General features: G+C 46.2%; 54 protein-coding genes (2 of these 54 cut by a window edge). 17 read left to right on the top strand and 37 right to left on the bottom strand.

Annotation, left to right across the window (positions count from 1 at the left end):
• Positions 1–281 carry the 5' portion of a phasin family protein gene (locus BLV33_RS17045; protein ID WP_090794265.1) on the bottom strand. The gene continues 13 nt to the left of window position 1, outside the view, so the window shows 281 of its 294 coding nt (coding positions 1–281); it begins with the start codon at positions 279–281; its stop codon lies beyond the left edge, outside the window.
• A gap of 151 nt (positions 282–432) precedes the next feature.
• A complete protein-coding gene (locus BLV33_RS17050) occupies positions 433–1353 on the bottom strand; it encodes a polysaccharide deacetylase family protein (protein WP_253187092.1) in 921 nt (306 codons plus the stop codon).
• A 302-nt stretch (positions 1354–1655) separates the two neighbouring features.
• Between BLV33_RS17050 and coaW the strand changes: the two genes are divergently transcribed.
• Both coaW and BLV33_RS29375 read left to right on the top strand, forming a co-directional pair.
• Positions 1656–2492 (top strand): type II pantothenate kinase, encoded by an 837-nt coding sequence (gene coaW, locus BLV33_RS17055; RefSeq protein WP_139305763.1) that lies wholly within the window; start codon positions 1656–1658, stop codon positions 2490–2492.
• Positions 2489–2629 (top strand): hypothetical protein, encoded by a 141-nt coding sequence (locus tag BLV33_RS29375; RefSeq protein WP_171909183.1) that lies wholly within the window; start codon positions 2489–2491, stop codon positions 2627–2629. Before coaW ends, BLV33_RS29375 begins: the two co-directional genes overlap by 4 nt.
• A 229-nt stretch (positions 2630–2858) precedes the next feature.
• On the opposite strand, the gene BLV33_RS17060 is transcribed toward BLV33_RS29375, so the two are convergent.
• From BLV33_RS17060 to BLV33_RS17085, 6 genes are all read right to left on the bottom strand, one after another.
• Entirely contained in the window at positions 2859–4127 is a 1269-nt protein-coding gene (locus tag BLV33_RS17060) for an MFS transporter (RefSeq protein WP_171909184.1), read from the bottom strand.
• Between the two features lie 20 nt (positions 4128–4147).
• Complete coding sequence (locus tag BLV33_RS17065; protein ID WP_171909185.1) at positions 4148–5272, bottom strand: ROK family transcriptional regulator; 1125 nt, start codon at positions 5270–5272, stop codon at positions 4148–4150.
• A 56-nt stretch (positions 5273–5328) separates the two neighbouring features.
• Entirely contained in the window at positions 5329–6261 is a 933-nt protein-coding gene (locus tag BLV33_RS17070) for an amidohydrolase family protein (protein WP_253187093.1), read from the bottom strand.
• Between the two features lie 27 nt (positions 6262–6288).
• The gene (locus BLV33_RS17075) at positions 6289–7113 is read right to left on the bottom strand and encodes a carbohydrate ABC transporter permease (protein WP_090794275.1); all 825 of its coding nucleotides are present in this window, start codon (positions 7111–7113) and stop codon (positions 6289–6291) included.
• A gap of 13 nt (positions 7114–7126) precedes the next feature.
• On the bottom strand, positions 7127–8068 hold the full coding sequence (locus BLV33_RS17080) for a carbohydrate ABC transporter permease (RefSeq protein WP_090794277.1): 942 nt from the start codon (positions 8066–8068) through the stop codon (positions 7127–7129).
• 111 nt (positions 8069–8179) lie between these two features.
• Positions 8180–9502 carry an extracellular solute-binding protein gene (locus BLV33_RS17085; protein WP_171909186.1) on the bottom strand — a complete coding sequence of 441 codons (1323 nt, stop codon included), beginning with the start codon at positions 9500–9502 and terminating at the stop codon, positions 8180–8182.
• Between the two features lie 385 nt (positions 9503–9887).
• Here BLV33_RS17085 and argH point away from each other — a divergent pair, with 385 nt between their 5' ends.
• The 4 genes from argH to bshB2 are packed head-to-tail and all read left to right on the top strand — an operon-like array spanning position 9888 to position 13500.
• Positions 9888–11396 carry an argininosuccinate lyase gene (gene argH / locus BLV33_RS17090; protein WP_090794283.1) on the top strand — a complete coding sequence of 503 codons (1509 nt, stop codon included), beginning with the start codon at positions 9888–9890 and terminating at the stop codon, positions 11394–11396.
• Positions 11396–12430, top strand: coding sequence for an N-acetylglucosamine kinase (locus BLV33_RS17095; RefSeq protein ID WP_171909187.1), 1035 nt, complete (start codon positions 11396–11398; stop codon positions 12428–12430). Before argH ends, BLV33_RS17095 begins: the two co-directional genes overlap by 1 nt.
• A gap of 16 nt (positions 12431–12446) precedes the next feature.
• Positions 12447–12797, top strand: a complete 351-nt coding sequence (locus BLV33_RS17100) for a YojF family protein (RefSeq protein WP_090794287.1) — start codon at positions 12447–12449, stop codon at positions 12795–12797.
• A gap of 22 nt (positions 12798–12819) precedes the next feature.
• Positions 12820–13500: a bacillithiol biosynthesis deacetylase BshB2 gene (gene bshB2 / locus BLV33_RS17105; RefSeq protein ID WP_090794290.1), complete on the top strand. Its 681-nt coding sequence runs from the start codon at positions 12820–12822 to the stop codon at positions 13498–13500.
• Positions 13501–13569: 69 nt separating this feature from the next.
• Here the strand turns inward: bshB2 and BLV33_RS29380 are convergent, their stop codons facing one another.
• From BLV33_RS29380 to BLV33_RS17120, 4 genes are all read right to left on the bottom strand, one after another.
• Entirely contained in the window at positions 13570–13725 is a 156-nt protein-coding gene (locus tag BLV33_RS29380; protein WP_171909188.1) for a hypothetical protein, read from the bottom strand.
• Between the two features lie 102 nt (positions 13726–13827).
• Positions 13828–14760, bottom strand: coding sequence for a phosphotransferase (locus BLV33_RS17110; protein WP_090794293.1), 933 nt, complete (start codon positions 14758–14760; stop codon positions 13828–13830).
• Positions 14730–15740, bottom strand: a complete 1011-nt coding sequence (locus BLV33_RS17115) for a phosphotransferase (RefSeq protein WP_090794297.1) — start codon at positions 15738–15740, stop codon at positions 14730–14732. The genes BLV33_RS17110 and BLV33_RS17115 overlap by 31 nt, the downstream gene beginning before the upstream one ends.
• A 159-nt stretch (positions 15741–15899) precedes the next feature.
• Positions 15900–16586 carry a spore coat protein gene (locus BLV33_RS17120; RefSeq protein ID WP_090794299.1) on the bottom strand — a complete coding sequence of 229 codons (687 nt, stop codon included), beginning with the start codon at positions 16584–16586 and terminating at the stop codon, positions 15900–15902.
• Positions 16587–16780: 194 nt separating this feature from the next.
• Between BLV33_RS17120 and BLV33_RS30475 the strand changes: the two genes are divergently transcribed.
• Entirely contained in the window at positions 16781–17419 is a 639-nt protein-coding gene (locus BLV33_RS30475) for a C40 family peptidase (protein ID WP_090794302.1), read from the top strand.
• A 54-nt stretch (positions 17420–17473) separates the two neighbouring features.
• Here BLV33_RS30475 and BLV33_RS17130 read toward each other — a convergent pair whose 3' ends face one another.
• The 11 genes from BLV33_RS17130 to BLV33_RS17180 form a co-directional block, all read right to left on the bottom strand.
• Entirely contained in the window at positions 17474–18115 is a 642-nt protein-coding gene (locus tag BLV33_RS17130) for a response regulator transcription factor (RefSeq protein ID WP_090799007.1), read from the bottom strand.
• Positions 18116–18528: 413 nt separating this feature from the next.
• Entirely contained in the window at positions 18529–19341 is an 813-nt protein-coding gene (locus BLV33_RS17135; RefSeq protein ID WP_171909189.1) for an ABC transporter permease, read from the bottom strand.
• Complete coding sequence (locus tag BLV33_RS17140) at positions 19316–20338, bottom strand: ABC transporter ATP-binding protein (RefSeq protein ID WP_090794307.1); 1023 nt, start codon at positions 20336–20338, stop codon at positions 19316–19318. Before BLV33_RS17140 ends, BLV33_RS17135 begins: the two co-directional genes overlap by 26 nt.
• Before the next feature lie 12 nt (positions 20339–20350).
• Complete coding sequence (locus BLV33_RS17145) at positions 20351–21160, bottom strand: ABC transporter permease (RefSeq protein WP_090794310.1); 810 nt, start codon at positions 21158–21160, stop codon at positions 20351–20353.
• Between the two features lie 13 nt (positions 21161–21173).
• On the bottom strand, positions 21174–22205 hold the full coding sequence (locus BLV33_RS17150; RefSeq protein ID WP_090794313.1) for an ArsR/SmtB family transcription factor: 1032 nt from the start codon (positions 22203–22205) through the stop codon (positions 21174–21176).
• A gap of 195 nt (positions 22206–22400) precedes the next feature.
• The gene (locus tag BLV33_RS17155) at positions 22401–23108 is read right to left on the bottom strand and encodes a DUF421 domain-containing protein (RefSeq protein WP_090794315.1); all 708 of its coding nucleotides are present in this window, start codon (positions 23106–23108) and stop codon (positions 22401–22403) included.
• A 336-nt stretch (positions 23109–23444) separates the two neighbouring features.
• Complete coding sequence (locus BLV33_RS17160) at positions 23445–24167, bottom strand: SDR family oxidoreductase (RefSeq protein WP_090794317.1); 723 nt, start codon at positions 24165–24167, stop codon at positions 23445–23447.
• Between the two features lie 256 nt (positions 24168–24423).
• Entirely contained in the window at positions 24424–26775 is a 2352-nt protein-coding gene (locus BLV33_RS17165; RefSeq protein ID WP_090794320.1) for an FdhF/YdeP family oxidoreductase, read from the bottom strand.
• A 184-nt stretch (positions 26776–26959) separates the two neighbouring features.
• Complete coding sequence (locus BLV33_RS17170) at positions 26960–27328, bottom strand: Na-translocating system protein MpsC family protein (protein ID WP_090794326.1); 369 nt, start codon at positions 27326–27328, stop codon at positions 26960–26962.
• Between the two features lies 1 nt (position 27329).
• Positions 27330–28598 (bottom strand): L-lactate MFS transporter, encoded by a 1269-nt coding sequence (locus tag BLV33_RS17175; protein WP_090799008.1) that lies wholly within the window; start codon positions 28596–28598, stop codon positions 27330–27332.
• A gap of 319 nt (positions 28599–28917) precedes the next feature.
• Positions 28918–29394: a hypothetical protein gene (locus tag BLV33_RS17180; protein WP_139305764.1), complete on the bottom strand. Its 477-nt coding sequence runs from the start codon at positions 29392–29394 to the stop codon at positions 28918–28920.
• 212 nt (positions 29395–29606) lie between these two features.
• Between BLV33_RS17180 and BLV33_RS17185 the strand changes: the two genes are divergently transcribed.
• Positions 29607–30260 (top strand): PadR family transcriptional regulator, encoded by a 654-nt coding sequence (locus BLV33_RS17185; RefSeq protein ID WP_090794332.1) that lies wholly within the window; start codon positions 29607–29609, stop codon positions 30258–30260.
• Positions 30261–30348: 88 nt separating this feature from the next.
• On the opposite strand, the gene BLV33_RS17190 is transcribed toward BLV33_RS17185, so the two are convergent.
• Positions 30349–32004 (bottom strand): FAD-binding dehydrogenase, encoded by a 1656-nt coding sequence (locus tag BLV33_RS17190; RefSeq protein ID WP_090794335.1) that lies wholly within the window; start codon positions 32002–32004, stop codon positions 30349–30351.
• A gap of 448 nt (positions 32005–32452) precedes the next feature.
• Here BLV33_RS17190 and BLV33_RS17195 point away from each other — a divergent pair, with 448 nt between their 5' ends.
• The 7 genes from BLV33_RS17195 to BLV33_RS17225 all read left to right on the top strand — a co-directional run bounded on the left by BLV33_RS17195 (position 32453) and on the right by BLV33_RS17225 (position 39853).
• Entirely contained in the window at positions 32453–33865 is a 1413-nt protein-coding gene (locus BLV33_RS17195; protein ID WP_090794338.1) for an efflux RND transporter periplasmic adaptor subunit, read from the top strand.
• 2 nt (positions 33866–33867) lie between these two features.
• Positions 33868–34602 carry an ABC transporter ATP-binding protein gene (locus BLV33_RS17200; RefSeq protein WP_090794341.1) on the top strand — a complete coding sequence of 245 codons (735 nt, stop codon included), beginning with the start codon at positions 33868–33870 and terminating at the stop codon, positions 34600–34602.
• Positions 34589–35806: an ABC transporter permease gene (locus BLV33_RS17205; protein ID WP_090794343.1), complete on the top strand. Its 1218-nt coding sequence runs from the start codon at positions 34589–34591 to the stop codon at positions 35804–35806. Before BLV33_RS17200 ends, BLV33_RS17205 begins: the two co-directional genes overlap by 14 nt.
• 16 nt (positions 35807–35822) lie before the next feature.
• The gene (locus tag BLV33_RS17210; protein WP_090794346.1) at positions 35823–36320 is read left to right on the top strand and encodes a hypothetical protein; all 498 of its coding nucleotides are present in this window, start codon (positions 35823–35825) and stop codon (positions 36318–36320) included.
• 407 nt (positions 36321–36727) lie between these two features.
• Positions 36728–38044 carry an ABC transporter substrate-binding protein gene (locus tag BLV33_RS17215; protein ID WP_090794349.1) on the top strand — a complete coding sequence of 439 codons (1317 nt, stop codon included), beginning with the start codon at positions 36728–36730 and terminating at the stop codon, positions 38042–38044.
• A 94-nt stretch (positions 38045–38138) separates the two neighbouring features.
• A complete protein-coding gene (locus BLV33_RS17220; protein WP_090799010.1) occupies positions 38139–39020 on the top strand; it encodes a carbohydrate ABC transporter permease in 882 nt (293 codons plus the stop codon).
• Positions 39017–39853, top strand: a complete 837-nt coding sequence (locus BLV33_RS17225; RefSeq protein ID WP_253187094.1) for a carbohydrate ABC transporter permease — start codon at positions 39017–39019, stop codon at positions 39851–39853. Before BLV33_RS17220 ends, BLV33_RS17225 begins: the two co-directional genes overlap by 4 nt.
• Positions 39854–39955: 102 nt before the next feature.
• On the opposite strand, the gene BLV33_RS17230 is transcribed toward BLV33_RS17225, so the two are convergent.
• The 7 genes from BLV33_RS17230 to BLV33_RS17255 all read right to left on the bottom strand — a co-directional run bounded on the left by BLV33_RS17230 (position 39956) and on the right by BLV33_RS17255 (position 46701).
• A complete protein-coding gene (locus tag BLV33_RS17230) occupies positions 39956–41017 on the bottom strand; it encodes an LLM class flavin-dependent oxidoreductase (protein WP_090794351.1) in 1062 nt (353 codons plus the stop codon).
• A gap of 93 nt (positions 41018–41110) precedes the next feature.
• Positions 41111–41557: a GtrA family protein gene (locus tag BLV33_RS17235; protein ID WP_090794353.1), complete on the bottom strand. Its 447-nt coding sequence runs from the start codon at positions 41555–41557 to the stop codon at positions 41111–41113.
• Complete coding sequence (locus BLV33_RS17240; protein ID WP_090794356.1) at positions 41554–42678, bottom strand: glycosyltransferase family 4 protein; 1125 nt, start codon at positions 42676–42678, stop codon at positions 41554–41556. Before BLV33_RS17240 ends, BLV33_RS17235 begins: the two co-directional genes overlap by 4 nt.
• 18 nt (positions 42679–42696) lie before the next feature.
• A complete protein-coding gene (locus BLV33_RS17245; protein WP_090794358.1) occupies positions 42697–43845 on the bottom strand; it encodes an NAD-dependent epimerase/dehydratase family protein in 1149 nt (382 codons plus the stop codon).
• Positions 43846–44126: 281 nt separating this feature from the next.
• On the bottom strand, positions 44127–45155 hold the full coding sequence (locus BLV33_RS17250) for a DUF2920 family protein (RefSeq protein ID WP_090794362.1): 1029 nt from the start codon (positions 45153–45155) through the stop codon (positions 44127–44129).
• 189 nt (positions 45156–45344) lie between these two features.
• Positions 45345–45536 (bottom strand): hypothetical protein, encoded by a 192-nt coding sequence (locus tag BLV33_RS29385; RefSeq protein WP_216234791.1) that lies wholly within the window; start codon positions 45534–45536, stop codon positions 45345–45347.
• Positions 45537–45594: 58 nt separating this feature from the next.
• Positions 45595–46701: a PAS domain S-box protein gene (locus BLV33_RS17255; protein ID WP_253187095.1), complete on the bottom strand. Its 1107-nt coding sequence runs from the start codon at positions 46699–46701 to the stop codon at positions 45595–45597.
• 177 nt (positions 46702–46878) lie between these two features.
• Here BLV33_RS17255 and BLV33_RS17260 point away from each other — a divergent pair, with 177 nt between their 5' ends.
• Both BLV33_RS17260 and BLV33_RS17265 read left to right on the top strand, forming a co-directional pair.
• Positions 46879–47328, top strand: a complete 450-nt coding sequence (locus BLV33_RS17260; RefSeq protein WP_090794365.1) for a carboxymuconolactone decarboxylase family protein — start codon at positions 46879–46881, stop codon at positions 47326–47328.
• An 86-nt stretch (positions 47329–47414) separates the two neighbouring features.
• Positions 47415–48323 (top strand): sigma-70 family RNA polymerase sigma factor, encoded by a 909-nt coding sequence (locus BLV33_RS17265; RefSeq protein WP_171909190.1) that lies wholly within the window; start codon positions 47415–47417, stop codon positions 48321–48323.
• Positions 48324–48412: 89 nt separating this feature from the next.
• Here BLV33_RS17265 and BLV33_RS17270 read toward each other — a convergent pair whose 3' ends face one another.
• The 6 genes from BLV33_RS17270 to BLV33_RS17300 form a co-directional block, all read right to left on the bottom strand.
• Positions 48413–48832 (bottom strand): hypothetical protein, encoded by a 420-nt coding sequence (locus BLV33_RS17270; protein WP_090794371.1) that lies wholly within the window; start codon positions 48830–48832, stop codon positions 48413–48415.
• Positions 48829–50022, bottom strand: coding sequence for a ParM/StbA family protein (locus BLV33_RS17275; protein ID WP_090794375.1), 1194 nt, complete (start codon positions 50020–50022; stop codon positions 48829–48831). Before BLV33_RS17275 ends, BLV33_RS17270 begins: the two co-directional genes overlap by 4 nt.
• A 406-nt stretch (positions 50023–50428) precedes the next feature.
• Positions 50429–52855, bottom strand: a complete 2427-nt coding sequence (helD, locus tag BLV33_RS17280; protein ID WP_090794378.1) for an RNA polymerase recycling motor HelD — start codon at positions 52853–52855, stop codon at positions 50429–50431.
• Positions 52856–53342: 487 nt separating this feature from the next.
• Complete coding sequence (locus BLV33_RS17285) at positions 53343–55376, bottom strand: M1 family aminopeptidase (RefSeq protein WP_090794383.1); 2034 nt, start codon at positions 55374–55376, stop codon at positions 53343–53345.
• A 718-nt stretch (positions 55377–56094) separates the two neighbouring features.
• Complete coding sequence (locus tag BLV33_RS17295) at positions 56095–57447, bottom strand: ABC transporter substrate-binding protein (protein WP_090794389.1); 1353 nt, start codon at positions 57445–57447, stop codon at positions 56095–56097.
• Positions 57448–57475: 28 nt separating this feature from the next.
• Positions 57476–57671 carry the 3' end of a carbohydrate ABC transporter permease gene (locus BLV33_RS17300; protein WP_366414822.1) on the bottom strand. Its footprint extends 503 nt past the window's final position, so the window shows 196 of its 699 coding nt (coding positions 504–699); its start codon lies beyond the right edge, outside the window; its stop codon occupies positions 57476–57478.

Raw genomic sequence — 57671 nt, forward strand, 5'->3', positions numbered from 1 at the left:
GGACCAGGGGGATTGATCTTCTGCTCCAATTCACGCAAATCCTGTTTGGTGGCCACATCCAGCTCGGCCAATACCTTCTTCACTTGTTCATGTACCAACCGCTTAAGTTCAAGCCTTTGTTCTTCCCCTTTGGAGATCAAATCATTGACTACATCCCTGGATTCGTTCTTGCCGAGCTCGCCCTTGAGAACCATTTCATCCACAAATTGCTGAACCTTTTCCTTGCTTGCAGCTGTAATGCCCAGCCCCAATGCGAATGCTTTTCTCAACAAATCACTCATTTTCGCACAATCCTCCTTCATTCTTCTTCTAATTTATTAACCATAATATGAACATTTCTATCTGTATGCATGTATGAAACCAAAAACCACACAAAGCTTTACAAGTGATAGTCCCCGAATATAGAATAAATCCAATTATAGATTCGTGGGATTATTCCAAAGGGTAAGAAGAAAGCTTAACGAAGGTAAACCCAGCTTTTTTCAACATCGGAACTGCCTTGATGACTCCATCGGCCGTATCTTTTTCAGGGTGATTCATATGGGCGATGACGATGGAGCCGCTCTTTGCTTTCATCAAAGCATCATAAACCTGCTGCGTATTAAAGGTGGCACCAGCATCGCCAAGAATACTGTAATTCACCACAGTAAGTCCGAGATCCTGAGCGATATGAACAGCTACATCGTCGTAATAAGCAGTACCCGAGCGAAAAAATTGCGGACGACGACCTGTCAGCTTCTCGATTTTATCCTCATTCATTTGCACTTCATCCACGACTTCGCTGACATTCCTTGTACCTCGAATTTTATAGGCGGATTGTCCAATCACAGACAAGGGACGATGCTCAAAACCATGATTCTCGATATCAAAGAGCGGATTGCGAGCCAATGTCAAAAACTGCTCTGGATTCGCATCTATCCAGCGGGCATTGATAAATAGAGTAGCCGGGATCTTCTCGTGAATGAGAAAATCTATCAGCTTTTGGTCGTACCCGCTCCCTTCCGGTCCTCCACAAGCATCGAAGGTAATTGCTATCACTTTGTCTTTGGTTTGGAGTCGGGATCGTACACCAGGGACATTCTCTCCCCAATGCAAGGGTTTGATTTTATCGTAGCGTTGAAGAATGCTTTTCTTGAGAGAATTGGAGTCAATTGTGGGAGATGCCGTTTCCATCGCTGTTGATGTTGCTGTTGATGTTGCTGTTGATGTTGCTGTTGATGTTGCTGTTTCTGTTGCTACTGTCGTGGGTGGGGATGGGGATGGCTTAGATATAGAAGTAGATTTATTGTTGTCACAAGCGGAAAGCAGACCCAAAATAAGGAAGAAGGCCAAACCGTTTAGTCGACGTGCCAAGGTATCCGCCTCCTCAGAAAAACTGCTCATACTCATCATAAACATGCATTAGCCTTAGAATCAAGTTTACATTCATATCGTCCGACTAAGCAGGATAGTCGATCCTGAAAGAATGGTTACCTTCCGTACGGACAACCCAGCTACTCATTGAAGAGCAAAGGTCCTTTTACTTTGGAAGCTATTGAAGTATTCTTGAAGGGCGATGTATTATTCGGGCTTGCCAAGGCTGCCGGTTTCATAATAGTGGCGGACTACATGATCGCACAAGGTGTTATTTAATTTACTTGAAAGCGGGAATTCGAATGACTTCAGTTATCCCTCTCGGTATAGATGCTGGCGGCACGCTGATTAAATTTGCTTTTTGGAATCAAAATCAACTGCATACGATCAAGCTGCCGACGGCGCACATGCAAGCCGCTGCGATTTGGATCAAGGAGCGATTTTCTAATGCATCCCTTTGCGTAACAGGTGGGAAAAGCCTTTTATTTCAATCAATGCTGGGATATGAAACGCGTTCCATGATTGAATTTGACGCAACTTGCCATGGCGTTCAGTATCTAATTCGTGAGCAGGGAATCGCCCTGCCATCTTTTATTTTGGCGAATGCGGGAACGGGAACTTCGATTCACTGGATCCATCCAGACGGCCATTCCCGCGTTGGAGGAACAGGCGTTGGAGGCGGCACCATACTGGGGCTGTCCTCTTTGCTCACCGGAATTGATGATTACGAGGAGATTATCCAGCTCGCGAAGCAGGGGAAAACGGATCGTGTTGATCTGAAGGTCAGCCATATCTATGAGGGAGCGGTCCCGCCCATCCCTGGCGACCTTACAGCGAGCAACTTCGGTTACGTGCTGAAGCACCCGGAGAAACAGTCACCAGAGGATCTCCTTGCCTCGATCATGAGTCTCGTCGGCGAAACGGTAGCCACGGTCAGCATCCTCGCCGCACAGCAGCATGGAGTATCCAACATCGTCTTCATTGGCTCATCATTTGCAGGTAATGATGTTCTTGGTGATGTAGTCGTGCGAAACACAGAAATCAAGGGTGCGATACCGATGGTTCTGCAGAACGGAGAATACAGCGGGGCGATCGGAGCTTTGCTCAGCATGACTCCAAAGGGTACGGCAGTTTCATGAACACGGACAGAGGCTGGGCGCTTGCCGCAGGAAGAATGAAAAACATTCTTCCTGCGGCAGTCCCGACTTTTGTACGCTCTGGAACGATGAAAAACACGCTTCCAAGGTACGATTGGCCGAGATTTGGGCCTATTTGACCTCTGGAAGCATGAAAAACATCGTTGCAGAACAGATTCTTGCTGCCGCTGCTTCTGAAAGAATGTTTTTCATCTTTTCAGGGATCCGAAGACTTGCCAACCGAGTATGTATCTTTAACGCATTAGGCATCGTGGGAAGTTGCAACTTGTTCTAACTCTCAAATCCGCCAATTGACATATGGAGGTGTATCATTCAAATGAATATGAACGAATCTATAGTTACAATGTTTCATTCAAACTTACGAATAGCGGGAAACGAGAGAGCAAAAGCAACTATGATTAAGACTAATGCGGAGCTTATCCCAATGGTCCATAAGCCGCCAATGTTTTCAGCGAGCCAGCCTGTCAGGATGTAACCTAATGGAAGCAGCGCGATTGAACCGAATATATCTAAACTCACCACACGTCCATAAGCCTCATGCGGCACCAATTCTTGCAAACTGACTTCCCAAATAAGTCCAAAGAGCATATACCCGGCTCCATGAATCGCCATAATGACAACAATCATGGGAATCCATGAAGCAAAAGTAAGGCAGACAAGTGCCGCGGCTGATATCGCTACTCCCAAATATGCCAAAATGCCGCGATGTTTCCATGTGCGTCTGCTGCCGAATAAGAAAGACATAACCAACGCACCAACGGCAGCCGCTGAAGATACGATCCCGAAAATATAAGACGGGAAATTCAAATGGATATTGATTAACCACGGCAGCACAACCACGATCATCCCTCGGCCCAATATATTGATGAACGAGAACGCCAAAATGGTGACCCACAGCCAATCATGTTTACGAAGTTCAAAATACCCGCTGAGCAGCTCATTTCGTAGTTTTTGGAAAATTTTGGTTTTCGGTTGAGGCGTATCTGATTGCTCCATTACAGGAACAGGAACTTTTACATACATCAGACTTAAGGTAGAAACCAAAAATCCCAGCGCATTGACTCCCAGACCAAAAGCGCCGGAAGAGAATCCGACAATGAGCCCGCCCAGAGAAGGACCCAGCGTCATGGCAAGCTGCTGTGAAGCCTGCGTTAAGGCATTAGCCGCATTGCGAATATCTTTGGTGAAGATCTGAGCTCTAGTCGCCGCATAAGCAGGTTGAAACAGAGCTTGCATCGCACCAAAAAGGATGGCAAACAGATAAAGATCCATGAGAGTCATCCTATTCATTGCTGCTAAAAAGGTAACAATTCCCAATAAAATGAAGCGAACCGAATCCGTAATGATCATCATGGGTACGCGAGGCAAGCGATCGGCCAAGATACCTGAAAATGGAAGTAAAATGACCTGGGGAATCATTAACAGTGTCATCATCCAACCAATGGTTAAAGTTGACCCGCCCAAGGAAAGCGCAATGATGGGCAAAACTACGTTCAAGACGGCGCTGCCTAAATTTGCAAGAGACTGGCCAATCCACAGTGCGGTAAAGTTACGTGACACCTGGATCGGCCTGAATAATTCCAGATTCCTATTATTGACAGCAATTTCTGGTTCCACGCCCATACCTCCGAGCTAGTCTATACCGTTGTCCACGTGACCTGTACCTTGTTTTCAATAACTGCACGGGTAGCGCCAAATAAGCAGGCATCGTCACCCAGCGGAGTGATGTACATCTTGGGAGTTAGAGTCAACAACCCTGACAAAGCATTTAATAATTTGCCTAAGAAATTATCGATACGAGACGTCATTATTCCCCCAAACACGATGGTATCTGGATCTAACAAAGCAGCCACATTCACAATGGCGTATGCAAAATGCTTAATAATGGAATCCTCATGGCGGTTGTTTTCTTCATTGGAATTTTCGCTGCTTAAGCTGAGGGCCGTACTGCCATAATGGGCTTCGAAAAAACCAAGCCGATCCGACTTTTCAAATAGATTCGCCGGAATTTGGCACGGATCCACAATCAGGTTGCCGATTTCACCGGCTGCGAAGTTCGAGCCCCTGTACAGCTTGCCGTCAATTAAAATACCGGCGCCAATTCCACGGTCGAGGTGTATATAAACCGAGACACCCGACAAAGATTTTCGCTTCCAAGCATCACCCATCGCCGCTAATTTGACATCATTCTCTACGACTACGGGAAATTGAAGATGCTTCAAAAAATACTGTTTAATCGGCTCCCGACTCCAACCGAACTCAGGAGCGTTGGAGACGATTCCCTGGGCATTCACCACACCAGGCACTGCGATGCCAACGCCTAACATGAGCTCCGGATCGATCTGTTGCGCCGATATCAATTTCATCAAACGATCAGCCGTTTCGATACTCATGGATTGGCCATCGTCTTTGTGGGACTTGTACTGCTCTTCAGCGTAAACCTTGCCGACCAAATTGGTAATCCGGATACGAATTTTGTCTTGATTCATTTGAATGGCACCGATGTATCTGGCATCCGGATTCAATTTAATTAATTGCGGCGGTTTACCGCCCTGCGAAACTCCATCGCCGGCTTTATGCAGCCATCCCTCGGTGAACAATTCCTTCACGATTGCAGAAACCGTGGGTGGACTAATTCCGGATATTGAACTCAATTCTGCGCGACTGGTGACGTCGATTTGTTCAAGCAGCGAAAGAATCGAGTTTCGGTTGACTAACCGCAATAAATTGGGTGTTCCAAGCACATTGTTTTTATTATTCAATTCCATTCACCTCATTCGCAAAACGCTTGGCGTCGGTCCGTTGACTCCCGACACCTTTACTCAATAATAACCGGTTTCGCGTTTTTCAACTGCAGGATTCGGGCTACATTCCCTCCAAACATTAACTGCATATCTGCTTTGGGTATCCCGATGTTGTGACAAGCGGATTCCTGTAAATCCAGGTATCTCTTAGCAAAACCACGAGGAAAATCACTGGAATCCGAGCCAAATACGATTCTGCTCGGACCTATCGTTTCGTATGCTTTCTGAAACAAATTTTGCAGCGTCAGCGTATACGGCATCCATCGAATCCAGTCATTCGATCCCGAACCATCCACATGCACGTTCGGACTGGACCAAGCCAAATGCAGCAGCTCCTGCCAATAGCCCGCTCCAAAGTGCGGGAAAATAAACGGAATGTCGACGTAAGTTTGAACGACATTGGCCATGGTCAGAGGATTGATATAAGGATGATGAACGACCCCGCCGGGTCCTCCCAGAACGCCAAAGTGAATTAAACAAGGCAGTTTTCGATCAGCCAAGTAAGTCCAGAAAGATTTTAACTCAGGTGCATCAAAGGATTTCTTCATTAGTGGTCCAAACCATTTGTAGCCGTGCAATCCCAATTGTTCTACGGCAACCTGCAGTTTTTCCGTTGCTCCATCCTCTGACAAGTCGTGGTGAGCGAAGCCTGTGAATTTATCCGGATGCCTTTTTACGAGGGCTGCCAGTTTTTCATTCCCGCCACCTGTCAGAAAGTTGACGTGCTGCAGCTGGTGATCTTCCATTTGCTTCAGCCATCTTTGTTCCTGGACTACATCGCCGGGATGCTCCTTTTCGGGCTCCTCGAATTTAAACTGTTCACGCCATTTCACCCGAAGCGCCTTTTGGTATTCCAGAATAGCCGGGGGCACTTGACGGTGCCGAGGTGCTTGCTTTGCAGGAAAATGCACATGCATATCAATGACATTCTTAATCAAGACATTCACCTCATGCTTCCTATTTAAATAAACATATTACTTGAGTCCTGTCAAAGAGATCCCTTCAACAATTCGTTTTTGGAAAATAAAGTATACAATGAGGATCGGTATCACAGCCATTGTACTCATCGCCATAATCATGTTCCACTGAAGACCGCCGGCGTCCCCAGTCGAATATAACGACATCCCTACAGGCAGCGTGCGCATTCTTTCCTTCGAAACAGCGATGACCGGCCAAAGGTAGGCGTTCCAATTTCCGAGGAAAGATAGGATAGCAAGCGCCCCCAAGCCTTGTGTGACTTGCGGAAGAACGACTTTAATAAAGATGCCGAACTCCGACATCCCATCTATCCTTGCAGCGCCTAACAGGTCGTCCGGAATACCGAGCATAAATTGTCTCATCAAAAATACGGCAAAAGCCTCAATCAATCCTGGAAACATGATGCTCCAATAGGTATCTGTCCACCCAAAATTACTGCTCATGACGTACCAAGGGATAACAAGCAATTCGGTAGGAACCATCAATGTGCTCAAGATGATAACAAAAATCAATTTATTCCCTTTAAATTGCTGCTTCGCGAGCGTATATCCAATGAGTGAAGCAAAAAACAAATTACTTATAGTGGAGACAATCGCTATTAAAAAGCTGTTTCCGTACCAGCGAACGTACTTGGTCTCTGCAAATATGGTATGGTACGCATCCAATGACCACTTCTTGGGCCAAAAACTGAATGTATAAAACTCGGGCAAGGTTTTAAACGATGATAGAACCATCCACAGGAACGGCATCGCAACCACAAAAATTCCAATCCATAGAACGAAATGGATGATGATTGCAGCTACATCAACCTTTTTTCGCATACTCTCATCCCCTTTAATATTCATAAGTCCTGTTAATCAGCTTCATCTGAACCAAAGTCACAAGTAGAATCAATGCAAACAAAACAACGCTTACGGTGGACGCAAACGGCAGATTGAAGTTGTTGAATCCTTCATTGTACACATAAACGACGATACTCACGGTGCTATTGAGCGGTCCGCCTGCTTGACCCCCGCTGCCTCCGGTAAGGTTGGCAATTTGCGTGAAGGTTTGCAGGGCGCCAATGACGCCGGTCACCGACAAAAACACAAAGGTTGGGTTGAGCAACGGCCAGGTGATTTTCCAGAATAGCTGCCAACCGGACGCTCCATCAATTCTTGCTGCTTCATAATAGGACTTCGGAATGGATTCCAATCCCGCCATGGAGATGAGCGTTGCATAACCGGATGATTGCCATATAATCACAATACTTACGGCCATGAGTGCCTCACTGGGACTTCTCAACCATTGGTGAGTGGGCAGATGAAGCGAATGGAGAATGACATTGATAAAGCCCATGTTAGGGTTATACATAAGACGCCAAACCCAACTGATCGCTACGGCTGATGTGATATACGGGAGAAAATAAATGGTCCTGTAGAACCCTTTGAATCGTTTAATCCTGCCAATCATTAGTGCCAGGATGATTCCAATGGCCAATTGGCAAGGCACAGTAATAATCACATATAAAATGGTATTCGTAAAGGCTCGCAAAAAATCCTTCGATTTAAACAACATCTGGTAGTTATCCAAGGTAAATCCCGCGCCTGATTGCTTGAAAAAAGACATCGCAAACGCATAAAGTGTCGGAGCGATACGAATCCCAAGGAAGAAAATGAGTGGAATCGCCAAAAATGTGTAGGCAGTCAGCGCCCTTTTATTTTGTAGGGATAAACGATTTGTAAAAGCAAAATGTGACGATTTCTCTTCAGGGGATTCAGCGAATACACGTTTCACTGCTACTCCACCACCTTCTATTATGATCTAGTTGGAAAAACCGGAACGAAGGGTATCAGTCCTTTACTGCGGCTTGATTCCCTTCGTTCCCGGCTAAACTATTGAGTAGAATTACTTGACCTGACTGAAATATTGATCGCGAATTTCTTGCTGCTTCTTGATCAGTTCATTAAATGTTTGTTCGACAGGAGCATTGTTGAGCAAAATTTTATTGGTTCCGTCAATGATCGCTTGTCTCTCATCTTTTTCATTTACGAAATAAGTCGCATGAGCGGCTTTCAGACCTTTTACAAACGGTCCGTAGATCGGATCTGCCGTAATCGACGCATCATCGGAAAGTGAAGCTGCAGCAGGCAGCTCGCCGACTTCTTTTAACCAAGTCTTCTGGGTTTCTGCAGAAATGAGGAATTTAATAAATTTCTGCGAAGCATCCAGTTTCGCGCCGGAAACACCTTTGGCTATGCCATGAACCCAATAGGAACCGAAGTTCGACTCCATCCCGCCTTTATCTTTGGTAGGCAGCGTGGTTACTCCCCACTCGGCAGCTGTATCCTTCTTGAGGTTCTGAATCGCGAATGAGCCGTCAATGATCATGCCTGCTTTGCCGGATTTAAATGCAGTCTCATAATCAGTATTAAAGTTTTGCTCTCCGATCTTCGCTTTGGTGAACATATCCATGAAATATTGGAAGGCTGCCAATCCTTGCGGTGACGAATTCCACTGCACCTTCTTATTGTCGCTGCTAAACGGTGTAACTCCCCATTGACGAAGCATAACCTCTTCAAAAACATGGTATCCCTGACCGCCTACATCTGGAGCAAAGCCTTCTTGCTCTAGCTTTCCATCCTTGTATATAGTCATTTTTTGCGCTTGACTGATCAGATCATCCCATGTTTTTGGCGGGCTGTTAGGATCCAATCCGGCCTTTTTGAAAAGATCTTTATTATAGAATAAAGCAAGAGAACGCACCGCTGTTGGTAAAGCGTAATACTTTCCATCTATTTTTGAGTCTTTGACCATCGGTATGTAATATTTATCAATATCTGCTGTGCTCATGAAACCTTCAGGAATCGGTTGCAGATACCCTTGCTGCACATATTGTGGTAACCATCCATAGAACAGGTTCATAACTTCAGGACCATTTTTGGCGTTCATTGCAGCAGTAACCTTTTGGTTGTATTGATCGTAAGGAAAGTCCTGCGTTTCAACCGTGATATTAGGGTACAGTTTCTGAAATTCCGGGATCAATTTTTTGATTAAAGATACTTTCTGCGGGTAACTGTACTGCCAATACGTAATGGTTACTTTTTCAGTGCTGGCTTTATCCGTGGTACCCTTGTCTGTGCTGGCAGCCTTATCAGTACTAGGAGTGGAACACCCCGCTAACAACGATAACGCCAGAGCAGATACTGCGACTAATTTAACTTTGCCCAATGCAAAAACCTCCCCAATAAAATTGAAATGCATTCCACCACATGTTGCCCCTGTAAATCGATCACCCGAACAATTTACATAGTTTCTAAACTTTCCGAATAAAGCGTATTCATGATAAATTATAATCTATTCAAAATAGTCCGTCAATTAATAATTTTTTTACAATCATACAAAGATTCTGAATATTGACAAATCATGCTTTCAGGCATAACATGGTCTGTGTAATTAGCAATCCGCTATAAAATATTCATAAAAATAACGGTGTGGTGATGGACAGCTTATTAAATTAATAAACTTAATTAAGTTAGTATTTTGCAACTGTTCATTTGTTCTACATCATTTATTTTATATGGATCGTAAAATCGAATTGTGAGGAGGCAAAGCAATGAATGTAAGACAAACCATTCTAGACCGTGAAGGACACTCCTTCCCAGGTGCTACCTATACTGAAGTTGTATTAGCTCCTGCCTACGACAATCAGAAGTATGTCTTATTAGACCCAATGATTGCTATTCACAAAGCTCACCTGATCATGTTGGTTGAACAATCATTGCTCACCCGCGAGCAGGCTGCTCACATTATGCGCGCAATCCAAGCGCTCGACTTAACACAAATTCAAGAGACCCCTTACGATGGTAACTTCGAAGATTTGTTCTTTCTTGTGGAAAGCCAAATTATGCAGCAAACCGGAGAAATTGGCGGAAGTTTGCATCTGGCTCGAAGCCGCAATGACATGGGAGTGGCGATGTATCGTCTAACCCTGAGGGAAAAGCTGTTGACTACACTCCGATCCATTTGTACTTTCTTACAGACACTATTGGATACAGCTGATAACCATGTGGATACGGTTATGCTCGGCTATACACATACCCAACAAGCTCAACCTATGACCTTTGCCCATTATTTAACTGCAGTATTCGATTCCGTGAGCCGCGACTTTAAACGTTTTCAAGCTGCTTATGTGACTTGCAATTGCAGTCCTCTCGGTGCTGCTGCCTTAACCACCTCCGGATTCCCTATAAGTCGTTCTCGTGTAGCCGAATTGCTCGGCTTTAACGGTCTGGTCGAGAACTCCTATGATGCCATTGGTGGCGCCGACTACCTTGGTGAAGCTGCCACTACTTTACAATTGTCGTTCCTTGGTTTAGGCCGATTTGTTCAAGATTTACTGCTTTGGTCGACGCAGGAGTTTTCTGCGATCCGTGTGGCCGATCCCTATGTACAAATCAGTTCCATCATGCCGCAAAAGCGGAATCCTGTCTCTCTTGAACATATCCGATCACTGAGCTCCAGCGGAGTTGGTACTTCGACTACCGTCTTACATATGCTGCACAACACACCATTTGGAGACATTGTTGATACCGAAGATGATTTACAACCCCATTTATGGCACAGTCTCAAATTGTCGGAGCAGATTCATCGCCTTTTAGGCGTAGTTGTTGGAACGCTTGAAGTGAATAAAGAAGTATTGCTTGAACGTGCAAGACGCAGTTTTGCAACCATCACCGAGTTAGCTGACACGCTTGTGCGGGAAAAGAACATTCCTTTCCGAAGTGCGCACTCCATTGCCAGCGCAGTGGTCAAGAAGGCCCTTTCTCGTCAATTGGACGCTTCCCAAGTTACCAGTGATCTCGTAGATGAGGTTGCCCAAACCGTCGTTGGACATTCCCTGAACATTTCTTCAGAATTGGTCGCACGTGCTATGGATCCGGTTCATTTTGTTGAAATCCGTACATTACCGGGGGGACCTGCACCCTCCGAGATGCAGAGAGCTCTCGCTGAAAGAAGAAAATCCCTGCAAAACGCTCTCACCTGGCTCGACACCCAGACGGAACATTTGAGAACGTCCAGCAAAAACCTGAACGAAATTACACGGGAATGGAGCCAGTATTGATGAAAAGAGTTCCGGTACTCGCCATTGACGCCGGAGGAACGAGCTGCCGAGCTGCCATCAGCAACATGGATGGACATATCGTCCATTATGCGGAAGGCGGTCCTTGTAACTATCAGAGTGTCGGTGTCAAACAAGCACGTGAAAATCTGACTGGTGTCCTGGATCAGCTTACAAGCGTATCAGGGCAGGGACTTTGGGTCGAACAAGCTGTCATCGGGATTGCTGGACTTGATACGGAGCACGACCAGCTCATCATTGAGAGCTTTGTGAAAGAAGCCTTTCGCCAATCGAATGTTCAAGCGGATACTTTGGTTTTAAACAACGATGGTATGATTACATTGCTTGGCAGTATTGGTGAAGCTCCCGGAATTATCGTTGTCTCCGGTACCGGCTCGATCGTCCTCGGAAAAACAAGCGACGGACGCCAAACGCGTGTCGGGGGTTGGGGACACCGCATCGGTGACGATGGAAGCGGACACGCCATAGGGCAGTCAGCATTAAGGCACATGATCAAAGCCTTCGATGGGTGTGAACCGGTATCCGGGTTACGCGACGCGATCCTGCATGAGCTGCAGCTGCATACGATCCCGGAATTGATGGCGTGGGTTTATTCGGATTCGTACACAGTCGAACGGGTAGCTTCCTTGGCCCCGGTTGTATTCCGGCTCGCACACTCTGGAGATTCCGCTGCATCCGCAATTCTTGAGCGTGCGGGAACCGACTTGGCCAGTGCATGCGCCACGGTCATTGAACGATTGGAGCTTGAGAAAGCGCCGTTTGACATGGTTATTGCAGGCGGCATCCTACAGAAAGATACGCTGGTCATCTATAAAATGATGGATGACCTCACTAAAAAATTTACGAATTTTCATGTCACTCAGTCTTATAATGAACCGATTTACAGTGCCCTGCTTTACGGGTTACGCAGCCTGAATTGTGCCTCAGAGGAAGTAATGGCGAATTGTGCGCAAGAGCTGCTTCAATGGCAGACGCAGATGAAACCCGTGCTCTCGACGGATGCCAATCAATCATAGGAGGTTGGAAAGCAATATGCAGCCCATCGATAAAGTGCATGTAAAGGAAAAATTAAATCAATTCCTGGGCCAGGAGGTTTACCTTCATCTAGAGACAACCACAGGCTCGTATGCCTCCTTGCTGGGAGAGAAGGCCATGTCCGTGTGTGCTTACATACGCAACGGCAAAATCAAATACCATCGTGGTGAAATCACGGGGAATGGTCCGTTTCGCGTCGGACTGAAGATGCAGGATGGATGGGTGTATGCCGAAGGATTAACCGATTACGAGGTCATGGAGGGTGAACAATTGCTGCTTGCCGGACACGATCAAGAGGGTCAACTGGGGATTGCTCTCCAGCTCAGTAACCGCCCTTTTCAAAATTAATGAACCGAGGGGAGTAAATCTCATGACTCAACCTGTATTGGCTGTATTTCCGCATCCGGACGATGAAACGTTCGGTAAAGCCGGTGCTCTTTCGCTGCATGCCCAGGCGGGTGTGCCGATTACGCTAATTTGTGCGACTTCAGGACAAATGGGCCGCCGGATGGGTAACCCGTTTTTTGCGAATCGGGAAACGCTGTCCTTAATCCGCGAGAAGGAACTGCAAGACGCTTGTGACATGATTGGCATCCAGGATATTCGCTTATGGCGAATGCTCGATAAGACTCTGCAGTTCGAAGACCCTGAAGAGCTCGCTGACCGAATCTTTGAAGTGATTCAGGAAATCCGCCCTTTCCGTGTTTATACCTATTATCCCGAACACGGCGTTCATCCTGATCATGATGCACTCGCTGCGGCGACGATCATCGCCATTCAGCGGCTGCCGAAGGAGCAAAGGCCGGAGATCTACGCTTCTGCGTTCTCCAAGAATTGTTTGGAGGTTCTGGGGCCCCCGAACATCATTATGGACGTCTCCAGTGTGCTTGACCGCAAGTTGGCAGCCCTTCGTGCCCATCGTTCGCAGTCGGAAGTGTTTACGAAAAAACTGGATCAAGAGTTTGCCGAGCATCCCGAACGGAAAAATGAAATTTTTGCTTCACAAATGATAGAGAAATATTGGACTTATCAATGGCCGGAGGTGCTTTAATCTACAAAAGCTGCCTTCATCTCAAATGTGATGAAGGCAGCCCATTATCCATACCTCAGACAAGCATCATCAATGACTTACTTTTTTAATAATGGCATCCAATTTACGGTTAATTAGTTTAAGACCTCTTACTACTTTGATTAAGCCTTTCCCTAATTTCTTGTCCTTTACTAATTTGAAATCCATTCTGGCCTGTTTAGCGCGTTTTTTAAATTTATTTTCCATCTGCATGTACTCCTTTCAATCATTTAATGGATACATTTTAATAAATGCACCGAAGCATAAAATGGCTTGGATGAGTACCCTGATTTTTGATAAAAATTCCTTTCACAACAGACTCTTTAATTCTTTTCTGTAAGTTCTGACCTGTTTTTTTGAAGGAAGAGCCATTCTGGCAAGCGTATTCCGGTTATGGCTTTTCAAGGAGCGGATAATGGGATAAGGCACAAGCAGCAGTGTGTACAGGATGTGCAAATCTTCATTGCTTAACGGACGCTTGCGGTCGTAATACTCGATCCAGTGACATATTTCTTTACCTTGCCAGGGGTAATTACGATGCAGCATATGAGAAAAATCCTCCATGCGCACATGCAAGGACGTGTTTTCAAAATCAATCATATGCAGGGTGCCCGACGTATCCAGGACAAGATTAGGATAATTGTAATCCCCATGGACGAATGCCCTGTCGTCTTGCTCCTTGGTGAGCGCCTTTACCATGATCGGATTGTCCAGATGCTTCATTGCCTTATTGCACAGGGAAACAAATCGCTCCATCCCCTGTTGTTCAGCCAACATGTCTCGAGAGGCCGTTATGCGCTTTTGGAGTTTATGAAATTTGATTCTTTCTTCCGCAGTATGCTCTGCTGGGAAGCTTTGGGCAATGGAATGAAATCGGGCAAGTAGACGTATCGCTTTTTTAAAAAGCTTTCTCTCCCCAAAATCGGGATTCTCTCCGATCACCCAGTTGGTCAGCATGTAATGGACTTCGTCTCTTGTTATCCAGGGACATCCGCTAAGTGTAAAATGAATCCTTGGCCCCTGTAAAAAGCCATTTTCTGCTAAATGCAGCATGACTTGGACAATCATGTCTATTTCCGGCTCGGAAATAGCGTAGCTTTTCAAACAAAGAACTCCATGCTCCAGGGTATGAATCTGGAACACGTCACGAACTCTTACCTGCTTCAAAATATGGATGCCAAATTCTTGTTCGAGATCGGCGTCTGTGATCATCATGGCGACGGAGAGCTGCTGTAAGCCCATTGATCCAGCTTCTTGATACAATCCAAGCGGTCATTCCACGACCCTTTTAATATATCAAACCCCCTCGTCTTCCTCCCATATGCCAAATTTCTGGCTTCATTCCAGGCTTCACGCGGAAAACGAAATAAGGCACTGATCAGCAAACGTTCACCCGGGCTTAAGCGCTTTATTTTTTCATAACCCTGCAATAGCGCTTCTAAAAGCTCCGGCTTATAGCCGGCTGTATTGGAAAGAGTTTTGGCTATTTCATAATAGGCGGAGCCTTTCCTTAAACTATCCCAGTCTATCAGAAACAGTTTACTTGAGTGAACCACAATATTGGGGATTGTCACATCTCCATGTATGAGTGCCGGGTGCTTCTTTTCCTCGGACAACACGTGTTGTACCTCCGGCTTTTTGATGATTTCCCAGGCTTCATTGGCCAATCCGATACATTGCTTGCCATGTTCTTTGAACCACCTGGAGGAAGTCGCTTTCATCTTCTTGATAAGCTTAAGCCTGAGCTGAAAGAGTCGGCTTTCAATTTCAAAGCATTTAATTTGTCTTTTGGTAAAAGAAGATACGGAATCATGGCTATCCTTGTATGAGGTGTGAAGATTGGCCAGAGCCTTGCCCAACTTTTCATAATGATTGGGATCTTTTTGCATAGGGTGCCCCTTAACCCATTCCATCATATAATAGGACTTTTTATTGGTATTCACGTAATACCTACCCGACTTGGTAGTCAGAAACCGACCAATATAGGGGTAATGCGATTTCTTCAATTTTTTGATATTCGAAACGAGCTTTGCCTTGCTGAATCTTCTGCCATCCGAGATCCTGTTGGAAAAAGCTTTGATTAAAAATTTCCCTTTATTTGTCGACGCACGATAAACCACGTTTTTCTTGTACATAGAATCAAAGGATTTTATTCGGCGAAGACGCAGTCCATATTGGGTCGTTATGTGCTTAAAAATAGCATAATGGTGACGGTTTTTCACTCTATGCTCCTCCAATCCCATTGCCATGCACAGCCATTGATAAATAGTTTATTCTGTAGTTTTTACAGGGTGTCTGGTGGAATAAAAAAACCACGGGTCCGCGAATAATCCGCAAGATGGCGGAAGATCCGAGCCAGTGGTTTTTCTTTGCAAACCCGTTTATTGATGCATCGAGCCTTGGTAATTCATATTGTTGTTCATGTTGTTGTTCATGTTGTTGTTCATCGATCCGCCGTAACCGGATTGTCCGTAGTATCCATTGTTAAGTCCATTTTGTATGGCGTATTGGGACTCCAGGGAACCGCTCGCCGGCTGGTAGCTTTGAAGGAAATTTTCAGCCGTTCGGCTGTTCAGCGTAGGAACCTGGTACAACCCCTGTTCGTTCATGAAGAGGAATACCTCATAAGCCTGATGGGTGCAAGTAGCTGCACTGTTTAACAGCGTACGACGAAGATTCGGATCGGCACATTCCAGGGTCGCCCATGTGCTATTTCTAGCTCCGTTTTTGTGGCATAACAGCATCGCAATGGCAATTTCGTTATCGCTCAGGTCAGAGTCGGATTGCGGCGCAAACTGCGGAGGATTGAGCAAGCCATACTGAATCCGCTGCTGGCTGATCCCACTGATCATCGTATTGGGAGGAATCGGGTTAAACTGGCCGTTACCGCGTGAAAGAGACACGATTTCATTGTACGACATGATCTCTTCCTGCTGATGGCGCATAATCATGTCCTGCAGCTGAGGGTTTTTGGCTTGTTTGGCATACAGGTTAAAGTGGGTGATTGCATTGATTTTTTCCATTAACACTTCGTGCATTTCCATTGTTTCGTGAGCACCGAAAGACATTGGACTCCTCCTTTGTTTTTTTATTTCCAAAGTTTACTATTCCCATTCTTTTTCCAAATATGCACAAATTCCTCTCAGCTGGCTTGCCTCCATTTTATGTACAAAAGGAATTTTCCAACATTTACTGGTAATCAGGTTATATCATTTTCTGCTAGAATAAATATGAAACAAAACTAACATCTGGGAGGTATTCAATGAAGAAAGTCATTCTATCAACCCTATTGTCCCTAAGCATCCTATCCAGCGGAGCCGTTACAGCATCAGCTTCAACCACATCATCCAGTACATACAAGGCCACAGACACAGATACATTCTGGACCATTTCTCAAAAATTTAATGTGAATCTGGCAGCTTTGCAAGCAGCCAATCCGAATGTGGATCCACGTAATATCTACAACGGCGTTGTTGTCCAGATTCCTAATGGTTCTTCACAAAAACAGAGCTGGGAAACCAAAGCAGATGCCATCATAGCAACCGGGATGAAGCAGCTTGGAGTGCCTTATGTTTTTGGCGGAAGCACGCCAGGGGTTGCTTTTGATTGCTCGGGGTTTGTTCAATATGCGTTCAATCAATACGGCTTTAATCTTCTGCATTCCTCTGCGTTGCTCAGTCAAATGGGAACACCGGTCAGTAAGAGTGAGCTTCGTAAGGGTGATCTTGTCTTTTTGCAAGGAACCTATACGAGCGGTGTTTCTCATGTAGCCATCTATCTGGGAAATAACAAGGTTCTTCAAGCAGGTACCATGGGAACCAGGGAAGTTAAAATCAGTACCTTTTTCGGTACTCCTTACTATGATACGCATTATTGGGGTGCTCGCCGTCTCATTAATTAAGATAAAAAAAGAGGAGAATGCTGGTCATGACCAGCATTCTCTTCTTTTATGTAATCAAATCTCCCGAGACTCCTTCAAAAGCTTCCTGGCCTCGTTGCGATCCACGACCTGCAGCTTGTTCAAAATCGTAGACACGTTGTTGGCTACGGTTTTCGAGCTGATATGCAAGCGTAAGGCGATTTGCGCGTTCGTTTCCCCTTCGGCGATACGCTCCAGAATCTCCAGCTCCCGCTTGGACAGCTCGGCCAAAGCAGGGTGCTCGGCGGTATCCGCCAGCTTCGGCGCCGAAAAGTAATGCATCATCCGTGCCGCGATATCCGAGCTGAATACAGCTCCGCCGCTGCCCACCATGCGGATGGACTCCAGCAGCTCAACTTCGTCGGCATCCTTCAGCACGTAGCCCTTGGCCCCGACGCGCATGGCGGTAAAGACCGACTGATCGTCGCGGAACATGGTAAGAATTAACACCTCGATATGCGGATGCTTCTCTTTAATCAACCTCGTGGCCTCGATCCCGTTCAGTCCGGGCATGCGAATATCCATCAAGATCAAATCAGGCTGGCATTGTTCCGCCAGCTCCAATGCTTCGTCCCCGGAGGAAGCTTCCCCCACAACCTCCAAATCCTCGGTCGTTCTGAGCAAATTTCGGACTCCTCCGCGAAACAGTGGATGGTCATCCGCGATGATGATTTTCATAGTCAAAATAATCGATCCCCTTCACGGCTATTCTCACCTCATCTATCCTTGCAAGGGCAATACGGCCAAAACCCTTGTGCCCCCGCCTTCAAGTCCCTCTATGGTGCAGTGACCACCCAATTCGGCGGCCCTTTCCCGGATGGAGATAAGGCCAATGCCGCCTTTGCTACCGGAGATCTACAGCATCTGGGCCAATAAATTAAAAACATCTGCAGTGAAATCAGCGGATCGAGCTGCTGATGAAGCCGTGAATGCGTAAAGGATCAATAGAATGTACAAAGAACATGAAGAGTCCAAGCTTCATGTTCTTTTTTTCAGTTGAAGCTTTTTTTCTTGCTGTCCTAAACCAATTGGTGGCCCCAATGGCGTGCGCTGAGAGCGCCTCTATGAATTTTATGGCGGTATATCAACTTTTAAAACAACGTCCAACTTCCGTTCCGACGCGCGTAGCTTTCAGCCTTCACCAAGATGCGGATCGTTACTATGATTATTCCGGCGTTTAGAACCATCAGCGCTAATGCCATATCCCACCAGGCCCCGCTGATACTACCGCCGATCGCTTCCCGCAACAGAAACAAGCTATAAGTCACCGGGAAAAAGAATGAACATACTTTAGCCCAAATTGGGAAGACCGTTATTGGAATACGTACACCCCCGAACAGGCTCATAGGATCTTGGAAGATGTAGTAGATGAAACTGGAATCACGCGAAAATAGACAGATGGAGCACAAGAATACACCCCAAACGAGCGCGGAAATTAACGCCAAAACAAGGGAGAAGGCAAAATATCCCCACAATACTTTGTCAAAATCAGCAACGAACACAAATATAAGAACGGAGAATATAACAAACATCCACATGCCACTTAACAGCGCATATATCGATCTTCCGAATAAAAATGCCATTTTCGAGGCAGGAGTTAACCATACAAGCTCCAGCGTTCCCATTTGCCTCTCTCTTTCGAACGTCCATGCTGATTGCACCACCGTCCAAAACAGTTGGAAAATAAGGAACCCGCTGAGTAAAAACAAGCTGACGTTGCCACCCGGTATAAACTGGCTAATCGCAGAACCTGCGCCATTCCTGTAAGGCTTCATAGCGAAGTAGGCGGAAACAAACATTAATGCGGGCCAAAGCAGCAACGAGAAAAAAACCATACGTCCTTTAAATGAGTCGCTTCGCTGTTTGATTAATTCAGCCCTAAGCGTTTGCCAGAATACGTTCATCCTGTTCCACTCCCTCCGAAAGCCGAATAATCGCATCTTCCAGCGTAGGCTTCTCCGTACTGAGCCCAGTAATGTTCATCCCTCGTTCAACCAACCATGTCAACAGACGTGGAACTAAGAGATCAGCAGAATTCGTTTTGATGATTAAGCGCGTACCCGAACCGTCGTCAGATTGTGGATCAACTGAAATCGCCTCCATGGGTAATCGCATTTCTAACGACATTGCGCTCTGGATCTCTTCTCGCCAGCGTTCTACTTGAATCTGAACGATCTGATCCCCCGACGTTTGACGCACTATATCTTGCGTTGTGCCTGCAAGCATGAGCTGCCCGCGATTAATCACATAGACCCGGTCGCAGAGCTCTTCGACTTCTTGCAAATAGTGGCTCGTCAGCAATATCCCTTTCCCCTTCTTCACAGCTAACTCTTTCACCATTTTCCGCAGGTGCCGGGCAATTGGGGCATCAAGCCCAAGTGTCGGTTCATCCAAAAACAAATATTTGGGATCGTTCATCAACCCGCGAGCGATTTGCAGACGCTGCTTCATTCCCTTTGAATATTTTTCCACCGGTATATCAACTGCATCCGATAAGCCAACTTCCTCAAGCAATGCCTCGCTTCGGCTCATAGTTACGGCTTCCGACAGCCCATACATACGCCCAAAATAGTGCAAATTCTCCCGGCCTGTGAGCCGCCAATACAGCATCCGCTCACCACCGGCAATCATGTTAATTTTACTCTGTATAGCTCGGCGATTTCCCTCGATATCCTCTCCGTCGATCGTGATTGTCCCGCTTGTCGGAGCCAGCAACGTTGACAGCATCTTAATCGTCGTAGTCTTCCCCGCACCATTGAGGCCAAGCAAGCCTACGATCTCTCCGGGATGCAAGTCCAGCGTTAAGCGGTTTACGGCTACCTTGTTCTCCTTCACCTTCTTGAACCAGCCGATCTTCCTCGTTTGCTCGTACACTTTTGTCACATCGTCAACTTTAATCATTTCGCCAGCCCCCTAAGCCATGTGTCGTTCAAATACAAACCGTTCCGCACGCTTGATGCCGATCAGACCAATAGTCGTAAAAATCAGGCAGAGCGTGCATACCATACCTGTCTCTTGAGACCGCTCCCATATTGGAGTTCCAGTCATAAGACTGTCCCGAAGCAGCTGCAGCGCTCCTTTTAACGGAAACAAGTCACCGAACCACTGCAGAGATTGTGGTAAATACTGAGTAGGAAATTGAAATCCGCAAATGAGCAGTAAAATGGAAAAAAGCGTATTTTGCACAATGTAAGTATCTCTTGTACTAAGCATTACAGCTCCTAACACAAGCGCCATTGAAAAACATGCGAATAAGAAGAGCAGTATGGCGAGAAAAGCCGACACCCAGTTCGCTTCAGGTACCTTCATTCCGATCCATAACCCTATGAAGACGACAGGAACAACTTCCAAGCCTACGCGAAATAGCTGCTGAATACCTGTTCCAATCAAATACCCTGTGCGACGAGAGGGGGCCAGCAGCAGTGCTTCCAGTGTCCCTTCCCGCCATTCAGTAATCAGTGCACGAGACACGTTCATCATGACCGATACGGAGATACTATTCAGCAACCCCCCGATCACAGCAAACGTCAAATAATCGCTGCTCCCGGTATATTGAATAAATCGATGATCAATTTGCTTTTGAATTAAAAAATGATAGGCGAAGAACGAAGTCAATACCACGTATAACCCGCTTAGAATATGGCCAAGTGTAAACGACCAGGGGTAAGCCCTCATATTTGCGATTTGATTGCGTATGATCGTCGCTTTGATTGTTTGCCACATGAATATCACCCTCTCATTGTTCTAGGAAATTACGCAAATAGACGATTACCATTTCCATTTCGCTAGACTCCAGCTTATAAAACATGTAATTACCTCTACGCTCTGACGTCACAAACTTCGTCTCCATGAGCTGCTTCAAATGTTTCGACACCGCTGCTTCCGAAATGCCGTGAATATGCGAGAGCTGCTGCGTACAGTGTGGCTGGTGAAACAGTGAACGCACAATTTTCAACCGTGTGCTGTCTGAGAGAGCCTTGAACATCCGTTGCAGATCGATCGGCACTTCCTCGTTTTTACTCACACCCGGCACTTCAACTGCCAGCGGCAGCGAGAGAACACCATCCGATTCAACCAATAAAAGATGAGGATGAACAAAGGTTGACGGCCGAATATCAATTCTTTTAAGTCCTTGATATGGCCAGCGGTACAGCTTCGCCTTCTGGGCATATACCGCATCTTGCTTGAAAAACAAACGCGGATGCAGCTGTTCCATCACTTTTAGGGGTGCTTGACTTAATTGATCGTAAAAATCTCGCTCAGCCCGCACCAACCAAGGCCGAATCTCATACCATTCCTTCTTAAAAACAAGCTCCACATACGCGAGTAAAAAGTCTGTTATCCGCTTGCGTTCCCTAGCTGGATGGAGAAGCGCTTCTCTTTTACGCTCCGATAGAAGTTGCTTCCACTCTTGCTCGTTGCGACCTTGGAGCCAGAGAATTACTTGCCCCAGCGTGTATTCCTGATTAAAGATCAGTACAATGAATTCAGCGTCGGGCAACCGATTAAGAGATCCAATCCATTCCTCGATCGTGTGCTTCCCACCATCATTTAACCTGAAATCCAGCAAAGAAAGCCACTCATTTGTTAGACCTCCAAAATCTTGCAGTTGCTTCAGAAAGTCAGGCGATAGATTTCTCTGCACCTCGCGCGACCATTCTAATCTATATGCGTGATGTTCAGGACGCTGTAAGACATGCAAGCTGCACAGCATCTCGTTGTACTCGGAAATACATACACTCGTTTTTTTCTTTATAAAGTCTTTCACATGCTGAATGCTGGTTCGCCTCCAATTAACCCAATGGTTAATCAAATCTTTAAGATGGTAAAATTATCACTAGTATAGGGAGCAAGTCGGTGTTCGTCAACCCCCCAATATAGAAAAAAGCACTGGAGAAAATTCACTCCAGCGCGATAGTGTTTTCTAACAGCAAAAAACACCTCTTTTAGATGAGAAGTGTTTTTATTTATCAATAGGGTTCTTCAAGCTATCCTGATAAAAATCAAAGATCAGTTGATTCTGGGTACCTTTGACCAAATAGAAGACATCAGAGACTGCCTTATTTCGTTTGCTTAATTCTTTCTGAAGCTTTTCCATGGACAAACCGCTCTTGGCCAAGTTTTCCTGGATGATTTTCCCATCCATAATTAACTCTACAGGAAACGTTAACGCTGAATCCAGGCGCAGCTTCAAATCTTTTTTGGTCACGAATTCGTACTCATCCTTCTTCTTCACGGATACCTTCCCATTATCTTCCAACACCGCGTACTCGACTTCTTCCACATCGAAAATATTTTTCTCCCGGAGCGCCTGATTTAATGAATCCAGGTTGTAGCGAATTTTTCTCATGTTATCCTCAAGAATTTTCCCGCCCTCTATTAAAACAGTGGGGGAACCTGAAATCCACTTGCGCCATTTCCGATTTTTTAATGCAGCTACGGATACCGCATATGAAATAACACCAAAAAACAGTAACGAGAGGATGATGTACCCCATCATGACTTTGACATTGAAGGCCAGGTTGGCGGCAATTCCTCCAAGTGTAATAGCACTGGCGAAATCATTAAAGGTCATATTGGAAACCGTTTGTTTACCAAGGATTCTTGTTACGATGAGGAGTAGAAGAAAAGCTAAAAGGGTTCGTATTAAAATTTCCATATATCCCGGCATATTAGCCACCACCTTATTCAATACAATGATTGACTATTATAGTGGAAGTTATAACATTGCCCCAAGCGATTGAATTAGCTCCCAGGCGCGTATAATCAAGAAACAAAAAAATGGCAAGGTAAGGGATAACCTTAGCCTGCCATTTTTTTGTTTTAATTAAGTTTTTTTAACCATTACATATCCAATGAAAAGAATGAATACAAAAGCGTATTTTATAATCTCAGAAAGCATGGCTGCTAACCTCCTACAAGTCATTTTCATAGGTTAGCAGATGCAGGGTAAAAAGACGCTCAAATATTGTTGTCGATATTTGAAAAGTTTTGGGTCAAACGAGGATTACCAGGGTACCGGCCCGTTATCGTCGAAGAAACCGCCGGTCGGTCCATGCTCATCGAGTGTTGCTAATTTGATGGCAATAGCGGCTCCTTGTTCCGGAGTACGAGGGCCGCTGTAGTTGTTGAAGTCGGTGGCGCAGTGGCCGGGTGCGGCTGCGTTGACTTTTATTGGTGTATTGGCCAGCTCCCTGGCGTAATGCGCGGTGATGCCATTGAGGGCTGTCTTGGAGGTAGAGTACGAAATGTAGGGCTGACCCCTGAACGCGCTCTCGCTTCCGAGTGATCCGCGATTGCTTGAGATATTCACGATTCTGGCTGCGGGTGCCCGGTGCAGCAGCGGAAGCAGCTCGTGGGTCACCGTAATGACACCGAATACGTTCGTCTCGTAGACTTTACGGAATTCGTCGGCAGTAACTTCACTGGTCGTTTTCTGTTTTACAGCAATCCCGGCGTTGTTCACCAGGATATCGAGCTTGCCGAATCGATCAGCGATCTCTTGGGCGGCTGCACTCACCGAGGCCTGATCCGTTACATCCAGCTGCAGAAATAACAATGTGCCTTCACCGGCCAGCTCCGACACAGCCTGAGCTCCGCGTTCCGGATCGCGTGAGCTGAGCAGAACGGTGATCCCAAGCCGCGCCAGCCCGCGGGCTATCTCCTTTCCTATCCCCTTGTTCGCCCCGGTGACCAGTGCTACTTTTCTTTCTTTTCCGCTAAATTCCATGTTACTCCCTCTTTCTTGTCTTGATCTTTTTTGCAAAATCGAACGGAACTATACCAAAATAAACATGAATTTGTTTCTATTTTTTAAACAGCTTATAGCATAAACTAATAACCTGTAAATGATCACATATGAATGGTCTTACTGAAAAAATGAATGATAGCGAATTCATTCGAAGTTTCATAATAAAAAATGACGCAAAAACAACACCCTACCACCGCGGCAGTCGGATGTTGTTCACGCAAATACCTCTATCGATCTAGCTGACTTCCATCTCTAATTCTTCGATTCGTTTCTCCACGTATTTCATGTCTTTTTGAGCATGGTAAGTTTCCGCTTTCTCCACGATGACAGCAGTATTGTATTCGGGAATGCCCGCATAAGTCTCATAGACTCCTTTTGGAATGAGCACGTTACCTTCCGGCCAATAGACCTGCAGGTTTCCACTCCGCGTATCCGCGAATTTAGCCCGCCCATGGAACGTTCCGAACTTATTATAGGCGACGATTGCTTCGCCTTCCGTGATATTTAACTCCTTTGCATCGTTCGGATGAATCAGAATATCATAGCGGTCGGCATTGTTGAACGGGTCCTTGTCGCTGTAAATCATTGAATTAAACTGTTTACCCCGTCTGGTGGTGACATAGAAATGGCCTTCCGGCTTGCGCAGTTCGGGAAGCTCGATCGGAATCAGGCTGCCCCGGCCATCCTGCGTCGGGCATTCTCCGTCTTCGCATAGCCATGCGCCGCCCCACTGGAACACGTCGCCTTTCTCCTTCAATTGTTGGATTCCGTCATAATTCGGGCTGGCTACGGCAATTTCATTGCGGATTTCCTGAGCATCCTTAAATGCGATCAAATGCTTCTGTTCAGGCTTGATTCGGGAAGCCAGATCGACATAGATTTCCCATTCGCTGCGGGCTTCTTCGATTCTCGGCCCCTTGATTTCCGGTGAAAAATAAACCATCCGCTCGGTTGAAGTCGAAGTGCCCCCGCCCGGCTGCTCATAACGTGTCATCGCAGGCAGCACAATCACTTCTTCTCTTGCGTCCACCAGTGTGGAAGTATTTAAAATTATATCCTGATGTACCCGCAGATCCACATTCTCCAAGCATTGTCTCATGAAATCCGGATCCGGCATCGTTTCCAGGAAATTCCCGCCGGATGTATAGAACAGGTTCAGTTTGCGTTCATGGTCATCGGGAAGCATCGCGTTTTCGATGGAAACTCCAACAATGTCGCCCTGCCATTTCGGAATGTCAAACCCCCAAATCATTTCCATCCGTTCCAAATGCTTCGGTCCAAAATCACCGCCCGGGAGAGCAAATGGGTCGGCGCCCATTTCTCCGGAGCCCTGTACGCCCGAATGCCCTCGGATCGGCATGACGCCGCAATACTTGCGTCCGATAAAACCCCGCAGCATCGCCAGATTGGCCACTTGGGATATATTATCGGTCCCAAAGCGGTGCTGGGTCAGTCCCATCGACCATACAAACACCCCGCTTTTGGATTTGGCGAGCAGCTCGGCAAACTCCAGCATCCGCTCCTTGGAGAGGCCAGATGATTGTTCCAGCAGTGCCCAATCCTGCTTTATAACATGCTCATGCAATTCCTCAAAACCATTTGTGTGCAAAGCGACAAAAGTCGAATCAATAGCAGAGCCAGGTTCCTTCTCTTCCATCTCGAACCAGTGTTTCATCACGCCGTTCATGAAGGCGATATCTCCGCCGATGTTGACTTGGTAGACATCGTCTACAATCTTTGTACCGAACAGGGCGCTCTCTGGAATAGAGGGAATCCAGTAATTCTCCATAGCCGGCTCGCGATAGGGGTTAATCATGATGATTTTCGTACCCTTCCGCTTGGCCGCATACATGTATTTCGTTGAAACGGGCTGATTGTTTGCAGCCACTGAACCCCAGAAAACGATCACATCGGTACCGATCCAGTCCTGATAGTTACAGCTGGAAGACCCTATTCCAAGCGAACGCTTCAATGCCGTCTTACTCGGCGAATGACAGATCCGGGAAGCGTTGTCGATGTTGTTTGTTCCGAGAAAACGAGCCATTTTGGCCGCGACATAATACACTTCATTGGTAATTCCCCGTGCGGTCAAGAAGAAGGCCAGCTGTTTCGGATCCATGGCCTTAATCTTTCCGGCAATCCGGTCCAGCGCTTCATCCCAGGAAATCCTCGTGAAGGTGCTCTCCCCTTTTCCGCGGCGCAGCGGGTAGGGGATGCGGCCCAATTTGCGCAGCTCCGAGCTGCTGAGCTTGCGCAGCTCGGAAATATCCTGGTGCAGCACCTCTGGTTTGATGGCCGGCGCCGTATTTAAACGAAGCACATTGAGTCTAGTCGTACATAGGTGAGGCCCAGCCAATGTTTGATCGTAAAGACCGGATACCCCCAAGGCGCAGCCGTCACAAACACCCTGTGTCAGAATACGGGCCGCATACGGCAGATTATCCCGGTTATCCCACGCTACCTTCAATGTGTCGCGAATATGCTTTGGCTTGATTTTGCCCAGTCCGAAAGGTACCGGGCTCACCCATAGTTTTGGTTCTGGAAAGCTCGGAAGTTTGATAGGTCCTTGATGTTTGATCTTCCCCATTTGATTACACCTCTATTAAGCATATTATGATGAAAAAAAAATTTTTAACAAAAAAAACCGCTCACAGCTCTCATATCCCATAGAAAATGAAAGCTGCGGCGGTTAGTCTTAAGCAGGATCGCTGCCAAGTGCCAACCTCTTATGAGCATGCCAGCGAGAACAGGAACAGGTGCGCTGTTACCATTCACGAATTTCCTTTGCCGAATTTCTCTTCCAGGTTTTCTTCGAATACAAAGATGGACATACCGAAATCCTTCTCAATATCGATATCGACGAACAGCTCCACAAACTTCGTCCCGAGAAGCTCTTCCATCTCTATAGGATGGTTTTTCCTGTATATCTCTTTAACCATTTCCGTGCGGGCCGCCCGGAGCATTTGCTTACCTTCGTCTGCTGTTGCGATAAATTTCTCAACCGGGGACAGGTTCCCTTCCATTTCACAGATGGCCCAATTTTTGCAAAATGTAGTGCGCACCTGGCTGGGTCCCTTACCCATATGGCGCTTGCGAAAAGCCCGAACTAAATTGCTGAATTCTGCTTCATGCTTATTCACGTTACGAGACCTTGGCCGGTTTTGTCGATGGGACGGACTGTTCCTTCAATTTACGGATGTCTCTGCGAATCAGCAGAGAAACAATCAGCGCAATCACAAACAAACCGGCAAAAAAGTTCAAGCTGTTCGCATAGCTTCCCGTCGTATCTTTGATCCATGCAGCGAATAAAGGACCAGCCAAGCCGGCTGCTGACCAAGCGGTTAAAATATACCCGTGAATGGCCCCCAGCTGCTTGGTGCCGAATAAATCACCGATATAAGCAGGGATCGAGGCAAAGCCTCCGCCATAGCAGGTGTAAATGATGGCCAGCATGATTTGGAACATGATGTGCGTCGATGTATGCGGCAGCAAGGCAAACAAGATAATCTGTATCACAAAAAACGTCGTGTACGTATTGGGACGACCGATATAGTCTGATATGCTGGCCCATCCGATTCGTCCAAAGCCGTTAAAGAGACCCAGCACCCCGACTAATGCGGCTGCTTCCGCCGTGCTTAGCCCGATGCTTTCCTGGGCGAGCGGCTTTGCCGCGGAAAGGATAGCAATTCCGCACGTAACGTTAATGAAAAGCATGATCCAGAGGTAATAGAAACGGGATGTCTTGATCGCTTCATTCGCCGTAAGCTGTGAGAGATCCTTCGTTACATGCGATTTCCCAGTCTTAATCTTCTCTTGGAATCCTTCCGGTACCCAATCCAGAGGCGGCTTTTCAAGGTACAGTGATGAAATCGCCATAACGAGGAAATAGGCGGCACCTAATATGTAGAAGGTATTCGCCACTCCCACCGATTTGATTAATGAATCCATGATCGGACTGCTGATGGCGGCCGCAAAGCCGAATCCCATAATCGCCAGACCAGTAGCCAGCCCGCGGCGATCCGGAAACCACTTGACCAGAGTAGACACGGGCGCAATATAACCAACACCCAAGCCAATTCCCCCTAGTACCCCATAAAACAGATACAACAAATTTAGCGATCCCATATTCACTGCAAACCCGGAGCCAAATATCCCGATGCCGAAAAAGATCGATGCAAACAGACCTGCCCTCCGTGGACCATACTTTTCCACAAAATGACCCAGGAAAGCAGCTGACAACCCTAAAAACAGAATGGCCAAACTAAACGTAAGCTGCACCTGGCTTGATGACCAGCCAAACTTCTTGATCAACGGATTGGTAAAGTTGCTCCAGGCATAAACGGATCCGATTGAAATGTGGATACCAACTCCGGACAATGCAATCAGCCAACGATTTTTAACTCTCTTCACCTTTTCTTTTCCCTTCTTCCCTTCATGATGATTGAACAAATAAAAAGCGTCACAATCCTGCCCAAATAAAAAGCTTGGACAGAATCTGTGACGCTAGTATAACCGCAGGAACGCTGCGTTATTACCAACATATTCACTTGAGCATATCCGGAAAAAGTTTAACCTCAACAGGTGCGCTGTTTACGTATCAAACGCTTCCGGCAATATGTGTTCATATATTCGACAAATCATTTTTGCTATCTTAGTCTACCATGGAACCGTATTCATGACAATATGCTTCTTTGAGTTTCCTTTTGAACGCATTGCTGTGATCCGTTCTTTATATGTCATCTCTTTTTCCCGGTTGGATAACGGCTAGTAAAAGCAGTATATAAATTCCGATTTCACCAATTGTACGGAGCCAGCTAAGAGTAGTCCATAGTTTGGCACGAGCTGCAAATTCCGGAGAAAAAGGCCCTTGTGCAGGTGTATTCTCAAAAGCGATGATTTCAGGAGCAAAATAAGCAAAGGTTGCTCCCCTTATAACCATGTACAGCCCCAGTACAATCAAAAGGTAATTTCTCCGTTTTCGATGCTGCCAATTAATAACTAATGCGATGATGAGCAGAATATTGGCTGCGATATGAAATAGAATCCAGAAGCTAGTTAGTGAGAGGCCATTTGGTGCTTGAATCAAAGCAAAGGAAGCAGGCGGCGATTCACTCCAAACAGGAGCAACTACAATTTCCTCGTACAGGCCGCCTCCATTCAGTACGCCGAACAGTAAGACGGTTATAAACAATGTTAAAAATGCCAATTTGCTTTTCATACTTTTTGGGGTCGATTGCTTGTGGTTGTCATTTGCCCTCATCCTTTCATCAATTGAACACTTTATAGTTTATTTAGACTATATTATTTAAACTAAATAAAGTCAACTACTGTTTCTCAAAATAATCAAAATGGGCTATACTTGGTAGAGTTTCTTGTGTTAACCATCACTTTAAATAGTCAGAAAGGAGCTGGAGCGGCATGCCCAAACCGAAACGGAGTAATCTATTAGCTCTGGCCATCTTGTCCCTGCTGCATGAACGTCCCATGCATCCTTATGAAATCGGGGTTATGATGCGCCAGCGAGGCATTTCCGACAGCATCAAATTGAACACGGGTTCACTTTACGCCGTGATTGAAGCTTTATGGAAGAACAAATTGATTCAGACGGTAGAAACAAAGCGAGAGGGCAAGCATCCAGAGAGGACGATCTACGAACCTACAGCGGCAGGCAAGACGGAGTTTTTTGAATGGCTGCGTTTCTTATTGCGTACGCCTGTGAAAGAATATCCGCAGTTTGCGGCCGGACTTTCTTTTTTAGGTCATTTGTCGCCTCGGGATACGCTTGATCTGTTGAAGGAGCGAGCTGGAACGCTTGTCACACAAATTCAAGACGTCCGTTCTTCCATGGAGGCAACACTCGCAATGGGAATCGACCGACTTTTTGTCATCGAGATGGAGTATTCCCTGGCTTTGCTCGAAGCCGAACAGAACTGGCTCGGGGAGTTGATAAATGACATTGAGAATGGTGTCATAACGGAGCGCAAAAAGGAAAACTTAGTTTGGGTCGTAAATTACAAAGAACCATCCAAAGGTGATACGGAGGATGAGATTAGCAAGAATCATAAAATCTAGTAAGTATGGTATAATGCCCTGAATCCTTTGCCGTTGAGCTTGTTACGGTTCCCCGTTACGTGCACAACGGCGAAATTTAAAGACCTTCCTATCTTAAATCAGCGACTATAGCACGACCTGCTACTCGTCCTGAGAAGAGGCATCCCCCCAAGAACGTACCTTCAAGTGCCCGATAACCATGTATGCCGCCGCCTCCGAATCCGGAAGCTTCTCCTCCTGCATACAGACCAGGAATCACTTCTCCCGAGGAATTAAGAACACGTCCAGACAAATCGGTTTGTAATCCCCCTAATGTTTTTCGGCTAACGATATTCAATCGAACCGCGATAAGCGGTCCGCTTTTGGGATCAAGTATTTTATGCGGGGCGGCCACTCGAATTAATTTATCACCTATATAATTACGAGCTCCACGGAGGGCCGTAATTTGCAGATCTTTGGTAAAAGAATTATCCAATTCCCGATCTCTAGCTTGGATTTGGCGTTCAATCACCGCAAGATTCAATAAGTTTTCACCTGTCAATTTATTCATGCCAGAGACCAGATCAGCCAGATTGTCTGCAATAATGAAATCTTCGCCTTTGTCCATAAATGCTTGTACAGGACCCGGAGCCCCAGGCAGCACTCTGGCCAATACCTTTCTGATACTCTTTCCGGTTAAATCCGGATTTTGTTCAGATCCTGAAAGCGCGAATTCGTGTTCTATTATTTTTCTCGTTAAAATAAACCATGAATAGCAATATCCTGTCTTTTGTATAGCTTCAAGTGTACCCAATGTGTCAAAGCCCGGAAAATTTGGAGCCGGAAAGCGCTGCCCTCGCGCATCCAACCAAATCGATGAGGGGCCTGGAAGTATGCGAATACCGTGATTGTTCCAGACCGGATTCCAGTTTTTCAGTCCTTCTGTGTAGTGCCACATTCGATCCTTGTTAACGACTCGTCCACCTGCTTCTTCAGTAATGGTAATCATCCGTCCATCGACATGCGCGGGAACCCCTGAAAGCATATGCTTAGGAGGCTCTCCAAGCCGACTAGGCCAATTTTTCCGGATCAAATCATGATTACCCCCTATACCGCCTGTGGTAACGATCACCGCTTGAGCTTGATAATTAAATTCTCCTATCACCTCTCTGGAGCTTTCTACACCGCGGGATGATGAACTTGGAGCAAGTATAGATCCGCTCACGCCAACAATAGCACCGTTCCTCTTCACAAGCTGGTCAATGCGATGACGCGGCCGAAACTCGGCACTTCCATCTTTCATGTGTTGTCGAATGCGTCGTTCGAAGGGTGCAACAACGCCTGGCCCTGTTCCCCATACGATGTGGAATCTGGGTACAGAGTTTCCATGCCCCTCAGCCAGATAGCCGCCTCGTTCGGCCCAGCCAACTATTGGAAAAAAGCGCACACCCATATCGTGCAGCCATGCGCGTTTCTCCCCGGCTGCAAATTCTACATAAGCCTCTGCCCATTTTCGTCCCCAATAATCCTCGTCGTCTTCCTTATCGAAACCAGCTGAACCCATCCAGTCTTGCCAAGCCAATTCTTTGGAATCCTTAATGCCCAATCGGCGCTGCTCCGGGGAATTGACTAGAAACAAACCTCCAAACGACCACCATGCTTGGCCGCCGATTGAGGATTCAGGCTCTTGATCCAAAAGCAATACTTTTTTCCCGGCATCGGCAATTTCTGCCGCTGCAACCAGACCCGTTAGTCCGGCCCCTGCCACTATTACATCGAAATCCACAATGAAAACCTCCTAAATGATCACATCTTATCACTTTCAGGTAAATCTTTAGTTAGAAGTGCTTTCATTTGAATAGTTAGATAATATTAGTGACGCTTTTTCTATTTTATGACAATTAAATAGACATTACTAGATATTCTTAGCAGCACTTTGAATGATGCATAAATATAGATAAGGGCCGGGGCACCTGCAACAAGGTGCTTGCCGGCCCTTTCTATGTGAGTGTCATAGCGGATGCAGAGATAACTCCAAAAATTGACAAACTCTTTTTTCAGCATATGTTCAGGTATGCATATTATTATGAACCTATTCGAACAAAGGGGGAAAAAGTTTAATGTAATAGTGGAGGATTCAAATCGAACATTGGACTATTCAAAAAGTTATCTAAATAATAAATTTTAGCACATAAGGTACAAACATTTATTTTAAAAAGGCGGTGCATGGGTTTATGGCCAAAAAGGCGAAAATGATTTCGATTGCTGTTGCCGGGCTTTTACTATTCGGTGGCGGTGTTACGTATTATATTGAAAAGCCTGCTGCTGTCGCGGCTCAAAATATTCAACTCGCGACAGTTCTGCGCGGGGATGTATCCCAAACTGTGTCTGTGTCCGGAACTCTCGCTCCTGCCAATCAAGTCAGCTTCTCTTCTCCAGGTAATGGTGCTAAAATCAGCGCAATGAATGTGAAAGTCGGAGCTAAAGTACAAGCGGGTCAAGTTCTGGCGACCTTCGATAGCACATCTGCTCAAATTCAATTGGAAAGCGCTAAAGCAAATTTTGCTTCAGCGCAAACAAAATTATCGCAAGCCAAGAAAGGTTCGACTAGTGCTCAAATTGCTGTTCAAAGTGCCAATGTGGAAAAAGCAAAGGCAAATTTGAATGATGCGATTTCAAATTATGACGCTGCAGCTAACGATCCGAAATCTACAACCTCGAAGAAAGATCAAGCCAAAGCATCGAAGGATCAGGCGCAAGCCGCGTATGATTCTGCTGTAGAACAATTAAAAAGCCTTAAGGCAGGACCTGACGCATCTAGTGTTCAATCTGCTCAAGCTTCCGTTGATCAGGCTGGGTCGCAGGTTACCCAGGCTCAACAAACACTTGATTCCTATACGATTAAAGCACCTTTTGACGGCGTTGTTTCTGCTGTGAATGGACAAGTTGGTTCCCCTTCAGCTAATAATGCTGCTTTGCTTATTTTGGATGATGCAAGCTCCGCAGTGCTGACGGCCACCTTGCAGGTAAGTCAGACCGATATTACCAAGATTCAGTCTGGAATGGCTGCCGAAGTGACAACCACTGCATTGCAAGGTAAAACATGGAAAGGAACCGTTACGACGGTTGCCCCTGACTCTACAACAAGTAATGGACTTACTACGTACGCTGTTGGGTTAAATGTTGAAAATCCGGATGGACTGTTGCGCAGCGGAATAAGCATTAACGTGACTATTACTACAGGAACGCATAGTAATGTTCTTTATATCCCTTCTATGGCTTTAAAACAAACAGGGAATAGGACAGGTGTATATATCCAAGATTCTGCAGCGGGAACGAATTCGAACTCGAGTCCAAGTTCTAGTGGAAACAAACAGGGAAATTCATCCCAGAATTCTTCTATTAACGGATTAAAATTTGTACCGATCCAAACTAGATATCTTACAGGCTCTAAGGTTGAGGTGACTTCAGGTCTTACAGAAGGTGAACAGATCGCTATCGTCATGCCAACGCCTTCCTCCAATAATAACCAAAAAAACAGCAATGGAAACAGTCTATTCGGCAATAACATGGGTGGTTTTGGCGGCGGCAACGGCGGTAACGGCGGCGGTGGAAACCGAGGCAGCGGTGGAAAAGGAGGAAATTAATTATGAAACCTCTCATTCGACTCACCCATCTTAAAAAGATCTATCAAGTCGGCGATCAAACGATTCATGCCCTTAGAGATGTAGATCTGACGATCTACGAAGGTGAATTCGTAGCCATTATGGGCCCTTCAGGTTCCGGCAAATCCACCATGATGAATGTTCTAGGTTGTCTGGATAAACCTACTTACGGCGAGCATTATCTGGATGGTGTTGAAATCATGAAGGCGAATGACAAACAGCTTGCCCATATTCGCAATGAAAAAATCGGGTTTATCTTTCAAAGCTTTAATCTGCTTGCCAGAACTTCTGCGGTTGAGAACGTAGAATTGCCGATGCTGTATGCAGGTATTTCTTCCAAAGAAAGAAGAAAACGGGCCATTGATTCTCTTTCGAGTGTCGGTCTTGCAGAACGCCTTCACAATAAGCCAAATGAACTTTCTGGAGGACAGCAGCAGCGTGTGTCGATTGCCCGTGCCCTTGTTAACAATCCTGTTATCTTACTTGCGGACGAACCGACAGGAGCATTGGATACGAAAACGACCTATGAAATTATGAGCATTTTCCAACGTTTAAATGATGCTGGGAAAACCGTAATTTTGGTCACGCACGAGCCTGATGTTGCTGCATACGCAAAGCGCATTGTCCGATTCCGCGACGGTATGATTGAACAAGACGAATATATGGAACAGAAGCGGATTGCAGAACATGTGGAGGTGGAGTCATATGAACTTCTTTGAAAGTATTCGTATTTCTCTACGAAGCATAAAAGTTAATAAAATGCGTTCATTTCTTACTATGCTAGGCATCATCATAGGAGTTTGTTCTGTTATTATGATGGTTGCGATTAGCCAAGGGGCTACCTCATCGGTTACAAATCAAATTCAAAGCTTAGGAAGTAATTTACTCATTGTTTCTCCAGGACAGGTTGTTCAAGGGAATGTGAAAATGGGTGCCGGTTCAAAAGATACGCTTACTTTACAAGACATAAACGCTTTGAAAAATGTAAGCACCGTCCAAGGCGCTGCCCCGGATACAACCAAAAGTGCAACCGTGACCTATGGAGATACGAGTTATTCGACGACTATCGAGGGAACCAACCCTGATTTCCTTACGGTTCGTAATAGACAAATGCAACAAGGACGTTTCTTTACAGATCCGGAAATGAATGCAAATGGAAATGTGGCCGTCTTAGGAACGGATGTTGTCTCTAACTTGTTTGGGAATACCAACGCCAATGTGGTTGGGCGAACCATCAACATCAATAATATTCCGTTTACCGTTATCGGTGTGCTTCAGTCTCAAGGCTCTTCTGCGGCCACGAATAACGATGACCGCATCATTATTCCAATTACAACAGGCATGGATCGTATCTTTGGTTCGGCTTCGTTAAGAAATATCTATGTGTCTGCTGCTTCAGCAAATCAATTGAGTCAAGCACAACTAGATGTGGAAATGGCTCTCCGTTCTTCCCATAATTTAATGCCAAGTGATTCCGCAGATTTCCAAATTACCAATCAAAGTGACGTCTTATCCACAGCACAAGGCGTAACCAGCGTCATGACAACACTTCTTGCGGGAACAGCTGCAATATCCTTACTTGTAGGCGGAATCGGAATCATGAACATCATGCTTGTTTCGGTTACCGAACGGACACGTGAAATTGGGATTCGCAAGGCAATTGGTGCAGCCCGCGGAAGAATTTTAGCCCAGTTTTTAATTGAATCTATAGTTTTAAGTGTTGCAGGCGGCGTCACTGGAATCCTGTTCGGCTTTTTAGGCTCGAAAGCTATTACGCAGTTTGCACATATTACAACGGCGATTCAACTATCGCCAATCGTGTATTCCTTTATCTTCTCCTTCCTGGTTGGAGTCGTATTTGGAGTATACCCGGCTCGCAAAGCATCCCGATTGAATCCAATTGATGCGTTACGTTATGAATGAGAAAGGTGGATAAATGATGAGACAAACAATTAAATATAGCTTAGAGGTCTTGACTATGGCAGCCTTGCTTGCGGGGGTAGTTGGTTGTGGATCTTCTTCCGCAACCGCCAACACTCAAGCATCTCCTTCCGCAAGTAATCATACTGGAAATGGAAATGCGAATGGATATGGGAAAGGGAACGGAAATCGTCCCCCCGGTCAAGGCGGAGGCGGCATGTTTAACAATCAAGCGTTGTTAAGCTTGTTGAATATGGATCAAACGACATTGCAAAATGACTTGAAAAACGGAAAAACACTTGTTGATATTGGAAAAGAACACAGTGTAACCGAAGATCAGATTGTAAATGTCCTGGTTCAACAGCGTGTGGATGCTGCCAAAAAACAAGGGAAAACCGATGACGAAATCAATCAGAGCAAAGTTCAATGGACGGACCAAGCGAAAAATCAAGCAGAAAACCCAATGAATTTTAATCGCGGCGGCAGTGGCGGCGGCGGAAACCCAAAAGGCCAGTAATCCAGGAAATGCAGTTCTTTCCTATCATGCTATAAACAGCCCCAGCTTCTTTGAGAAGCTGGGGCTGTTTGCGAGCGGACATCTGGCAATTTATTGACAACGCATACGCTCAGCAGATTACACTGGAATCGCTTGCACACCGCTTCTTCGTCAGCAAGGAGCATCTGTCGCTGATTTTCAAGCAGTAGGTGGGCTCTACGGTGATGGACTACATCGCTTCTAATCGGATCGCCGAAGCCCGACAGCTGATGCAGACGTCAGGCAAGGGCACGAGTAGAAAGTTGGAAGAGTAAACCATATCAATATTGCTCATACTATCCCTCAAATCCCAATTCAATGCAAGATATGCGGATTCAGGAGTATACTCCCCATGTAAACGTTACTATAAATAAGGGAGGTTTTCGGTAATGAAAAAAACTTTACTTACCCTGGCGGCTATCGTGATGCTGGGGACAACCGCGGCCTGCGGCAGCAGTAATGGCGGCAACGCCGCCAATCCAAGTGGCACAAAGGGCGCCACACAGACGAATGCGCCTTCCGCGGCGCTGCAAAAAGTGCAATTGAAAATTTTCCTCGGAGGGCTGGATCGTTTTCGCGTGCAGTTCGACAGCTATTTCGCGAAATTTGCGGAGAAAGAAAAAGCGGATAAAAATATCGAGGTTACGTTCAATTCCGAGTATCCCGGAGCCGATACCGCGCCGCAAATTTTGAAAACCCGCCTGGCTACTGGAGATGTTCCGGATGTGTTCAGCCTTCATGCCGGCAATGATATCCCGCCGTTCTCCACAGCAGGCTTTTTGACGGATCTGTCCGATCAGCCATTCGCCAGCAAACTGATCCCAGGCATCAAACCGCTCGTATCGGTCAACGGCAAAGTCGTCGCCTTACCGTTGGAGAGCGTGGCATGGGGTTATCTGTACAATAAGAAAATTTTCAACGATTTGGGCATTACGCCTCCAGCCACGCTGACGGAAATGAAAACTGTCGTACAGAAGTTGAAGGACAATAAAATGAAGCCGTTTCTGCTCAGCTACAAAGAAGCGTGGATTCCGCAGTTGTTCCTGCCTCTGACGGTCGGTGGACTGGTAAACAGCACCCATAAAGATTTCGTCAGTAAAATGAACAGCGATCAAGGCAGCTTTGCAGATATTAAGGAAATGTTCGACATTATCGATTTGGTTAACGCCAACGGAACGGATCGCCCATTCGAAATAAGCAACGACGACGGCTCCGCTGCTTTCGCAACCGGCTCTGCAGCCATGTGGGTGCAGGGGCCGTGGAACGCGGACAGCATTCTGAAAGTGGACGACAAGTTCCAACTTGGGGTTGCGCCGTTGCCGATTACGGACAATCCGGCATCAACACTAATCAACACTTCGGTCTCCACTGCCCTAGCGATATCACCGGGGAGCAAAAACAAAGAAGTGGCGCTGGATCTGCTCAACTATATTCTGGATGACCAGGCCTCCAATGATCTTTACCAAAGCCTGAAATTCAACCCGGTTTCAACCAAACACACCTTTAAGCCTTATCCTTGGGTAGAAGATGCCTTAGTGTATGTGAACAAAGGCCAGTCGTATCAGGATCCGACCATTCCTTCCGCGGTGAAGGACGAATCCGGCAAAGCGCTGCAATCTTACTACAACAAATCCATGACCAAGGATGATATCATTAAGGATTTGGACAAAACCTGGAAAAATGCCAACGCCGCAGCCAAAAAATAAAAACGGATTGTAGAATTGCGCCGTGCCCCGATACCGTTGCCGCGCACCTAGCGGCAATTGGCGGGGTACGGTTTTCCTAAGGAGGGGAACTATACTGAACCGACGCGAACGAGCCTCAATTTCGCTGATTTTATTCGTATTGCCTGCTTTTGTTCTCTATTTGCTGTTTCTGGCCATTCCGATGATTCAAGGCTCTTACTTCAGCTTTACGGACTGGAATGGGTTAAATAAAACGTATAACTTTGTCGGGTTCAGCAACTTTATCGAAGCGATTCGCGACGATACCTATTTCCGGTCGGCCATTTTGTTTACAGCCAAGTACGTTGTAGTTGCGGTTGTGCTTCAGAATGCGATTGCTTTGCTGCTGGCGCTGCTGATCGAATCCCGGAAACGGGCGAAAGGCTTTTTTCGGACGATCTTTTTTATGCCGAACATGCTCAGTGTTATTATCAGCACCTTTATGTGGGTATTCGTGTTTTCCAAAGTCATTCCGGCCTTGTCCAAATACAGGGCATTGAAGTTTCTTAATCTTTCCTGGCTCGGTGATCCGACCGTATCGTTCTGGACGATCGTCATCATTTCCGTATGGGGGGGCGTGGGAACGTTGATGCTCATCTATATGGCGGCGATTCAGGGTATACCCGCGCATCTGAAGGAAGCGGCGATCATCGACGGTGCTCAGCCGTTGCATATGCTGCGGTACATTACACTGCCGATGATCGTGCACGCGCTGACGATTTGCATTTTTCTGACCTTGAACAGCTCATTCAAAATATACGATCTCGTATACGCTGCAACCGGGGGAGGGCCTGGCAGGGGGACGCAAGTCATAACCATGAACATTTTAGAGGAAGCTTATCAGGGCAACATGCGTTTCGGTTATGCCAGCTCGAAAGCGATCATCCTCTTCCTGATCATATTCGTGATTACCATGATTCAAATATCAATCATGAAAAGGCATGAGGTGGAGGCATGAGTGAAGGTATGAGTAGACGCCTGTATTCGGTGTTATCATGGATCGTGCTCGGGGTGCTGGCGGTATACTTCCTGTTCCCGATTTACATGGCCCTGATCAACTCCTTCAAGTCGCAAGCGGAAATTTACAAATTCGTTCTGAAGCTGCCCTCCTCCCTGAACTTTAAAAATTACGTCGATGCCTTCACGAAAGGCAATCTGCTGAAAGCAGGATTGAATACGGTTATCGTCACGGTTACCGGGATTGTCGGCATCATCGCCTGCAGCTCCCTCGCCGGGTACAAGCTGTCCCGTACGCGCGGGCGGCTGAGTGGAGCGATCTTTACGTTGTTCGTCGCATCGATGCTCATTCCTTTCCAGACGATCATGGTCACCTTGACCAAGATGGCCCGTGATCTGAAACTTCAAGGCTCGCCGCTGGGGCTCGGCATCGTCTGCGCCGGCCTAGGCGTCAATATGGCGATTTTCCTATACCACGGCTTTGTGAAGGGGATTCCGCGGGAACTGGACGAGTCCGCGAGCATCGACGGTTGCGGGGAATGGCGGGCGTACTTCACCATCATCTTTCCGCTGCTGCTGCCGATTACTTTCACCATTATCGTGCTGAACCTGCTGTGGCTCTGGAATGACTTCCTACTCCCGCTGCTGCTGCTTAACGATTATCACGCCTACACGCTCGTGCTGGCGATCAATATGTTTTTCGGAAAGTACACATCGGACTGGCCGCTGATTCTGGCTTCGCTCGTGATATCCTCAGTTCCCATCATCGTCATCTTCGCAGTTTTCCAGCGGTGGATTATCCAGGGTATTACGGAAGGCGCGGTCAAAGGCTGATATCTTGAACCCCCCGCATTTATTGCGGAGGGTTTTTTCTTCCGGGACGCTATCGACCTGATTAGCCGGAGCATACTCTCCCTAATTTTGGACTGGCTAGGTTTACTGCTTCGCTTCGTTCTCGGCTTCCCATCTGGATATATCTTCACGAACTCGCGGCGCTACCTCTGTTCCCAGCAGTTCAATAGCTCTCATCACGTCCTCATGACGCATCGTACCAACCGGTACGTGCAGCAGAAAGCGTGTGATGCCTACGTGCTTGCGAAGGTGAATGATTTTCCGGGCAACCGTCTCCGGATCGCCTACGTACAGTGCTCCTTCAAAGGTGCACGCGGCATCGAAGCTTGTACGGTCATAATGCCCCCAGCCCCGCTCCCGTCCAATCTTATTCATGCTTGCCTGGGTGGAAGGAAAAAACTTGTCGGCTGCAACCTGGGTCTCTTCCGCAATGAAACCGTGCGAGTGGGAAGCAACCAGGAGCTGCATTTCATCATGACCTGCGTGAGCTGCCGCTTTCTTATAAAGCTGCACGAGCGGCGCAAACTGCAGGGGACTGCCTCCAATAATAGCTAGAACAAGCGGCAGTCCGAGCAGGCCTGCGCGGATAACAGATTCCGTATTGCCCCCGCTGCCAATCCATACAGGCAAAGGATTTTGAACCGGACGCGGATACACGCCCAGATGATTAATCGCCGGCCGATGTCCGCCTTTCCAGGTGACCATCTCGGATTCCCGTATTTTCAACAACAGCTCCAGCTTCTCATCGAACAGCTCATCGTAATCATTTAAATCATATCCAAACAACGGAAAGGATTCGATAAAAGATCCTCGGCCTGCCATGATCTCTGCGCGTCCGTTCGAGATCCCGTCGAGCGTAGCAAAATCCTGAAACACGCGCACCGGATCGGCAGAAGAAAGCACTGTGACCGCACTAGTCAACCGTATTCGTTTCGTCTGTGAAGCAGCCGCAGCCAGCACGATTGCAGGAGAAGACGCCGCATAATCTTTCCGATGATGCTCGCCCACGCCAAATACATCCAACCCCACCTGATCTGCAAGTACAATTTCCTCGACTACCTCTCGCAATCGCTGGGCATGACTCATTACCTCACCGGTTTCAACGTCCGGCGATGTCTCTACAAATGTGCTCACACCTATCTCCACTGACAATCCCTCCAACTTAAATATATCCTGTACTCGCCAATGCTAGCTTTAATTATCCCCTGCAATGAATGCGACCTTCTCGGTCTTATGTGGTCAAATAGGTTCACGCTTGCCTTTGAACACGTAAATCTTCATGAAGAAAAAGCTGCAAAGCGAGGAAAGCGCCATCGAGATACCTTTGGCGCCGTTATGAACGAGCCATAGCGGAAGAATGAATAGGCCGAGCAGGTATGAAAACAGCAAGAAGACGCCGTTGCTGATCAGAAGGCTCACCAGCGCTTGGGCGGCGAAAAACGCCTTCTCTCTAGTGTTGAAGGACGATTCCCGCCGGAACGTCAATCGAGCGTTCCAGACGTAGCTGTTCAAAACTGCGACCGAGTAGGCCAGCGAGTTGGCGAGAATCAGGTCCCACGCGTTCGCATGCCCCCATTCCTGCAGCAGTAAGTTCAACACAATTAAATCAAGGGCGCCGTTCATGGCTCCGATGAGGCTGAAGCGGGCGAACTGAAGAACGTCCTGCCTGAAATGAATGAATTTCATGGGGTCCCCTTCTTCTTTAGAAGCACATCCTCATAATAACCGAGCAGCTGTTCAGAGGGTTCTTTCCAGCTCACTTGTCCGGCCGCCGCGTATGCGTTGCTCGAAATCCTTTCCCGCAGACCGGACTCGGACAATGAGGCTATCGCTTCCGCCAGAGCTCCGGGATGGTCCGCGTCGAACAGCACGCCCGTTACACCATCCTCGATCTGCTCGCAAGTAGGTCCGCTTTTGCTCGCTACGACCGGCAGCCCTGAAGCCATTGCCTCCAGAATCACAAGACCAAGCGTCTCGGTCGTTGACGGGAAAACAAACAGGTCGGCGGAAGCGTAAGCTTGTGCCAACGACTCGCCGTGAAGGAAGCCGGTAAAGACCGTGTTCGTGCCGCGAAAATAGGTTTCCAAAATAGTCCTGTGCGGACCGTCACCGACGAGCGCGAGGCAGATCTTAGGGGAAGCGTTCAACACATCCCGAATTTGCTCGATCCCTTTCTCGGCGGCGAGCCGCCCGACATAGAGCATTACGGTTTGGCCGGGCTGGCTGCCGGACAGTAAGCCGCGCATGTCCACATTCCGATGCCTCGGTCCGAATCTCTCCGTATCAACCCCACGTTTCCACAAATGAACGTTGCGGAATCCATGATCGTTCAGCTCGGCCAGCACCGATTGTGAAGTGCACAGGTTCAAATCGGCCCTGTTGTGCAGCAACCGGAACCACCACCAGAGGATCGGCTTCAGGAACGGAAGTCGGTAGTAATCGGCGTATTTTGGAATTTGCGTATGATAAGAAGCGATCATTGGCAACCGCAGCTTGCGACTGTAATAAATTCCCGCCACACCCAAGACCGCCGGGTTGACGACGTGCACCAGGTCAGGGCGAAGCCGGCGCAGCAGGGCTCCGACCTTCCGGTTCGGCATCGCCAGCTGCTTGCTGGGGTATAGAAAGAACGGGCGTGCAGGGATTCCTTCGATCTTGACGCCATTGAATTCATAGACGCCCAGGTCAGGCGCGATGACTGTCACGTGATGGCCTTGCTGCTGAAGCCAGCGGATGGCAGCGCTCAGCCGGGTGACGATGCCGTCCGTGGACGGTAAAAAGGTTTCGGTTATGATGGCAATCTTCATTCGAGCGGGCTCCCTATTCTACTTCCAGGTTACTTGAGGCAGGACGTTCTGAGCCAGGATGCGATCCTTATGCCGGCCGGCGGTAAGCAGAATGTCCCTCAGTACCTCGTCTGTCAGCAGGTGCGGCTCCAGCCCGAGCTCCATCAGCTTCGTGTTTCTGGCATTATAGTAATGCTTCTCCTTCTCGACGCGCGGGTTGTCCAGGCGGGCGATTCTCACGTTCAAACCTTCCTGCTGCGCCACCTTGCGCACCTTCTCAGCGAGATCCATCACCGAGAACTCCTCCGTGAATTGGTTGAATACCCGGAACTCCCCAAGATCTGCCGGGTGCTCTGCGGCTATCTCGATGCAGCGGATCGTATCGCGGATGTTCAGAAACCCTCGGGTCTGGCCGCCTTCCCCGTAAACCGTCAAATCATGGCCGATCGCGGCTTGGACGAGGAAACGGTTCAGCGCAGTACCGAACACGCCGTCGTAGTCGAGCCGGTTGACGAGCGTTGGATCCATCAATGTCTCGTCGGTATGCAGGCCGTAGACAACGCCTTGATTCAAGTCAGTCGCGCGCATGCCCCAAATTCTGCAGGCAAACATCAGGTTGTGGCTGTCATGAACCTTTGAGAGGTGGTACATGGAACCGGGCTGCTTCGGATAGGGAAGAACGTCTTCCCGGCCGTTGTGGACGATTTTGATATAACCTTCTTCGATATCGATATTCGGGGTACCATATTCCCCCATTGTACCAAGCTTGATCAGATGGCAGTCCGGAACGATTTCTCTTATCCCATAAATGACGTTAAGCGTGCCGACTACGTTGTTGACCTGGGTAAATACGGCATGCTCCCGATCTATCATCGAATATGGAGCGGAGCGCTGCTCCGCGAAGTGCACGAAGGCTTCCGGACGGGTTTGTTCTAGAGCGGTTCTCAGAAAATCATAATGGTTCAAGTCGCCGAAATAGAGCCTTATCTCTTGCCCGGTCAGGTTTCTCCAACTTGCGATCCGATCCTTCAGCGAGGCGATCGGCGTAAGAGAATTGGAGCTCAGCTCGTCATCCCACTTGCGACGAATTAGGTTATCGATAATCGTGACTTCATGTCCTTTTTTCGATAAATACAAAGCCGTCGGCCAACCGCAAAATCCGTCTCCACCAGCAATCACGATTCTCATTAACTAATGTTCCTCCTCAGCCGTTTCCGTTATCGTCTAGCTTTGCCCCGCATGGTGCGGTTCATTCCAAAGAATATACTAACACAGCTTTATTAACTTAATATAAACAAGCGATTAACCACGAGCAGTGAGCCATTGCCGGCGTATACAATTTTGCCTCATTTGTGTGTAGGGATCACCTTAACATTCATAACGGCAAAAATGGGAAAGGAGCTGCACCGCGACAGCTCCTTCCCGTTTATATGGACTGGTTCATCAAAGTTTGTGTTTTGTTCATATGCCTAGTAGGATAGAGCCCCAAGACAAAATTCTTCTATCCAGTCGAAATTAAATATCGAACTTAAACAGAACGTCTTAATTATTAATTTTGGAAGAAAGTTGGTGTAATCAAATTTATAGATAAATTGATCTGTCTTATATTCTTTACTTTTCAAGATTAATTCATTCGATTCCCCGAACGAGCTGCTCTCCAAAATTCGACTGACCAAAAAATTTTCATCTCTGCTTACCCCATGATAATCTGAATCGAATAAATGGCCATCAATATTACTCTTGTCGACCAATATAAAGGAACAGTAATTGATTTTATTAAAAAATGATTGTTTTTCCTTATATGAGACAATAGGATCTTTTTCCCCTTGCAGCACAACCAAATAGCTAGTATTAGCAAATTGATCATAAAGGAATGTTAAATCAATAATCTTTCTGTCAATTTTAAGTTTTTTAATGAATGCTGGTATTTTTAATAGTTTTTTTGTATTGTTACTATCTATCATTTGTATCTGATCATGATCCAAATAAAAGGGAAACAAATAGCTAGAGTTATCGATAATCATATTGGCTACATTCGGCATGAAAGCATTAACTAAATGTGCCAAATAAGCACCGTGAGAATTACCGTATATAACGATTTTTTTTGTATTAAAATGATATCCATTATCCCAAATGATCTGGATAACGGCATTTAGGGCAGATATGTTATCGAGGGCCTGCATTACAGACATGTCATTAAAGTAATCTAATGTTTCATTTTTTGGATGTATGGTTTCTTTTTCAAATCGCTGCATAAATTCCCAACCAAAATAATCGCACTGAACTACAATTAAATTATGCTTATCAGACAATTCTTTTCGCATGTCCAGATACATTTGCGAGAAATGAAGGTAACCAGCGATCAATAATAAAATACCTGTATCCTTATTTACTCCTTGTTCTGGTTCCGAAAAAAATATATTTAACTTACGCGGCTTCCTATGCTTAGTATAAATACTTGGGTGGCCTTGGATTCGAAAATCATACTCTCTAGACAAGATGGCACACTCCTTCTATATGTAATAACAAAAACGTTAAATGAATATGTGTCTCGTCACACTCTATCATAAATCATTTTAAGTTATTATCGTCAATAGGTATTAGGTTCTTTAGCTTTGTGTCCTAAACTTTCATTGAGTTTTCCATTTTTCAGGAAAGCGCATTTCTATCACGTTCGCCCATTTTCTCTAACTTTCCGAAAGAGACCGCAACCGCCTGAGCGACGGAAATAAAACCATCCACAGGCCGGCAACAGCTATTGTTCCGAGGCCACCGATGAATGCAGCTGGAACAGCTCCAATAAACCCGGCTAACATGCCCGACTCGAACTCGCCAAGCTGATTGGAGGTCCCAATGAAAAGCGAATTCACAGCATTCACTCGGCCCCGCATCTCATCCGGAGTTTGCAACTGTACGAGTGAAGACCGAATAACGACACTAACGACGTCCGAAGCCCCGACGAGAAACAAAGCAACCAATTAGCGGATTTCGAATTTCATGGGCCACTCCGGCTGCCAGCTCCCCGACAATAGACAGCTTTTCTGATTGCAAAAGGCACTCTTCCGCTTTTTTGCGCTCGGAGATATCCCGGCTGATCATGACGATATGCTCGATCATCCCCCCGTCTCCCCTAACTGGCTTGCAGCGGGACTCGAATTCGATCCATTGGCCTTCCTTGTGTTTGAACCGGAATTCCATGGAATGCGATTCTTTATTTTCAAACATCCTCTTTATCGTACTCCCAAACATCCTCCTATCGTCTGAATGTACCAACTCGCTTAATCCAATGCCTTCCAACTCCAAGCATGGATAACCCAAAGCGAGCTCATGGGAAGGAGAGAAGTAACTAACGGAGTGGTCTTTGTCCATAACCATAATCAGATCGGATGTGTTCTCGGCAATGAGCTGATATTGGGACTCACTTGCTTCCAGTGTTTTCTCCATATACTTTTTTTCTGTAATGATTCTGCGGAGCCTCTCATTGGATTCAATGAGTAATGCCCCTAGGATTACGCCTAACATTACAAATAATAAGTACTGCAGATGAAAGAGCGGTTTATCTTCTAAAATATGAAAAGAAATTACAGTAGTTATATAAAGACCAATAAAGGATCCAAATAGAACCGCGCTTCTTTTAAGAGGTGTAAACCGTAAAATATATACATGCAAAATGGAGAAAACAACCATGATTAATACCCAACCCATAATGGCCGGAGACCAATTGCCGCTTGTAAACAGTCTAGTGATTAAGGCAAAACTCCCGGTAATTAATCCTGCTGCTGGTCCAAGAAAGGCAAAAACCAGGATGACAGGGGCATATCGGATGTCGTAAGAATAACCTTGCTGCTGGACCGACAACATTACGAGGATAACAGAAACAATCCCAGCATAAACGCCTACCCAAAGGCGCAGCTGCTTAAGAGGTTGATGATTGATATACGAACGGATGACGAGAGGCGTACTGACTAAGAGTGAAAAAATGGATAGATTAACGATGTAGTCAAACAGAAACAATATTTTCTCACCCGCGCTCTTTGTTGTCATAAATATTCCTTTCTATCATAAACCAGCGGGGTCACTATTTCTATAAGCATGTTTTCTTTTGATGCGACATCTACGATTTCAAATTCTGTTCCGGTTTCACTCTCAGCGTGTCACAAATCAACGCCGTTAGTTGTCTTCTAACTGAAACAACATTCAAAAACGATGGAGGAGATTGACATGGAAATGAGAATGAACTATTACGAGACAAATCCCGAAGCTTTACAAGCGCTGCTGGCTCTGGAGAAATTTGCGTCTAGCACCGGAATCGACAGGAATTTGTATGAGCTAATCAAAATTCGCGCTTCGCAAATCAACGGTTGCGCCTTTTGCATCGACATGCATGCCAAAGATTTATTGGAATCCGGCGAGAGCCTGGATCGGATCTTACTTCTGACCGTGTGGTGCGAAGTTCCTATTTATTCAGAGAAAGAGCGGGCAGCAATCGAGCTGACCGAATGCGTGACCCGACTTTCTGAGTCAGGAGTGCCAAAGGAGGTTTACGACAATGTACGCGCACATTTCGATGAAAAGCAATTCGTTGACCTGATTATGGCTATTAATGCAATCAACTGCTGGAACCGCATTGGCATCTCGACAGGCATGTTCCCGGGGTGTATGATCAAATAACGGAATATGAATAATACTGTATTTACTTTCAAACGGGGCCTTTCTGGCTCCTTTTTTGCCAAATGGTGAGGAACGGGGGTGGTCTCATGAAGATTGCTGAGCTAAATCCTGAAGATTGGAACGCAGGTCAGTTGTATCAATCTTATAAGCCTTATCTTATGGCAGTTGCTTATCGGATGCTTGGCTCTGTCTCCGAAGCGGAGGACGTTGTTCAGGACATGTTCGTCTATCTGCAAGCCCCTCCGGCCGATCCGATCCAACATGTCAAAGCCTACTTGGGCAAAATAGTCACAAACCGCTGTCTCAACGTTCTGAAATCGGCAAAAAAGAGGAAGGAAACCTACCTCGGACCGTGGCTGCCTGAGCCATTGAGTCTTTCGGAGGATTACAATCCTCTTGAAGTTGTCGAACGCAGCGATACGATATCGTACGCCTTTATGATTTTGCTTGAGTCTCTTTCCCCTGTAGAGAGGGCGATTTACGATTTGCGTGAGGCTTTCGTATACGACTATAAAGACATCGCCGATATGGTCGACAAATCCGAGGCGAACTGCCGCAAGATCTACAGCCGGGCTAGAAAAAGAATGGAGAGCGCTGACGCCGGAATAAGCGAGCGTATGCTTTTCGGCCTGGAGAAACAGCTTGTAAAGCGATTTGTCGACGCCTTCAAGAAGGGAGCCATCCCGGAGCTAATGAAGCTGCTAACAGAAGACTCAGTGTTCTTCTCCGATGGTGGAGGGAAAGTGCGGGCAGCTATTAATCCGATTGTCACCCGTTCTCGGATTGCGACTTTGTTGAACGTGCTCTCAACGAATAAGCTTAAGGATGCCTCGGTGCAAGAGGTTAAGATGAACGGAGGCATAGGCCTTCTGTTTATCCAGGGCGGATCCGTTGTGGGGACGATCGCCTTTGATTGGAACCTGGTAACGTACGAGCTCCACCGGCTTTATACCGTTCTGAATCCTGATAAGTTGAGGCATATTCGTGTTACGTAAACATAAGACAAAAAAGTTTTTGTGAACATGCAAATAACGGATTTGGGAATTAAGGAATTAATCGAATTCAAACGTGAACGAATATTCTTTCATTTTTCTGTATCCTGCAAAAGCTTACCCGCATTCCGCCCGGCTTGACGAAATATTTGTTCCAGACTAAAATTCTTCTGTTCGTTGGAACCCGGGCCATCCCTGAACACATGGTGTTCCTGCTCTTCCACTGGTTCCGCTATGATGGGTTCGATATTCGAATTCGAATGAACCTCATAAGTATCATTTATGGACGGTCCCATTCCTTCGATTTGTGAATCTCCCGAAGCTGGAATCGAAAGCGATTGTTGTTCTTGGAGTATATATCTTGTCACAATATCCATTATACCTTGACTGAACATCCCGTCTGCCTTCAATTGGTTCATATAATCGATGACCTCAGGTGGGGTCTCAGACGGGATATAAAGGGTCACATCCTTACCGGGACAAACGAAAACAGTTGATCTCCGTTTCTTCAATCAGATCCGCTCCCACCTTCGGACCCCTTCTCGTTTTCAATGCTTGCCGCCGCTTCATCCGCATGTTTCAAGGCATGATCGAGCAAAAAGAAAGTTCCGCGGACATTGCGGAATTGGCTATACTCTGTTTTATCGAAACGGATTGGTAAACCCAACTCGGCATTTAATTTCTCGATCCAAGGTTGAAGTACAATTGCTCCACCGCCGATAAACCAAAACTCGTTGGCGTAGCGGACATTCTTCCAAGAATTACGTGCATATTTCAACACTTTTTCCGCCAATATGCGCATGTGGCGGTTTACAAGGTTGGTCATATCAAACGCAACCTTACCTTCTGCGTAAATTTCATATTCCTTGCTGACGAGCATTTTAGTCAGTTCTGCTGTGCTGCCAATTAACTCTTCTCCATGGGCATTGACCTCATTACGTATGCTTTCCAAAGCATCGTTTAAGTAGATTTTGGCACCTGTTGAATGCCGTTGGTCCAGATCTAAACCCGGTCTAAAAAATGCGATATCCATATCCACACCACCTACATCCGCAATACCAAAGCCCTTATGTGATAACTGTGATTTTGAAGTGGCCTCCATATCATATACACCAGACACATCATCAATGCTAATATCCGTAGGAAGCGAGAACTCCATCTCCACCGTTACTCCTTTGAATAATGGTGTTGTAACAAATGTAATGGAGTGAACGCCTCCAGTAATTTTTCGACTAAATTCTTCGCGGAAATGAGTGATTTCTCTTATGGGCAACCCTGTTCCTAAGTTTACCGCTGCCTTAATGCGACTCTTCCCACTTTTAATGGCATCCTCATGTTTCATAGCAATAGCATATGCCGCCGCCGTTAGGAGAGTAACCATCGTCTCGGGTCTCTGTGCCTTCTTTTGAACCGCTTTATCTCCTACGATTTCATGAACAATACCTTCATCGCCGATCGCTAAATTACCCACATAGACATGACGGTATTGATCAGTTTCGATTGCAGGAGATGTGATCTGAACATCTAAAAAATCCAGGGGTTCTCCTTGTTCCATTAATAAATAACGCTCCCCAAATGGTTGTGCCACCACATTAGGGAAAATAAAAGTGCGGCTCAAATCGTCATATATTCCTTTAACATGACTGCTCCCGTTATCAATGGACAGATTGATGGTTGTGGTAAGAATATCTTGCTTTGCCATTCTATTTCCTCTCCCAACCTATATGAGTTAATATATATAGATTCGAAATGTCTCGTTGGTTTGGGTGGGTTAATAGATAATTTCTTGTTTTTTCTAAAGTTTAAACTTTAAACTTTAAAACTCAAACCTTAGGAGTTTAAACCTCAAACTTCAAACTTTAAACTTTAAAGTTTAGGTAATGGTAAACCCCAAAAATTTATGTTCGAAAAACTATGACAAAAACCCCTAAAATAATTTTTAGAGGTCGGTTCAACTGTATCTATTAAGACTTTCCCGGACAATTTTTCGCCGTTACTTGTGATATGGTTCGGCGTATCATCTATAAAGCGATTTTTGAAGGCTCCCTTTTGGGAGCCTTGCCTTCAATGAAGTTAAAGCCGGCTCTAAACAACCGTGCATCAATCACTTATTGCGCTACCTCATACAAAGACATATCCAATGTCTGAATGAAGAGCGTCCATTCCCCTGTCGAATAGAGTAGAAGCCGATGCATCGCGCGCGTGCATGCTGTATAAAAGAGTTTACGCTCGCTTTCCCAACGATACGTCCGCGAAGAAGCATCGTAGATTAGCACGGCGTCGAATTCAACTCCCTTAGCGAGATATGCGGGAATAACCAACGTTCCCTTCTCAAAGGTGAGCGTCTCCTTTGTAATGAGCCGCAGAGACTCGCAACCCTGCGTCGTCAATGCTTCATAGGCTTCGCGGCTTTCGGCTGCAGTCTTTGTAATGACGGCGATGGAGTCGAAGCCTTCAGCCTTAAGCGCCGCGAGGTCCTCTATTATTCGCGCCGCCCGCTTTTCGCCGCTGCCAACCTTCGAGAGGTAAGGCTTCCTGCCGCTCCTCTCGAAAGGCACGATCTCTCCGCTTGGTAGCAGCGACTTCGTAAACTCCACAATCTCACGGGTTGAACGATAACTTCGGACAAGACGGATCAGGCTCGTTTCGCCTTCGCCGTAAAGCCGGATCAACGGCGAATCCGCCTCGTGCAGAATCGTTGTTTGAGGGAAGATCGCTTGGGCGAAATCGCCGAACACCGACATTTTGGCGCGAGGAAACAGCTGTTTAAGAAACACGAATTGGAATGGCGAATAATCCTGGCCTTCGTCGACAAATAGATGCCGCACCTCCGTGTTCGTCCGAGCGCTCTCGACAAGTTCTTTTAAACACAGGAACGGGGCCGCATCCTCATAAAACAGTTCGAGCCGACTCAGCTTCTCCTTCGTTTGCATGCAGATTTCCGGCCACCGTTCGGGCATTTCGGTCTCGTTCGTCATTTTCCGAAAAGCGTCATCATCACCGAACAACTGATCATACAGCCCGATCGCATCTATGAACATTAACCGCTTCACGTCCCGCCTCAGCGGTTTGAAGCGCTCCTTTACGACCATCCGACGCAGCAGCTCTTCTTCCTGCTCGGCAAAGTCGAAGACATTCTCTTCCCCCTGCTCCTTCCCGCGAAACTCGCCATAGACTTCCACATACTGTTTGGTAAAATCGAAGACCGCCTCTTCTCGCTGGTACTTCTTGAGCAGCACGCTGTAGGCTTCGGTATATTGCTCGTTGTCGAGATAATCAAGTTCATCTTGAACCCAGAGCGCCTCCTGCTCCTTACGCTCCAGCGAACTCAGCTGTCGCAGCAGCCATTCCCGCAGCAGTATGACGCGATTAGCCAGGCGGATGGAACTTTCATAGCTGTAAAATTGCAATTTCATTTGCTCAGCGGTAATCAATTCTCGGTCCCGGAAACGGATACTGCGGAATAGCATGCCTTCTTTCCCCAGCCACAGCGCATAGCTTTGGAGAGCTTGCAGGAAAGCTTCGGACGCCTTATATTGCATCCCACTCATCCGTGCTTCATACCCTTGCGAAAATTTTGACGTCATTACATATTCGATCTGCTCGAACGGGTCCTCTAGGCGCAACGTGGATCCAAGCCAATACGCAAGATATTCCTGAAAGGTCGTCTGCTGCATGTTCTCCTCGCCGAGCTCAGGAAGAACCGTGGATACATAACTGTTAAACATCGGATTAGGCGAGAAAAGAACGATCTGGTCAGCCTTGAGCCTATCGCGGTGTTTATACAACAAGTACGCTGCCCGTTGCAGCGCCGCGGACGTCTTTCCGCTGCCGGCCGCCCCCTGCACAATGAGCATACGGCTCTTGTCGTTGCGGATGATGGCGTTTTGTTCCTTTTGGATGGTCGCCACGATGCTCTTCATTTGTGTATCCGCGCTCTTGCCAAGCACCTGCTGAAGCAATTCGTCGCCGATCGTTAAGCTCGTGTCGAACACATTCTGGAGCTGACCGTCGCGGATCTGGTATTGCCGCTTCAGCATCATCGTACCCGTGATTTGCCCGCCTGGCGTTTCATAGGCGGACGCCCCCGGGGAATAGTCGTAGTACATACTTGCAACTGGTGTTCGCCAATCATACACCAGAAAGCTCATCCCATCTGCATCGTCGAAAGACGATACGCCGATGTAAATTTGCTCGCTGAAGCTCAGACCATCCTCTTGAAAATCGATGCGCCCGAAGTAGGGAGACGGCAGCAGCCGTTTCATGCTTTTCCAACGCTTCATCCGTTGTTGGTGACTGCGCTCCCGTTCGGACAACACAGCCTCTTGCTGTTTTATACTGTAGAAGGTCTCTTCGAAATCTTCGTCAGTGCTTGTGTTGACTGTAACTTCCTCCCAAAACCGCTTGCGAATGTCCACCACCTGATCGCGCAACCCGGCCACCTCTGGATCCAGTTCGACGATTTTCGATCGCAGTTTTTCCGTAACCAGAACTAGCCGCTCCTGTTCTTGCTGCCAATCCTCCTCGTTTACCATCCTCACCAACACACTCCTTTTCGGACTTGTATAAAGAAGCAAAATAACGTTTGACAAACCGCAAACCCACGTGGTATGATAGTAGTGTAAGTATGATGTATTAATTATGTCTTTAGATAATTTTTTCGCAACGGCCTTCTAATCTTATCACGATGCTTCTTTGTATGCAATTTATTTATATAGAAGTAAGAACCGGCCGTGTCTTCCGGTTCTTTTTTTGTTCCCGAATCATTGGGCTTGGCCGTTGCGAACCAGACCGTTAAGACCAAAAATTCGCCTTACTTGTGGTAAGGTTCACCTTAACGGTCATAACGGCGAAAAATTAAGGGCACCCACAGATTCTATGGCCTTTTTGCATGTTTGACGATGTATCATTGGCAGACATCTGCATAAAACTCGATATTTTTGTACATATGTCCTATTTGGTTCTACCCCAAAAAGGTTTGATTAGCACGTACAAAAAAGTCGCAGCGAGATCATTGTACAATTACGAATTTCCATAAACAGAAGATGCAAAATATTCTTGCCAGTTTTGTTGAGTCACATGCTCCAATATTTCCTTGAAATCTTTCGTGCCAGGGTGTTTAAATTTCCATCGCTCGAAATAAACTTTCATCACTTCTTGCATTTTTTCGCTTCCGATTTTTTGTTCAATTTCTTGAAGCACATGCTTTCCGCCGATATAAACGTTATTTACATAGTCAATATAATTTTTGTACTGCCAACTGTATTTCGTTAATCGATTGTAGGTTGGAGAAGAAGGTCTATAAAATTGTTTCGGATCAATGCCAAATTCTGATGTCATAAGCTTCTCTTCTGCATATGAAGCGAAGCCTTCATCCAACCAAGGTTCTTCGAACTCATCATTGGCCACCATTCCATACCAATATTGATGAGCTATTTCATGGGCTATGACCCTTTCCAGATTTAAGTCTGGGTTTTCTTCAATGCCTGCGGATGCGGTAATTAATGTCGGGTATTGCATCCGACCGGCATGTTTTCCTTTTGCTGGTGGAGCAATGATGGACAATGAGGGATAAGGATACTCACCATACCATTCCCGATATTTTTGAAGAGATTTTTGTGCAGCCTGCATATATCTGCTTTTTAGATGGGCATGTTTAGGATCCAAATATAACTTGATTGTTGTTCCCGAATTGGAGGGCGCTTCCGAAAACATAAAGTTGGGGGATGCCGCCCAGGCAAAATCATGAACATCCCCCGCATGAAAGTAATGCCTAGCGATATCTCTTCCAATAGGTTTGGCGGATACCTCCGAACCTGTAGCTGCAACGATATCACTAGCTGGACAATCTATCGATACATCATACTCACCGAAATCCGCATAAAACTGGGAATTCGCATGGAATTGATGAAGGTGCCAACCGTCAGTCATACGCCCTCTCGTCCCAGATGGTTCATAGACGGCGATTTTGGGAAACCACTGCCCGGCCATTACAAATTCATCGGTATGACCCATTCGTCTATGGAGTTGAGGTAATTGTACGGAAAATTGCATGGTTATTTTGATCGTACCCTCAGGGGGGACGGTATAAGGGAGATCGACTTTCAGTAAAGTCCGATCCTCTTGATTACCGTCATCAGGCTGTACAAATTGCATGTGGGATGTCAATTGTTCTCCTTGTTCGGTTTCCATCCTTGAAATCTGGATGTTACCTAAGTCATCCGGTAACGTTGGTTTCGGAAATCCATCCGCTAACCTTTCCTTCCAAAAAGTCGTATTTGTGGACTCGAATGCATTCGGGTACATGTGAAAATATAACTCCTTGACCGGTCCCTTCGCTGGATTTTTCCACTTTATAGTTTCTGTCCCGGTTAACGTTTTATGTTGACCATCAACCGATACCTGAATGTTGTAATTGGCAACCCGGTTGCTAAGGTAATACTTACTCACGGATGGGTTTTGAAGTTCCTCATCAGGCCGCTTTTTTAACTCCAATGTCGATACTTTTTCTGAAAGAGACTTTACAAATTGTGCCGCCTCAGCCCTAGTTAAATTACCAGCCACCTCGTATCCACGTAGGGTCTTCCCATTTCGGCCATTAGAGAGGCCCATATCGTATAAGAAAGCAATGGCCCCATTGGTATCATAGTGGTTTCCGAAGGCACCCACGATGAGCTCGGCAACATGGCCACGGGCAATGGGAGTGGCCGCCAAAGCAGCAAGAGGCATGTTAAACTGTTTCGCGACAACATAATACGGATATGTCCAGTTATTTGGAGTTGAAGGATTCTTTTTAACTATTTCCATAGCGTTCGGGTATAACCGAAGTAGTATTGCAAGGAACTCTGCTTCCGTTACGATGTTGTCCGGTCTAAATGTTCCATCTTCGTACCCTTGAACTATTTTTTGATCAGTCGCCCACTTTATTGTCACTTCAGCCCAGTGACCTTTAATATCGGAAAATGAATCGGTCGCTGCAAATACAGATAATACGTTCTGAGAAACTAAAGTAGCTGTAATGATGATTATTACTAAAAATTTATTGAAACGAATCATAGCAGGCACCCCGTTACTTAAGTATGGATCAGAGTAATACACAATTTAGGGTTCTGGTGCAAAAATATTTTTACATCCCGTATGTAGTGTTAACTTAATGCCAAATGAAATTTTAGGGCACTATATATTGTGGTTATAAAAATTTTTGCACCAGAACCTTTCCGCGTCCTATCCTTACAAAAGCGCGGTGCACAGAAATCGGTTGAACATTTATTCCAATGTCAAGTTAATTCATATTTTACTGATACACAATGAAATTAGCATGAAAAATTTAGGAGAATTAAGATCAGATGAGACATATGTACAAAAACCATTATTTTATGAACATGTCCATGCTCTTATTTCGTTACCTTGCCCATCTATTTCGGGAAATCCGAAGAAAAACAAAGAACGGCCCTTTCGCAAACGATGCGAACAAAGCCGTTTTTTGCTATTGTTCCATGGAAGCTAAATCGTCTGCCACGGCGAAATTTGAGGGAATATCGGTGTTGAAATTCTAAGTAAGATTGCTGCAAGGTATCCGTATCACACGTAAGGCGAAATCACTTGTGGTAGTTTTCACCGTATCGGGTCTAACGGCGAAAAATACGAAAGGAGCTGCCGCCAGCTCCATAAGATTTTGCTGCCGAAATGATGTTTCACACTGTAAAACAAAAATAACCCACATGAGGGGCAAATTTTTCTAACTGCCCCTCTTATGGGTTATCTCCCTAGTACACTACTTTTTTATCGATTCATTTGCTTTTTTAATTTGTTTATTTGTATTTGCAACAGCCTGATCCATTGCTTCACGTGGATTTTTACCATTGAATACCATTTCTTCGGCAGCTTGCAGATCATTACGAAGCTGTGGAAGTTGCGACAATAATGGGCCGGCGGTTGCTTCTGTTTGCTTGGAATTTTTAAATTGATCCGCTGCCACTTTTAATTGAGGCGTTTTTGCATAAATCGCCTGCATTGTATTTGTTTCAAATGATTTTGTATTAATAGGGAAGTAACCTGTATCGCCTGCCCAAACAGCTTGTACCTCTGCAGAGGTTGCGTATTGCATGAATTTCATAGTAGCTTCTCTTTCTTTTGCAGGAAGCCCTTTAGACACAACTAATGCTCCGCCGCCTGCATATACTCCTTGAGGTTCCTTGCCTTCAGAATGAGGTAGATAGGCTATGCCGACTTCAAAAGGCGCGCTCGTAACCAATTTAGCGGCAGTGGCGGATGTTGAAATGAACATCGCAATGTCTTTTTTATAAAATCCAGTAACGATATTATCAATGTTTTTTCCATAATTTACGAATTGGTCGGCTTTAATCAGATCATGCAGCCAAGTAAAGATCGTTAAAATTTCATTTTGATAAGCTACTTCGGTAGTACGACTTGTGCGGCCGTTAGCATTGTTGACAACAAGTCCACCCATATTGGTTACCATTTGGTCCAGAGCATAGCCATATACAGGCTTGGTAAATGCTCTCATCCCATTATTCGACGCTTTAATTTTAGGGCCTGCTTTTAAAATTTCTTCATACGTGGAAGGAGCTTTATCATATCCGGCATTTTTCAATGCTTCTACATTATAGTAGAGAACAGGTGAAGATGCATTGAATGGCATCGCATACAGCGTTTTATTTACTGTATAGAAGTTTACCACTTGCGGGATCAAATCATCGAGCTTATAGTTATAATCTTTAACCTGGTTGGATACAGGTTCGATCAATTGTGAATCGATCATCGATTGCAAATTTTGTTCACCGATTTGAATTAAAGATGGACGACCTGCTCCACCGTTCATGTTGAAGAATTTAGAGGTGGATTCGTCATAGCTCCCTTGATTTTCAGCGACTACAACGACTTCTTTTTGGCTAGCGTTAAATCCGTTTACAATTTTTTCTAAATTCGCTTGATTCGCACCACTCATTGAATGCCAGAACAATACTTTTGTAGGGTTTCCATCGGTTGTAGAAGATTGTGTAGCTTTTGGCGCGTTAGATTCCTTTGAACCAGTGCTTGCTCCGGTTCCACAACCAGTCAGAACGACCATGGCCGATAATACAGTTACCATTACTCTTTTCAACATGTTGAAGTCTCCTCGTCGGTTTTTTTATTTATTTGAGAGCGCCTTTGGTAAGACCCTCTTGCAAACGGCTTTGGCCAGCAAAAATCAAAATAAGGGTAGGCAATGCGACAATCATAGCCCCGGCAGTAATCATGCCATAATCATTTAAAACTTCTGTTGTCGCCAACTGTCGTAAGCCGATTTGCACCGTGCGTACCGTTGTATTAGTCGTAGCAAGCAAGGGC

Origin of the sequence: Paenibacillus sp. GP183 (genome assembly GCF_900104695.1) — a bacterium.
Taxonomy (GTDB): Bacteria; Bacillota; Bacilli; order Paenibacillales; family NBRC-103111; genus Paenibacillus_AI.

Bases quoted from the DNA above. Each gene is read 5' to 3' on its own strand.
- coaW (WP_139305763.1), top strand. From the start codon at position 1,656: ATGACTTCAGTTATCCCTCTCGGTATAGATGCTGGCGGCACGCTGATT.
- BLV33_RS29375 (WP_171909183.1), top strand. From the start codon at position 2,489: ATGAACACGGACAGAGGCTGGGCGCTTGCCGCAGGAAGAATGAAAAAC.
- BLV33_RS17075 (WP_090794275.1), bottom strand. From the start codon at position 7,113: ATGCGAAAAAAGGTTGATGTAGCTGCAATCATCATCCATTTCGTTCTA.
- argH (WP_090794283.1), top strand. From the start codon at position 9,888: ATGAATGTAAGACAAACCATTCTAGACCGTGAAGGACACTCCTTCCCA.
- BLV33_RS17095 (WP_171909187.1), top strand. From the start codon at position 11,396: ATGAAAAGAGTTCCGGTACTCGCCATTGACGCCGGAGGAACGAGCTGC.
- BLV33_RS17100 (WP_090794287.1), top strand. From the start codon at position 12,447: ATGCAGCCCATCGATAAAGTGCATGTAAAGGAAAAATTAAATCAATTC.
- bshB2 (WP_090794290.1), top strand. From the start codon at position 12,820: ATGACTCAACCTGTATTGGCTGTATTTCCGCATCCGGACGATGAAACG.
- BLV33_RS29380 (WP_171909188.1), bottom strand. From the start codon at position 13,725: ATGGAAAATAAATTTAAAAAACGCGCTAAACAGGCCAGAATGGATTTC.
- BLV33_RS17110 (WP_090794293.1), bottom strand. From the start codon at position 14,760: ATGGGCTTACAGCAGCTCTCCGTCGCCATGATGATCACAGACGCCGAT.
- BLV33_RS17120 (WP_090794299.1), bottom strand. From the start codon at position 16,586: ATGTCTTTCGGTGCTCACGAAACAATGGAAATGCACGAAGTGTTAATG.
- BLV33_RS30475 (WP_090794302.1), top strand. From the start codon at position 16,781: ATGAAGAAAGTCATTCTATCAACCCTATTGTCCCTAAGCATCCTATCC.
- BLV33_RS17130 (WP_090799007.1), bottom strand. From the start codon at position 18,115: ATGAAAATCATCATCGCGGATGACCATCCACTGTTTCGCGGAGGAGTC.
- BLV33_RS17135 (WP_171909189.1), bottom strand. From the start codon at position 19,341: ATGAACGTATTCTGGCAAACGCTTAGGGCTGAATTAATCAAACAGCGA.
- BLV33_RS17140 (WP_090794307.1), bottom strand. From the start codon at position 20,338: ATGATTAAAGTTGACGATGTGACAAAAGTGTACGAGCAAACGAGGAAG.
- BLV33_RS17145 (WP_090794310.1), bottom strand. From the start codon at position 21,160: ATGTGGCAAACAATCAAAGCGACGATCATACGCAATCAAATCGCAAAT.
- BLV33_RS17155 (WP_090794315.1), bottom strand. From the start codon at position 23,108: ATGCCGGGATATATGGAAATTTTAATACGAACCCTTTTAGCTTTTCTT.
- BLV33_RS17160 (WP_090794317.1), bottom strand. From the start codon at position 24,167: ATGGAATTTAGCGGAAAAGAAAGAAAAGTAGCACTGGTCACCGGGGCG.
- BLV33_RS17165 (WP_090794320.1), bottom strand. From the start codon at position 26,775: ATGGGGAAGATCAAACATCAAGGACCTATCAAACTTCCGAGCTTTCCA.
- BLV33_RS17185 (WP_090794332.1), top strand. From the start codon at position 29,607: ATGCCCAAACCGAAACGGAGTAATCTATTAGCTCTGGCCATCTTGTCC.
- BLV33_RS17195 (WP_090794338.1), top strand. From the start codon at position 32,453: ATGGCCAAAAAGGCGAAAATGATTTCGATTGCTGTTGCCGGGCTTTTA.
- BLV33_RS17200 (WP_090794341.1), top strand. From the start codon at position 33,868: ATGAAACCTCTCATTCGACTCACCCATCTTAAAAAGATCTATCAAGTC.
- BLV33_RS17205 (WP_090794343.1), top strand. From the start codon at position 34,589: ATGAACTTCTTTGAAAGTATTCGTATTTCTCTACGAAGCATAAAAGTT.
- BLV33_RS17210 (WP_090794346.1), top strand. From the start codon at position 35,823: ATGAGACAAACAATTAAATATAGCTTAGAGGTCTTGACTATGGCAGCC.
- BLV33_RS17215 (WP_090794349.1), top strand. From the start codon at position 36,728: ATGAAAAAAACTTTACTTACCCTGGCGGCTATCGTGATGCTGGGGACA.
- BLV33_RS17225 (WP_253187094.1), top strand. From the start codon at position 39,017: ATGAGTGAAGGTATGAGTAGACGCCTGTATTCGGTGTTATCATGGATC.
- BLV33_RS17235 (WP_090794353.1), bottom strand. From the start codon at position 41,557: ATGAAATTCATTCATTTCAGGCAGGACGTTCTTCAGTTCGCCCGCTTC.
- BLV33_RS17240 (WP_090794356.1), bottom strand. From the start codon at position 42,678: ATGAAGATTGCCATCATAACCGAAACCTTTTTACCGTCCACGGACGGC.
- BLV33_RS17245 (WP_090794358.1), bottom strand. From the start codon at position 43,845: ATGAGAATCGTGATTGCTGGTGGAGACGGATTTTGCGGTTGGCCGACG.
- BLV33_RS17255 (WP_253187095.1), bottom strand. From the start codon at position 46,701: ATGACAACAAAGAGCGCGGGTGAGAAAATATTGTTTCTGTTTGACTAC.
- BLV33_RS17260 (WP_090794365.1), top strand. From the start codon at position 46,879: ATGGAAATGAGAATGAACTATTACGAGACAAATCCCGAAGCTTTACAA.
- BLV33_RS17265 (WP_171909190.1), top strand. From the start codon at position 47,415: ATGAAGATTGCTGAGCTAAATCCTGAAGATTGGAACGCAGGTCAGTTG.
- BLV33_RS17275 (WP_090794375.1), bottom strand. From the start codon at position 50,022: ATGGCAAAGCAAGATATTCTTACCACAACCATCAATCTGTCCATTGAT.
- helD (WP_090794378.1), bottom strand. From the start codon at position 52,855: ATGGTAAACGAGGAGGATTGGCAGCAAGAACAGGAGCGGCTAGTTCTG.
- BLV33_RS17285 (WP_090794383.1), bottom strand. From the start codon at position 55,376: ATGATTCGTTTCAATAAATTTTTAGTAATAATCATCATTACAGCTACT.
- BLV33_RS17295 (WP_090794389.1), bottom strand. From the start codon at position 57,447: ATGTTGAAAAGAGTAATGGTAACTGTATTATCGGCCATGGTCGTTCTG.